49 protein-coding genes (1 of these 49 only partly in view) are annotated in these 57,671 nt (G+C 64.4%); 23 read left to right on the forward strand and 26 right to left on the reverse strand.

What is annotated here, in order from left to right; translation table 11 throughout:
- Positions 1–398, forward strand: the 3' portion of a protein-coding gene (locus ABWW33_RS12695; protein ID WP_353401918.1) for a sensor histidine kinase. It extends 838 nt beyond the left edge of the window; the window shows 398 of its 1,236 coding nt (coding positions 839–1,236); the start codon falls outside the window, past its left edge; its stop codon occupies positions 396–398.
- Position 399: 1 nt separating this feature from the next.
- On the opposite strand, the gene ABWW33_RS12700 is transcribed toward ABWW33_RS12695, so the two are convergent.
- From ABWW33_RS12700 to ABWW33_RS12710, 3 genes are all read right to left on the reverse strand, one after another.
- On the reverse strand, positions 400–852 hold the full coding sequence (locus tag ABWW33_RS12700; protein ID WP_353401920.1) for a GNAT family N-acetyltransferase: 453 nt from the start codon (positions 850–852) through the stop codon (positions 400–402).
- A gap of 88 nt (positions 853–940) precedes the next feature.
- A complete protein-coding gene (locus ABWW33_RS12705) occupies positions 941–1,366 on the reverse strand; it encodes an organic hydroperoxide resistance protein (protein ID WP_176653133.1) in 426 nt (141 codons plus the stop codon).
- Between the two features lie 231 nt (positions 1,367–1,597).
- Positions 1,598–2,551, reverse strand: coding sequence for a LysR family transcriptional regulator (locus ABWW33_RS12710; RefSeq protein WP_353401921.1), 954 nt, complete (start codon positions 2,549–2,551; stop codon positions 1,598–1,600).
- A gap of 120 nt (positions 2,552–2,671) precedes the next feature.
- Between ABWW33_RS12710 and ABWW33_RS12715 the strand changes: the two genes are divergently transcribed.
- The 3 genes from ABWW33_RS12715 (at position 2,672) to ABWW33_RS12725 (ending at position 5,529) form a co-directional block, all read left to right on the forward strand.
- Positions 2,672–4,111 carry an NAD-dependent succinate-semialdehyde dehydrogenase gene (locus ABWW33_RS12715; RefSeq protein WP_353401922.1) on the forward strand — a complete coding sequence of 480 codons (1,440 nt, stop codon included), beginning with the start codon at positions 2,672–2,674 and terminating at the stop codon, positions 4,109–4,111.
- A 22-nt stretch (positions 4,112–4,133) separates the two neighbouring features.
- The gene (locus ABWW33_RS12720; RefSeq protein ID WP_353401924.1) at positions 4,134–4,466 is read left to right on the forward strand and encodes a carboxymuconolactone decarboxylase family protein; all 333 of its coding nucleotides are present in this window, start codon (positions 4,134–4,136) and stop codon (positions 4,464–4,466) included.
- 70 nt (positions 4,467–4,536) lie between these two features.
- Positions 4,537–5,529, forward strand: coding sequence for an NAD(P)H-quinone oxidoreductase (locus ABWW33_RS12725; protein WP_353401925.1), 993 nt, complete (start codon positions 4,537–4,539; stop codon positions 5,527–5,529).
- A 97-nt stretch (positions 5,530–5,626) separates the two neighbouring features.
- Here ABWW33_RS12725 and ABWW33_RS12730 read toward each other — a convergent pair whose 3' ends face one another.
- The 3 genes from ABWW33_RS12730 to ABWW33_RS12740 form a co-directional block, all read right to left on the reverse strand.
- A complete protein-coding gene (locus ABWW33_RS12730) occupies positions 5,627–6,898 on the reverse strand; it encodes a glycerate kinase type-2 family protein (RefSeq protein WP_353401927.1) in 1,272 nt (423 codons plus the stop codon).
- Positions 6,899–6,910: 12 nt separating this feature from the next.
- Positions 6,911–8,260, reverse strand: a complete 1,350-nt coding sequence (locus ABWW33_RS12735; RefSeq protein WP_353401929.1) for a dicarboxylate/amino acid:cation symporter — start codon at positions 8,258–8,260, stop codon at positions 6,911–6,913.
- A gap of 87 nt (positions 8,261–8,347) precedes the next feature.
- Complete coding sequence (locus ABWW33_RS12740) at positions 8,348–9,436, reverse strand: tartrate dehydrogenase (RefSeq protein ID WP_353401930.1); 1,089 nt, start codon at positions 9,434–9,436, stop codon at positions 8,348–8,350.
- 113 nt (positions 9,437–9,549) lie between these two features.
- Between ABWW33_RS12740 and ABWW33_RS12745 the strand changes: the two genes are divergently transcribed.
- On the forward strand, positions 9,550–10,464 hold the full coding sequence (locus tag ABWW33_RS12745; RefSeq protein ID WP_176653112.1) for a LysR family transcriptional regulator: 915 nt from the start codon (positions 9,550–9,552) through the stop codon (positions 10,462–10,464).
- Here ABWW33_RS12745 and ABWW33_RS12750 read toward each other — a convergent pair whose 3' ends face one another.
- Positions 10,465–11,199 (reverse strand): GGDEF domain-containing protein, encoded by a 735-nt coding sequence (locus tag ABWW33_RS12750; protein ID WP_353401931.1) that lies wholly within the window; start codon positions 11,197–11,199, stop codon positions 10,465–10,467.
- Positions 11,200–11,360: 161 nt separating this feature from the next.
- Between ABWW33_RS12750 and ABWW33_RS12755 the strand changes: the two genes are divergently transcribed.
- From ABWW33_RS12755 to ABWW33_RS12765, 3 genes are all read left to right on the forward strand, one after another.
- Positions 11,361–13,421, forward strand: a complete 2,061-nt coding sequence (locus ABWW33_RS12755) for a TonB-dependent siderophore receptor (RefSeq protein ID WP_353401932.1) — start codon at positions 11,361–11,363, stop codon at positions 13,419–13,421.
- The gene (locus ABWW33_RS12760; protein ID WP_353401933.1) at positions 13,418–15,802 is read left to right on the forward strand and encodes a PepSY domain-containing protein; all 2,385 of its coding nucleotides are present in this window, start codon (positions 13,418–13,420) and stop codon (positions 15,800–15,802) included. The genes ABWW33_RS12755 and ABWW33_RS12760 overlap by 4 nt, the downstream gene beginning before the upstream one ends.
- 65 nt (positions 15,803–15,867) lie before the next feature.
- Complete coding sequence (locus tag ABWW33_RS12765; RefSeq protein ID WP_353401934.1) at positions 15,868–16,953, forward strand: serine hydrolase domain-containing protein; 1,086 nt, start codon at positions 15,868–15,870, stop codon at positions 16,951–16,953.
- 100 nt (positions 16,954–17,053) lie between these two features.
- Here the strand turns inward: ABWW33_RS12765 and ABWW33_RS12770 are convergent, their stop codons facing one another.
- The 12 genes from ABWW33_RS12770 to metE all read right to left on the reverse strand — a co-directional run bounded on the left by ABWW33_RS12770 (position 17,054) and on the right by metE (position 29,983).
- Positions 17,054–18,097, reverse strand: coding sequence for a histone deacetylase family protein (locus tag ABWW33_RS12770; RefSeq protein ID WP_353401935.1), 1,044 nt, complete (start codon positions 18,095–18,097; stop codon positions 17,054–17,056).
- Positions 18,098–18,138: 41 nt separating this feature from the next.
- Complete coding sequence (gene gshA, locus ABWW33_RS12775) at positions 18,139–19,737, reverse strand: glutamate--cysteine ligase (RefSeq protein WP_353401936.1); 1,599 nt, start codon at positions 19,735–19,737, stop codon at positions 18,139–18,141.
- A 171-nt stretch (positions 19,738–19,908) separates the two neighbouring features.
- Complete coding sequence (gene prmC, locus ABWW33_RS12780) at positions 19,909–20,748, reverse strand: peptide chain release factor N(5)-glutamine methyltransferase (RefSeq protein WP_353401937.1); 840 nt, start codon at positions 20,746–20,748, stop codon at positions 19,909–19,911.
- Entirely contained in the window at positions 20,748–21,215 is a 468-nt protein-coding gene (locus ABWW33_RS12785; RefSeq protein ID WP_176653105.1) for a disulfide bond formation protein B, read from the reverse strand. The genes prmC and ABWW33_RS12785 overlap by 1 nt, the downstream gene beginning before the upstream one ends.
- Positions 21,216–21,310: 95 nt before the next feature.
- The gene (locus tag ABWW33_RS12790) at positions 21,311–21,973 is read right to left on the reverse strand and encodes a hypothetical protein (protein ID WP_353401938.1); all 663 of its coding nucleotides are present in this window, start codon (positions 21,971–21,973) and stop codon (positions 21,311–21,313) included.
- A gap of 72 nt (positions 21,974–22,045) precedes the next feature.
- Complete coding sequence (gene prfA, locus ABWW33_RS12795) at positions 22,046–23,122, reverse strand: peptide chain release factor 1 (RefSeq protein ID WP_176653103.1); 1,077 nt, start codon at positions 23,120–23,122, stop codon at positions 22,046–22,048.
- Between the two features lie 73 nt (positions 23,123–23,195).
- Complete coding sequence (gene hemA / locus ABWW33_RS12800) at positions 23,196–24,470, reverse strand: glutamyl-tRNA reductase (RefSeq protein ID WP_353401940.1); 1,275 nt, start codon at positions 24,468–24,470, stop codon at positions 23,196–23,198.
- Between the two features lie 95 nt (positions 24,471–24,565).
- Positions 24,566–25,255 (reverse strand): response regulator transcription factor, encoded by a 690-nt coding sequence (locus ABWW33_RS12805; RefSeq protein ID WP_176653101.1) that lies wholly within the window; start codon positions 25,253–25,255, stop codon positions 24,566–24,568.
- 357 nt (positions 25,256–25,612) lie between these two features.
- Positions 25,613–25,864, reverse strand: coding sequence for a cell division topological specificity factor MinE (minE, locus tag ABWW33_RS12810; RefSeq protein WP_008443622.1), 252 nt, complete (start codon positions 25,862–25,864; stop codon positions 25,613–25,615).
- Between the two features lie 2 nt (positions 25,865–25,866).
- Positions 25,867–26,682 (reverse strand): septum site-determining protein MinD, encoded by an 816-nt coding sequence (gene minD / locus ABWW33_RS12815; protein ID WP_176653100.1) that lies wholly within the window; start codon positions 26,680–26,682, stop codon positions 25,867–25,869.
- Between the two features lie 26 nt (positions 26,683–26,708).
- Positions 26,709–27,476, reverse strand: coding sequence for a septum site-determining protein MinC (gene minC / locus ABWW33_RS12820; RefSeq protein WP_353401941.1), 768 nt, complete (start codon positions 27,474–27,476; stop codon positions 26,709–26,711).
- 149 nt (positions 27,477–27,625) lie between these two features.
- Positions 27,626–29,983 carry a 5-methyltetrahydropteroyltriglutamate--homocysteine S-methyltransferase gene (metE, locus tag ABWW33_RS12825; protein WP_353401942.1) on the reverse strand — a complete coding sequence of 786 codons (2,358 nt, stop codon included), beginning with the start codon at positions 29,981–29,983 and terminating at the stop codon, positions 27,626–27,628.
- A gap of 106 nt (positions 29,984–30,089) precedes the next feature.
- On the opposite strand from metE, the gene ABWW33_RS12830 reads away from it, so the two are divergent.
- The 6 genes from ABWW33_RS12830 to ABWW33_RS12855 all read left to right on the forward strand — a co-directional run bounded on the left by ABWW33_RS12830 (position 30,090) and on the right by ABWW33_RS12855 (position 35,323).
- Positions 30,090–30,998: a LysR family transcriptional regulator gene (locus ABWW33_RS12830; RefSeq protein WP_353401943.1), complete on the forward strand. Its 909-nt coding sequence runs from the start codon at positions 30,090–30,092 to the stop codon at positions 30,996–30,998.
- Between the two features lie 262 nt (positions 30,999–31,260).
- Positions 31,261–32,439 carry an acetyl-CoA C-acetyltransferase gene (locus tag ABWW33_RS12835; RefSeq protein WP_176653096.1) on the forward strand — a complete coding sequence of 393 codons (1,179 nt, stop codon included), beginning with the start codon at positions 31,261–31,263 and terminating at the stop codon, positions 32,437–32,439.
- A gap of 116 nt (positions 32,440–32,555) precedes the next feature.
- Positions 32,556–33,296: an acetoacetyl-CoA reductase gene (gene phbB / locus ABWW33_RS12840; RefSeq protein WP_008443632.1), complete on the forward strand. Its 741-nt coding sequence runs from the start codon at positions 32,556–32,558 to the stop codon at positions 33,294–33,296.
- An 88-nt stretch (positions 33,297–33,384) separates the two neighbouring features.
- Positions 33,385–34,341, forward strand: a complete 957-nt coding sequence (pip, locus tag ABWW33_RS12845; protein ID WP_176653095.1) for a prolyl aminopeptidase — start codon at positions 33,385–33,387, stop codon at positions 34,339–34,341.
- Positions 34,342–34,402: 61 nt separating this feature from the next.
- Positions 34,403–34,846, forward strand: coding sequence for a DUF2721 domain-containing protein (locus ABWW33_RS12850; protein WP_176653094.1), 444 nt, complete (start codon positions 34,403–34,405; stop codon positions 34,844–34,846).
- A gap of 24 nt (positions 34,847–34,870) precedes the next feature.
- Positions 34,871–35,323: a hypothetical protein gene (locus tag ABWW33_RS12855; protein ID WP_176653093.1), complete on the forward strand. Its 453-nt coding sequence runs from the start codon at positions 34,871–34,873 to the stop codon at positions 35,321–35,323.
- A 7-nt stretch (positions 35,324–35,330) separates the two neighbouring features.
- On the opposite strand, the gene ABWW33_RS12860 is transcribed toward ABWW33_RS12855, so the two are convergent.
- Positions 35,331–35,924, reverse strand: coding sequence for an SRPBCC family protein (locus tag ABWW33_RS12860; RefSeq protein WP_176653479.1), 594 nt, complete (start codon positions 35,922–35,924; stop codon positions 35,331–35,333).
- A 151-nt stretch (positions 35,925–36,075) separates the two neighbouring features.
- On the opposite strand from ABWW33_RS12860, the gene ABWW33_RS12865 reads away from it, so the two are divergent.
- Positions 36,076–38,121 (forward strand): oxidoreductase, encoded by a 2,046-nt coding sequence (locus tag ABWW33_RS12865; protein WP_353401944.1) that lies wholly within the window; start codon positions 36,076–36,078, stop codon positions 38,119–38,121.
- 17 nt (positions 38,122–38,138) lie between these two features.
- Here the strand turns inward: ABWW33_RS12865 and ABWW33_RS12870 are convergent, their stop codons facing one another.
- The 3 genes from ABWW33_RS12870 to pdxR form a co-directional block, all read right to left on the reverse strand.
- Entirely contained in the window at positions 38,139–38,909 is a 771-nt protein-coding gene (locus tag ABWW33_RS12870; protein WP_353401945.1) for a substrate-binding periplasmic protein, read from the reverse strand.
- 40 nt (positions 38,910–38,949) lie between these two features.
- Positions 38,950–40,677: a cation:proton antiporter domain-containing protein gene (locus ABWW33_RS12875; RefSeq protein WP_353401946.1), complete on the reverse strand. Its 1,728-nt coding sequence runs from the start codon at positions 40,675–40,677 to the stop codon at positions 38,950–38,952.
- A gap of 88 nt (positions 40,678–40,765) precedes the next feature.
- Positions 40,766–42,193: a MocR-like pyridoxine biosynthesis transcription factor PdxR gene (gene pdxR / locus ABWW33_RS12880; protein WP_353401947.1), complete on the reverse strand. Its 1,428-nt coding sequence runs from the start codon at positions 42,191–42,193 to the stop codon at positions 40,766–40,768.
- Positions 42,194–42,274: 81 nt separating this feature from the next.
- Between pdxR and ABWW33_RS12885 the strand changes: the two genes are divergently transcribed.
- Positions 42,275–42,742 carry a GNAT family N-acetyltransferase gene (locus ABWW33_RS12885; RefSeq protein ID WP_353401948.1) on the forward strand — a complete coding sequence of 156 codons (468 nt, stop codon included), beginning with the start codon at positions 42,275–42,277 and terminating at the stop codon, positions 42,740–42,742.
- Complete coding sequence (locus ABWW33_RS12890; protein ID WP_353401949.1) at positions 42,739–43,362, forward strand: FMN-dependent NADH-azoreductase; 624 nt, start codon at positions 42,739–42,741, stop codon at positions 43,360–43,362. Before ABWW33_RS12885 ends, ABWW33_RS12890 begins: the two co-directional genes overlap by 4 nt.
- Here ABWW33_RS12890 and ABWW33_RS12895 read toward each other — a convergent pair.
- Positions 43,359–44,480: a beta-ketoacyl-ACP synthase III gene (locus tag ABWW33_RS12895; protein WP_353401951.1), complete on the reverse strand. Its 1,122-nt coding sequence runs from the start codon at positions 44,478–44,480 to the stop codon at positions 43,359–43,361. The two genes, ABWW33_RS12890 and ABWW33_RS12895, sit on opposite strands and share 4 nt — an antisense overlap.
- A gap of 129 nt (positions 44,481–44,609) precedes the next feature.
- Positions 44,610–46,064 carry a S41 family peptidase gene (locus ABWW33_RS12900; protein WP_353401953.1) on the reverse strand — a complete coding sequence of 485 codons (1,455 nt, stop codon included), beginning with the start codon at positions 46,062–46,064 and terminating at the stop codon, positions 44,610–44,612.
- Between the two features lie 366 nt (positions 46,065–46,430).
- On the opposite strand from ABWW33_RS12900, the gene ABWW33_RS12905 reads away from it, so the two are divergent.
- The 5 genes from ABWW33_RS12905 to ABWW33_RS12925 all read left to right on the forward strand — a co-directional run bounded on the left by ABWW33_RS12905 (position 46,431) and on the right by ABWW33_RS12925 (position 55,692).
- Entirely contained in the window at positions 46,431–47,012 is a 582-nt protein-coding gene (locus ABWW33_RS12905; protein ID WP_353401955.1) for a hypothetical protein, read from the forward strand.
- Positions 47,013–47,116: 104 nt separating this feature from the next.
- A complete protein-coding gene (locus ABWW33_RS12910) occupies positions 47,117–49,360 on the forward strand; it encodes a TonB-dependent receptor plug domain-containing protein (RefSeq protein WP_353401957.1) in 2,244 nt (747 codons plus the stop codon).
- Positions 49,361–49,374: 14 nt separating this feature from the next.
- Positions 49,375–51,408, forward strand: a complete 2,034-nt coding sequence (locus tag ABWW33_RS12915) for a M13 family metallopeptidase (protein WP_353401959.1) — start codon at positions 49,375–49,377, stop codon at positions 51,406–51,408.
- 122 nt (positions 51,409–51,530) lie between these two features.
- Entirely contained in the window at positions 51,531–53,531 is a 2,001-nt protein-coding gene (locus ABWW33_RS12920; protein WP_353402023.1) for a M13 family metallopeptidase, read from the forward strand.
- Positions 53,532–53,625: 94 nt separating this feature from the next.
- Positions 53,626–55,692: a M13 family metallopeptidase gene (locus ABWW33_RS12925; protein ID WP_353401961.1), complete on the forward strand. Its 2,067-nt coding sequence runs from the start codon at positions 53,626–53,628 to the stop codon at positions 55,690–55,692.
- Between the two features lie 61 nt (positions 55,693–55,753).
- On the opposite strand, the gene ABWW33_RS12930 is transcribed toward ABWW33_RS12925, so the two are convergent.
- Positions 55,754–56,848, reverse strand: a complete 1,095-nt coding sequence (locus ABWW33_RS12930; protein WP_353401963.1) for an ABC transporter substrate-binding protein — start codon at positions 56,846–56,848, stop codon at positions 55,754–55,756.
- Positions 56,849–57,100: 252 nt separating this feature from the next.
- Here ABWW33_RS12930 and ABWW33_RS12935 point away from each other — a divergent pair, with 252 nt between their 5' ends.
- Entirely contained in the window at positions 57,101–57,658 is a 558-nt protein-coding gene (locus ABWW33_RS12935) for a hypothetical protein (RefSeq protein ID WP_353401965.1), read from the forward strand.
- Positions 57,659–57,671 lie beyond the last annotated feature (13 nt).

Consider the following 57,671-nt stretch of genomic DNA (forward strand, 5'->3'; position numbering starts at 1 on the left):
ATATGCTGCTGATGCCGCAATGGCAGGCCGCCGGAGGACGCGTGACGTTTTCGGTGGAGCCGGCCTCGCTGGCAGTGATGATCGATCCCGGCCAGCTGGAGCAGGCATTGATCAACCTGTTGAAGAACGCCGCCGAGGCGATCACCGGCAAATCGCCGGAAGCCCAGGTGCGCGCAAGACTGAGCCGGGGCGGACGCCTGCGCATCGAAGTCTCCGACAACGGCCCCGGCGTGCCGGAGGCGCTGGCCGCGCACATCTTCACGCCGTTCTTCTCTACCAAGAAGCAGGGCAGGGGCATCGGCCTGGCGATGGTGCGCCACCTGGTGCACGCCAACGGCGGCACGGTGCGCTACGCGCGCTCGATCAGCAGCGGCGCGCGCTTCATGCTGACGTTCTAGATCAGCGGACCATGTCGATGTGCATGATGCCGTCTTCGTCGTACGGCTCGGTCACCGTCTTGAAGCCGAAGCTGCCATAGAATTTTTCCAGGTGCGCCTGCGCGCCGATGCGGAAGCCATGGCCTGGATGCAGCGCCTCGGCCAGCGGGATCGCCTTGGCCAGCAGCTCGCGGCCGATGCCGCTGCCGCGCGCGGCCTGCGTGGTCAGCACGCGGCCCAGCGACATCTCGTCGTACTTCAGCCCCGGCGGCACGCAGCGCAGGTAGGCCACCAGCGTGCGCTTGCCCTCGATCTCGCGCCAGGCCATCAGGTGATGGCACTGCGGATCGCAGCCGTCGATGTCGGGATACAGACAGGTTTGCTCGAGGATGAACACCTGCTGGCGCTGCAGCAGTACTTCATACCAGTCGGCGCGGGGGATGTCGTCAAAAGCCAGCCATTGCCACTCAATCATTGCGTATCTCGGTTAGGAACGGGAACGATGATTGTATGTGAAAAAGCCGGCGCCTTTGAAGGGCGCCGGCTTCCGGAGGCTGACTCGATTAAACGATGGTCAGGGTCACGTCGATGTTGCCGCGGGTGGCGTTCGAGTAAGGGCAGACGATGTGGGCTGCGGCGACCAGTTTCTCGGCTTCTGCGCGGTCCAGGCCTGGCAGCGAGATTTTCAGTTCGACTTCGATGCCGAAACCGGTAGGGATCGCGCCGATGCCGACGGTGCCTTCGACCGATACGTCTGCCGGTACGGCGATCTTGTCGCGGCCGCCGACGAATTTCATCGCGCCCAGGAAGCAAGCCGAGTAGCCGGCGGCAAACAGTTGTTCAGGGTTGGTGCCCACGGCGCCGGCGCCGCCCAGTTCTTTCGGGGTCGTCAGTTTGACGTCCAGCACGTTGTCGGAGGAAACGGCACGGCCTTCGCGGCCACCGGTTGCTTTTGCGTTTGCGCGGTACAGAACTTGTTGGATCGACATGATGATTTCCTTTTTAGTGAGTTGGACTACATAAGTTAGGTAGCTATCTAATCGCTTACTACCTACATGACGGCATAGCTAGCTTGCTAATTTACTTCTGTTCGGCGTTGTTTGCAGCGCCCATGTACACACTATAGATCGTGCACTACATAATAGCAAGCGATTTTTAAAAATATTTTCGCTTGCCTTATTATTGCGTTTTTATACAGCCTCGGCCGGAAGCGGACTTGTTCAGCCCGCGACGTCCTCGTCGTCTGATACTTTCGCGTTCAGCGCCCAGCCCGGCGGATAGCCAATGTACGCCCGTAGCGTATCCAGGAGAACCGTGACGCGGGCCGGCGGCTGTCTCAATGCGCGTAGCGCATGAATTCCTGTACATGCATGCGGTTGCGCTGACCATTCAGGAAAGAGCTGCAAAAGATGGCCGTCTTTGACATCAGACCCGACCACCCAGTCTGGAAGATAACCAATCCCTAGTCCCTCCCTCGCTGCGAGGCGCATTGCCTCAAAATCGTCACAGGCAAACACAGGTTGCGAGCTGACTGCGCGAGTTGGCTGACCAAGCACATCAGCCCATCCCAGCAAGTCCGCACCATGCAGCTTATCGATTAAGCGATGTGATGCCAGGTCTGGGAGTCTGGTCGGGCTGCCCGCTTGCGCGAGATAGGCTGGACTTGCGCACAGAATGCGGGTCTGCGTCGCAATGCGGGTTCCAATAAGAGTGCTGTCAGCCATATCGCCGATTCGAATAACCAAGTCCAGACGCTCGGCTACCGGATCAGCAAGCCTTTCGGTGAGGTCCAATTCCAACCGTAAATCAGGATACTTACGGGCCAGCTCCCCCATGACTGGCATGACATAGCGCTTGCCAAACGTCGGGAAGCAGGCCACCCGCAGGGTGCCGGTCACTGCTCCCTTCATCGATGCCAATTCCTGCTGAGCGTCTTCCAGTGAGTCAAGGATTTGCCTGGCCCGGACCAATAGCGCCTCGCCCGCATCGGTAAGTGTCAACAGTCGTGTGGAACGCAAGAACAAGGGGGTATCGAGGTACTCCTCGAGCGTATCAATCTGGCGTCCGATGGACGAGGGCGTGCGTCCACGGCGACGGCCAGCCCCGGAAAAGCTTCCTTCCCGTGCCACATCGGCGAAGACTCCCAGAAATTCCGCAAATTTTTCTGACTGCATTTGTGCATTCCTTGCATAGCCATTGTGGGCGAGAGTCATCTTATCAGCAGCCCCCCGCGGTTTTAATCTTCTTCCTACGGCAAGCCCACATGCTACCGAATTCAACCAAGGAAGATAATCATGCAAAAGTATAAGTACGACCAGCTCTATCTGTTCATCAACGGCGTCTGGTTGGAGGCTGGCAACCGCGACACCTCCGCTGTCATCAACCCGGCAACCGGTACGACACTGGGCCGCCTTCCGCTGGCCACCGCCGCAGACCTGGACCAAGCGCTGGATACAGCCAAAGGCGCTTTTGAAATATGGCGGCATGTGGTACCAGCCGAACGCGCCCACATCCTGAGAAACGCAGCAGGACTGATGCGCGAACGCGCTGAGCACATTGCCACGCTGATGACACTGGAAGAAGGCAAGCCCCTGAGCGAGAGTCGTGATGAAGTATTGCGTGCCGCGGAATACTTCGAATGGTTCTCCGAGGAAGCGCGCCGTATCGATGGTCGCGTGGTTCCCGCCAATCGCCCTGGCGTTCAGCAACTGGTGAAGCGTCAGGCTATCGGTCCAGTGGCTGCTTTTACGCCTTGGAACTTCCCTGCCATTACCCCTGCGCGCAAGCTGTCGGCAGCTTTGGCTGCCGGCTGCAGCGTCATCCTGAAACCAGGCGAAGAAAGCCCCGCGACGGCCTTGGCCCTGGCCCGCTGCCTGGATGACGCCGGTTTGCCTAAAGGCGTGCTGCAAATCGTCTTCGGCGTGCCGGACATGGTCTCGGGGCAGCTGATTGCCTCACCGGTTATCCGCAAGGTCGCCTTCACTGGCTCCGTACCTGTGGGGCGCCTGCTGTCCGAGCGTGCTGCTGCCGGCGTCAAGCCAATCACGCTGGAGTTGGGCGGACACGGCCCGGTGTTGGTATTTGAGGATGCCGATATCGACGCCGCCGCTGCGGGCGGCGCCGCCAACCGCTTTCGTGGCACCGGCCAAATCTGCATTTCGTCGACCCGGTTCCTGATTCAGCGCGCCGCTTATGCTCGCTTCGAGGAGCGCTTCGTCGCAGCAACGCAGAGGCTGGCCATCGGTGATGGCATGGATAGCGGCATACAAGTGGGCCCACTGGCCAATCCGCGCCAACTGGCCAAGATGGAATCGCTGGTTGCCGACGCAGTAGAGCAAGGCGCCAGGGTATTGACCGGGGGAAAGCGTATCGACCGTCCGGGCTATTTCTTCGAACCGACCGTGCTGGCCGACGTGCCGATGAGCGCTCGCATCATGCATGAAGAGCCGTTCGGCCCCATCGCCGTATTACGCGCCTTCGATACGCTGGAAGACGGCCTGGCGGAAGCTAACCGCCTGCCTTATGCGCTGTCTGCCTATGCCTTCACCCGCGACGCACGCACGGCCATTGACGTCGGTGATGGTCTTGAGGCTGGAATGATTGGCATCAATCAGTACCGCATCATCGCCACCGAATTGCCATTCGGCGGCATGAAGGAAAGCGGACATGGCTCAGAAGGCGGTACTGAAGGCATAGGCCACTACCTGACTAACAAATTCATCAGCCAAGCCTGATTCAAAAGCGAAAGGAAGCACCATGAAACCCATCGATTTCACCAGCCCTCGCGCAGCGGCCCGACACTTCACACCCAAGTTGTCCGATTTCGTCGAGCGGCCGCTGTATTCGGAAGTCTGGACTGACCCGGACCTGTCCCCGCGAGACCGCAGCCTCATCACCATTGCCTGTCTCATCGCGATGAACCACGCTCACGAACTTCCCGCGCACCTGCGCCGCGGTATTCAAAATGGCTTAACGCAGGTCGAGCTGAGTGCAGCCATCACGCATCTGGCGTTCTACGCCGGCTTCCCGGCGGCCATCACTGCGTCTGCTTACGCTAACGCAGCGTTCTCTGAAGGCCAGGCCGCCTGACTATATTCTTCTGCCGCACAAATTTCCGCTGCGGCCATCCAACTCTATCGCTACGATATAAGGAACAATCATGAAAGCTATTACCTTTGACCAATTCGGCACAGCCGAGGTACTCAAAATCGGCGAAGTCCCGGAACCTGTCCTCCGCCCCACCGACCTGCTGGTGCGAACGCATGCTGCCGGCGTCAACCGCGCTGATCTGACCCACCGTCGCGGTGGCTACGGCTGGCCCGACTTTGGCGACTCCACCATCATGGGGCTGGAAATCGCAGGCGAGGTGGTCGCCGTCGGCGCGGAAGTCCAGGGCTATTCTATCGGTGACCGTGTCATGGGTATTGTTGGAGGTGGCGCCTATGCTGAGGTTTCCCGCATCGACTACCGTATGGCGATGCCGATTCCAGATGGCATGGACTATATTCATGCTGCTGCAATCACCGAAGTGTTTGTGACGGCTCATGAGGCACTCATCCACTTGGGCAAGCTGCAACCTGGCGAATCCGTTCTGGTTCACGCCGGCGCAGGTGGTGTCGGGGGGGCGGCCGTACAGCTGGCGCATGCAGTGGGCGCGACGGTTTTTTCCACCGCGAAGACAAGCGCCCATGACATCGTTCTCCGCATGGGTGCGCATCATGTAATCGACTATGAGAAAGAAGACTTCGCGGAGGCAATTGCTACACGAACCGAAAATCGCGGCGTAAACCTCATCCTTGATTTCATCGGCGCACCTTACTTCGAACGCAATGTGAATTCGCTCGACTTCGGCGGCCGCCTGGTGCAAATCGGTATCATGGGTGGTATCGAAAACGCGAAGATACCGCTGGACCGTTTGCTGTACCGCCACCTGCAAATTATGGGCACAGTCATGAAATCGCGTTCACAAGAAGTAAAGCACGCCATGTCGCATCGTTTTAAGGAACGTTGGTTATCGCAGTTCGGCAAAGGTGGACTGAATCCAATCATCGATAGCGTCTACCCCTTGGCCGAAGCAGGTACAGCGCAGAAACGCATGGAAGATGGTTTGAACGTGGGAAAAATTGTCCTGACTACCCAAGCAAATGCTTAAGTTGTGCATGCGCTTGTTCATCATCGTCGGTTGCGTCGACCTGCCTACGATGCGCCGCGAGTACAGGTCCAATACAACGGCCACAAACAACCAGCGTTTAGCGCACAATCAGCAGCGCGCGGAAGTCGTTGACGTTGGTGAGGGTAGGGCCGGTGACGATGCTGTCGCCCAGCGCCTGGAAGAAACCATGGCCGTCGTTGTTATCGAGGCTGTCGCGGGGACGCAGGCCGTGTTCCCATGCGCGGGCGAGTGTGTCGGGCGCCATCCAGGCGCCGGCGACTTCTTCCTGTCCGTCGACGCCGTCCGTATCGCCGGCCAGGCCGTGGATGCCCGCCTCGCCTTGCAGCGCGATGGCGCAGGACAGCAGGAACTCGACGTTGCGGCCGCCGCGTCCCTGGCCGCGGACGGTGACGGTGGTCTCGCCGCCGGACAGCAGCACGCATGGCGCGGCAAACGGCTGGCCGCGCCGCGCCGCCTGCAGCGCGATGCCGGCCATGACCTTGCCGACGTCGCGTGCCTCGCCCTCGATGCTGTCGCCGAGGATGTGCGGCGTGACGCCCGCCGCCGCCGCCACTTGCGCGGCCGCTTCCAGCGCCATTTGCGGCGTGGCGATCATCCGCACTTCCGCGCGGGCCAGCCTCGGATCGCCGGGCTTGATGGATTCGCCACGGCCGCTGCGCAGTACTTCCAGCACATGCTCCGGCAGCGCGATGCGGTAGCGGCGGATGATGTCCAGCGCGTCGGCGCAGGTGCTGGCGTCGCCGACGGTGGGGCCGGAGGCGATGTCGCGCGGATCGTCGCCCGGCACGTCGGAGATCAGAAAGGTCATCACCCTTGCCGGATGGCAGGCGGCGGCAAGGCGGCCGCCCTTGATGGCGGACAGGTGGCGCCGCACGCAGTTCATTTCGCCGATGCTGGCGCCGGAGGTCAGCAGGGCCTGGTTGACCTGCTGCTTGTCTTCCAGGCTGATGCCATCGGCGGGCAGCGGCAGCAGCGACGAGCCGCCGCCGGAGATCAGGCACAGCACCGTGTCGTCTGCGCTCAAGCCCTGCACGCGGTCGAGCATGCGGCGGGCGGCCGAGAGTCCGGCGGCATCGGGCACAGGGTGCGAGGCTTCGACGATTTCTATGCGCTCGCACGGCACGGCGTAGCCGTAGCGGGTGACCACGAGGCCGGTGAGCGGCCCTGGCCAGTTGCGTTCGACGGCGCGAGCCATCTCGGCCGAAGCCTTGCCCGCGCCGATCACGATCAGGCGTCCCTTGGGCGCCTCGGGCAGCGCCGGCGGCACGCACAGCGCCGGCTGCGCCGCCGCTATCGCCGCCTCGAACATGCGTTGCAGGAGTGCGCGTTCGCTGGTTTTCTCATTCATGATGGTCACCTGTCAGGCGGATGCTTTTTGCAGGATCGCCACTTCGGGCAGCGGCTCGTTGGCGGCGTCCTCCGGCGCATACAGCGCCCGCATTTCCTCCTGCGTGGATTCACCGTTCAGCACGCGGTTCATGCGGTCGCGGTCCAGCGCGCCGACCCACTGCGCAATGGCCATGGTGCCGACCGCATTGCCGATGGTGTTGGTGATGGCGCGTGCCTCGGACATGAAGCGGTCGACGCCGAGCAGCAGCACCATGCCGGCCACCGGGATCTTGCCCATCGAGGCCAGCGTCGCCGCCAGCGTGATGAAGCCCGAACCGGTCACGCCGGCGGATCCCTTGGAGGTCAGCATCAGCACGCCCAGCACGACAAACTGGTCCATCATGGTCAGCGGCGTATTGGTCGCCTGGGCGATGAAGATGGCCGCCATCGTGTAGTAGATGCACTGGCCGTCCGGGTTGAAGGTGACGCCAGCCGGAATGACCAGGCCGACCACCGGCTTGGAGACGCCCACATGTTCCAGTTTGCGCATCAATTGCGGCACCACCGATTCCGATGAGCTGGTACCCAGCACCGTGAAGACTTCATCCTTGATGTAGCGCAGGAACTTGAGCAGGCTGAAGCCGGAAACGCGGGCGACCAGTCCCAGCACGACAAACACGAACAGCACGCAGGTGATGTACATGCTGCCCATCAGCTGGCCCAGCGAGACCAGCGAACCCAGGCCGTACTTGCCGACCGTGAAAGCGATCGCGCCGAACGCGGCGATGGGCGCGGCGCGCATGATCATGCCGACGACGATGAACATGCTGTTGCAGAAGGCGTCCAGGAAGTCGACCACCGGCTTGGCGCGGCGGCCCATGTGCGACAGCGCGATGCCGAACATCGTCGCAAACACCAGGATCTGCAGGATGTCGTTCCTGGACAGGGCTTCGACCACGCTTTGCGGGATCATGTTGAGGAGGAAGTCCGTGAAGCCGGTGGATTTTGCCGCCGCCGCCGTGTAGTTGGCGATGCTGTGGGTATCGAGCGTCGTCGCATCGACATTCATGCCGGCGCCGGGCTGGACGACGTTGACGACGATGAGGCCCAGCAGCAGGGCGAACGTCGACATCATTTCAAAATAGATCAGGGCGCGGACGCCGACGCGCCCGAGCTCCTTCATGCTCTCCATCTTGGCGATGCCCAGCACCACCATGGCGAAGATCACCGGCGCAAAGACCATCTTGATCAACCGGATGAAGGCGTCGCCCAGGGGTTTGAAGTCGGTGCCGAGCTTGGGGTAGAAATAACCCAGCAGGCCGCCGGCGACGACGCCTATCAGTACCTGGACGTACAGTTTTCCAAAGAAACGCTTAGACATGATGCCTCCTTATGTTTTGCTGCCTGGATCGCGCCCCGCCATGCTCTTGGCGGCGGGTAGGGGCGGACCTGCGCCGATGGCGCGTATTTATGCGGCCTGCAGTTCCTGTGCGGACGTCAGGTAGTCGCACACGGCCTGCGTGACGTCGGCCGTGGTGGCGACGCCGCCCAGGTCGCGCGTGTGCAGGCGGACGTTGGCCGTCACTTTTTCGATGGCGCGCATCACGCGCTGCGCCGCCTCGTGCTCGCCCAGGTGCTCGAGCAGCATGACCACCGACCAGAAGGTACCGACCGGATTGGCCAGGCCCTTGCCCATGATGTCGAACGCCGAGCCGTGGATAGGCTCGAACATCGATGGGTAGCGGCGCTCCGGATCGATGTTGCCGGTGGGGGCGATGCCCAGGCTGCCGGCCAGCGCGGCGGCCAGGTCGCTTAGGATGTCGGCGTGCAGGTTGGTGGCGACGATGGTGTCCAGCGTGGCCGGACGGTTGACCATGCGCGCCGTGGCGGCGTCGACCAGTTCCTTGTCCCATTTGACGTCGGGGAAATCGCGCGACACTTCCAGCGCGATCTCGTCCCACATCACCATCGCGTGGCGCTGGGCGTTGCTCTTGGTGATGACGGTCAGCAGCTTGCGTGGACGCGACTGGGCCAGCTTGAAGGCGAAGCGCAGGATGCGCTCGACGCCGACGCGGGTCATTATCGAAACGTCGGTGGCCGCTTCGATCGGGTGGCCCTGGTGCACGCGGCCACCGACGCCGGAATATTCGCCTTCCGAGTTTTCGCGCACGATGACCCAGTTCAGGTCTTCCTGCCTGCACCGCTTCAGCGGGCCGTCGATGCCGGGCAGGATGCGGGTCGGACGCACGTTGGCGTACTGGTCGAAGCCCTGGCAGATCTTCAGGCGCAGGCCCCACAGCGTGATGTGGTCGGGGATGTCCGGGTCGCCGGCGGAGCCGAACAGGATGGCGTCCTTGTCGCGCAGGGCGTCCAGGCCGTCGGCCGGCATCATGACGCCGTGCCGGCGGTAGTAGTCGCCGCCCCAGCCGAAGTCTTCGAACTCGAACTGGAAGCTCTTGCTGCCGGCGGCCAGCGCGGAAAGCACCTGCTGGCCGGCCGGCACGACTTCCTTGCCGATGCCGTCGCCGGGAATGGTTGCGATTTGGTAGGTCTTCATTGCGGTCTCCTGTGCATGATTGGGGCGGTAGTGCATGCACTGTAAGCGGTGGACGGGGCGCTTTAAGGGGGCTAAACTCAATCCATTGTTAACCTTCAGCTCAACAATCAATCATGAGTAACGGATTCCAACCGGCCGAGCTCGGCTTCATCGTTTCCCTGTCGAATGCCGGCAGCTTGAGCGGCGCCGCGCGGGAACTGGGCATCACCACGTCGGCGGTCAGCAAGCGGCTGTCCCTGATCGAGGCGCGCGTGGGCGTGCCGCTGGTGAACCGGACCACCCGGCGCATGAGCCTGACGCCCGAGGGCGAGGTGCTGCTGGAGCATGCGCGCCGCATCCTGGGCGAGATCGCCGACCTGGACCAGTTGCTGACCACGTCCAAGGGCGTGCCCAAGGGGCAGCTGCGGGTCAACGCGACGCTGGGCTTCGGGCGCCTGCACATCGCGCCGGCGATTTCCAAATACGTGCTGCGCTATCCGGAGGTGGATGTGCAACTGCAGCTGTCGGTGGATCCACCGGCGCTGACGGACGACCAGTTCGATGTCTGCATCCGCTTCGGCGCGCCGACCGACACGCGCGTGATCGCCAGGCGGCTGGCGCCGAACCGGCGGCTGCTGTGCGCGTCGCCGAAGTATCTGGCCCGGCATGGCGAGCCCAGGTCGCCGGCCGAGCTGCGGCGGCACAACTGCATCTGCATCCGGCAGGGCGATGAGGCGTATGGCCTGTGGCGGCTGTTCGCGGGACGCGAATCGGAGCGTCATGCGGAAGCGGTCAAGGTGCGCGGCAACCTGGCGACCAACGACGGCGAAATCGCCGTCAACTGGGCGCTGGATGGCCACGGCATCCTGATGCGGGCGGAATGGGATATCGAGCGCTATCTCGAGAGCGGGCGGCTGGTGCAGGTGCTGCCCGGCTTCAGGACGCCCGATGCGGACATCTACGCGGTGTATCCGCAGCGGCACCAGTTGTCGGCGCGGATACGGACGTTTGTCGATTTCCTGGCGGAGTCGTTCGAGCGCTTTGAATAACTAGTGCTCGATGCGGCGGGCCGCGGCCCGGTGCAGTTCGGCCAAGGTGGCCGCATCGTCCGGCCAGCGCACCAGGCCGATGCGCGGGTGTACGCGGTGCGACTCGCCGGCCTCGATGCCCGCCTTCAGCCGGTCGGCGATCTGCTGGCCCTGCACCTGCGTCACCCACGGCACCAGCACGCAGAAGCGGGCGTCGCCGAAGCGGAACGCCCAGTCGCTGCCCCGGCAGACTTCCTCGATGCGGCGCGCGACGTGGATCAGCGCAGCGTCGTCATGCTGGTCCACGTCGATCAGCATCAGCGACACGGTGGCCGGCTTGCCGCGCTGCGGACGGGTCAGCTGGCTGAAGATGGATTCGAGGTAGAGATGGTTATGCAGGCCGGTCACCGGATCCAGCGCGGCGGTGCGGCGCAAGGCTTGCATCAGCGCCTCGCGTTTGGCCTCGAACAGGTGCGACAGCACGCCGACGCCGAGCAGGGTCGCGCCCAGGCTGGACAGCTCCTCGGCCGTGCTGCCGGGCCGCAGCATCAGTATCGCCATGCCCAGCACCGGCCAGCCGACGCTGTAGACCATGCCCATCCTCCGTCCCAGCATCAGGTAGGACAGCACCGGCACCACGCACAGCAGGCTGGCCACCGACGGCAGCAGGTACAGCGCCGCCAGCAGGGCGCTGAAGCAGCAAAACAGGATGGCCGACCACAAGGTCAGTCCTGGCGTGCTGTCGGCCCAAGGCAAAGGTTTCTCCATGGCCCAAGTATGGTTGCGGCGGTTTGGGGCGTCAAGGCGGGGCGGCGTACGTAGTAATCGCAATTGATAATGATTCGCATTATCGATATAATGTGTAACCTTCGTCCTATTTCGCCGCCATGCCCCACCTCCGCCTGCCCTTGTACCTCATGTTGACCCTGGCTTTTCCCGCCGCCGCGCAGGAGGCGGATGAGCTGGTCCTGCAGGCCGTGCGGGTGACGGCGGCGCGTGCCGACGGCTTTGCGCCGAAAACGGTGGAGGCGGGCAGCTTCCGCGGCGCCGACATCATGGACGTGCCGGCCACCGTCAACGTGGTCACGCGCGAGGTGCTGGAATTGCAGGCGGCCGGCGGCTTGTACGACGCGCTGCGCAACACCGCCGGCGTCACGCGCCAGCAGAATGGCGGCGACACCTGGGACCAGCTGGTCATACGCGGCATCGCGGTGGAGAACCGCACCAACTACCGCCTGAACGGCACGCTGCCGATCATGAACTTCTCGCAGGTGCCGATGGAAGACAAGGAACGCGTCGAAGTACTGAAGGGCGCCACCGCGCTGTACTACGGCTTCACCTCGCCGGCGGGCGTGGTCAACTTCGTCACCAAGCGCGCCGGCGCCGCGCCGGTCAGCACGGTCGGCATGACGGTCGACCAGAACGGCACGGCGGTGGCGACGGCCGATGTGGCGCGCCGCTTCGGCGGGGAGCGGCAGTTCGGCGTGCGCATCAACGCCGCCGCCGGCACGCTCGGCTCCTACCTGGACAACGTCGGCAACGGCAACCGCGGCTTCGCGTCGGCGGCGCTGGACTGGCGCGTCAATGCGCGCCTGCGCCTGAAGGCCGATCTGGAATACGACAAGCGCCGTGTGACCGAACAGGCGGGCATCGCCTTGCCGGCCGTCGTCAACGGCGCGATTCCGCTGCCGGCCACGGTCGATCCGCACCGGCTGATCGGCCCGGACTGGGCCAACTTCGACGCACAAACCAGGAATGCGCAACTGCGCGCCGACTATGCGCTGAGCGACGTCTGGGCCCTGACGGTGGAGGGCGGCCATTCCGAAACGGCGCGCGACCGCAGGCTGGCCATCTTCAGGCTGAATAACACGGCGGCGCTGCAGACCGGCGCGGGCCGCATCAACGGCAATCTGCAGCACAACGTGGTCGACTCGAGCATGCTGCGCGTGGAACTGGCGGGCAGCGTGGCGACCGGTTTCGTCCAGCATGACGTGACCTTCGGTGCCACCCGCACCGACAAGAGCCAGGACCCGATCTATCAATCGACCTACACCGTCGCCGCGCAAAACCTGTACAACCCGGGCGCCATCACCAGCGTGACCTACGGCGCCGTGCCGACAACGCCGACCACCGCCGCGCTGGACTCGCGTGATGGCGGGATCTATGCGATAGACCGGCTGACCTTCTCGCCCCACTGGCAGGCGGTGGCCGGCGTGCGCAGCGTGCAGTACACCAGCGACCAGGGCGCGAACCACTACGACGTCAGCAAGACCACGCCGATGGCGGCCTTGATCTACAAGGCCTCCGCCGACCTGTCGTTCTACGCGTCCGGTTCGCAGGGGCTGGAAGAAGGCGAAACCGCGCCGACCGGCAGCGCCAACGTGGGCGAACGCATGGCACCGGGCGTGAGCCGCCAGAAGGAGCTGGGCGCGCGCTGGCGCGTACCGGGCGGCACGCTGGTGCAGGCGGCGCTGTTCGACATCAATCGTCCCGGCTACTACACCAATACCGCCAACGTCTTCACCGCCGACGGCGAGCAGCACTATCGCGGCCTGGAGTTGTCCGCGCAGGGCAAGCTGGCGCGTCAGCTGTCATGGCAAACGTCGGCGCAGTGGATCGCGCCGGAATTCCGCAACATCAACGCGAACTACAACGGCAAGCTGCCGGAGAACGCGTCCAGGCGCACCGCCAGCGCGTTCCTGTCGTATGAACTGGATGCGGTGCCAGGTTTGTCCTTCAACGGCGGCGCCTACTTCACCGGCCGCCGGCCGGTCAACGATCTTGACCAGGCCTTCCTCGGCGGCGTGACGCTGTTCAGCGCCGGCGGCCGCTACGTGACGACATTGATGGGCAAGCGCACCACGTGGCAAGCCAATATCGACAACGCCGGCGACAAGCGGTACTGGGCCGGCGCCGGCACGCGCCTCAGTGCCGGCATGCCGCGCCTGGTCAAATTGAGCGTGAAGGTCGACCTGTGAAAAAGCTCTGGTTCCAGCTGCACTGGTTCATCGGCATCACCGCCGGCTCGGTATTGGTCGTGATCGGCCTGACCGGGGCCATCCTCGCCTTCCGCGAAGAGCTGCTGGACCTGCTCAATCCGGGCGTGACCAGCGTGGCCGTGCAAACGGCGCCGGTGCTGGCGCCGCCGCAGGTCGCCCAGATCGCGCGGCGTGCGCATCCCGAGGCGCGCATCACCAGCATCGTCGTGTATTCCGAGCCTGGCACGACGGCCCGTGTCGGCTTTGCACCGGCGCCGGGCGAAAAACACGGCGAGACCGTCTTCGTCAACCCTTACACCGGCGCGCTGCTGCCGCCGCTGCGCTACGACGACGCGTTCGAGTGGGTCGAGTCGCTGCACCGCTACCTGCTGCTGCCGCGCGAAAGCGGGCGTCCGGTGGTGGGCACGCTGGCGCTTTGTCTGATGGGATTGGCCCTGAGCGGGCTGTATCTGCGTTGGCCGCGCCGCGCGCTGGACTGGCGCACCTGGCTGACGTTCGACACGCGTCTCAAGGGCCGCTCCTTCCTGTGGGGCCTGCATTCGGTGGCGGGAACGTGGGCGCTGGCGGGCTATCTGATCTTCACGGCCAGCGGCGTGTACTGGAGTTTCGACGTGGTGCGCGATACGGTCGATGGCTGGGCCGGCGTGCAGCGCCCGCCGCGCGAAGCTGCCGCGCCCAAACCGAAGGCGCTGAAGACCGATGGCGCGCCACGTACCGCCGTGGCGGAAGCGGTCGACCTGACGACATCGTGGTCGGCCTTCCAGCAGCAGGCGCCGAACTGGCGCATGGCCTTCCTGCGTCCGCCGGAACGCGCCAAACAGCCGATCCAGATCCTCTGGGTGGCGCAGGACGCGCCGCACGTACGCGCGCGCGGGCGCATGTCGATCAACCAGCAGACCGGCGCCATCGTCAAGAACGAGCCGTACGACGGCATGGCCGTCGGCCAGCGCGCGCTGTCGGTCATCTATCCGCTGCACATGGGGACTTACTTCGGCCTGCCGGGCCGCGTGTTGATGTTCCTGGTCAGCCTGTCGCTGCCCGGGTTTGCGGTCACGGGCTGGATGCTGTACCTGAAGCGCCGCCGCCAGAAGCGCGAGGCGCAGGCGGAGCGCGCGCGGCTGGCGGAGGTGCCGGTGTCGGGCGATGTGCACGATCCGGTGCTGATGGCCTACGCCAGCCAGACCGGCCAGGCGGAAAGGCTGGCGCTGCAAAGCGCCGCCGCGCTGCGCGAGGCCGGTGTCGCGGTGCACGTGCAATCGCTGGAAAAGCTCACGCCTCCGCTGCTGGGCAATTATCGCCGCGCGCTGTTCGTCGCCAGCAGTTTCGGCGAGGGCGAACCGCCCGATGCGGCGCGCCGCTTCAACCGCCTGCTGCATGCCGCCGCCGGCGAACTGGCGCATCTGCAATACGCGGTGCTGGCGCTGGGCGACCGCAATTACCTGCAGTTCTGCGGTTTCGGCCAGACGCTGGACCAGCGCTTGCGTGTACTGGGCGCGCAGGCGCTGCATCCGATCATCGAGGTCGATAACGGCGATCCCGGCGCGCTGGCCCGCTGGTCGCACGCGCTGGGTGAATTAATCGGCGGCGATGCGCTCGACATGAACTTGTCGACCGCCATACCGGACAGCGATTACGCCAGCTGGCGCCTTGCCCGGCGCACCTTGCTGAATCCCGGCAGCAGCGGCGCGCCGTTGTACGAACTCACGCTGAGCGGGCCTCCGACGGATTGGCGTCCCGGCGCGCTGGTCGACATCTGGCCTGGCCACTACGGCAAGGACCTGGTGCCGCGCCGCTACTCGCTCGCTTCGCTGCCGCAGGACGGCGGCATGCAGCTGGTGGTGCGCCAGGCAGGCCAGGCCTCGGGCTGGCTGACCGCGCAGGCTTCCATCGGCGATGACGTGCGGGTGCGGTTGATCGCCAATCCGGCCTTCGACGCGCCTCCACAGCCGCTGCCGGCCATCTACATCGGCAATGGTTCCGGCATGGCCGGCCTGCGTTCGCATCTGCGTGCCCGCGTGGCCGATGGCCTGCAGCGCAACTGGCTGATCTTCGGCGAGCGGCAACGCGCGTTCGACGGCATCTGCGCCGAGGAGATCGAGCGCTGGCGCGGTGGCGGCTTCCTGCCCAAGCTGGATCTGGTTTTCTCGCGCGACGCGGAAGGCGGCGGCTACGTGCAGGACCGCCTGCGGGCAAAGGCCGACACGCTGCGCGCATGGCTGGCCGACGGCGCCGTCATCTACGTCTGCGGCAGCCTGCTAGGCATGGCCGGCGGCGTCGACGCCGCGCTGGAGGAAATCATCGGCCGTCCGGCACTGGACGAGCTGACCGAGACCGGCCGCTATCGCCGCGATGTGTATTAAGGGACGGTCTCCTGGCGGTCGATATATACTGGTTTGCTCTCACCTTGACGATGGAGCGGAGCGACATGATCAGGATAATTCTTTCTTTGATGCTGGCCGGCGCGTCGTTGACCGCCGTCGCGGCGGACGATGAATGGCCCAGGGCGGCGCCGGCCGCCGCCGGATTGAATCCGCAGCCGCTGGAGGCGATGGACGCCGCGGTCCGCAAGGGCGACTTCAAGCAGATCACCAGCATCCTGATCGCCAGGGACGGCAAGCTGGCGTTCGAGGCCTACTACGACGCCGACGGCGAGGCCGGCCTGCGCAACACCCGTTCGGTGACCAAGAGCGTGACCGACATGTTGGTCGGTATCGCGATCGACCAGGGCAAGCTGGCCGGCGTGGGCGCGCCGGTGTTTGCCTTCTTCCCGGAGAAGCATCCGGTGCTTCATCCCGATCCGCGCAAGGAAAAAATCACCGTCGAAGATTTGCTGACCATGAGTTCCCTGCTGGAGTGCGACGATCAGAACCAGTACTCGCGCGGCAACGAGGAAAGCATGTATCTGCTGGAGGACTGGACCCAGTTCGCGCTGGACCTGCCGGTACGAGGTTTTCCCGACTGGGTCGCCAAGCCGCAGGACTCGCCCTACGGCCGCAGCTTTTCCTATTGCACAGCCGGGCCGACGCTGCTGGGACCTTTGCTGGAGAAGGCCACCGGCGAGAAGGTCGACCAGTTCGCGGCGCGCACCTTGTTCGGCCCATTGGGCATCACGCGGCTGAAGTGGCAGTACACGCCGGCCGGTCCGGCGATGACCGGCGGCGGCCTGGGCCTGCGTAGCCGCGACCTGCTCAAGCTGGGCCAGTTGTACCTGGACGGCGGCGTATGGCGCGGCAAGCGCATCGTCTCCGCCGGCTGGGTGAAACAGTCGATGGCGCCGCATGCGCAAGTCGACGAGAACACGGACTACGGCTATTTTTGGTGGATCAAGAAATTCACGCAGGACGGCAAGACCTACCGCGCGGTCATGATGTCCGGCAGCGGCGGCAACAAGGTGGTGGTGATGCCGGAGCAGCATGTGGTCGCGGTGATCACGACCACCAACTTCCAGGTGAAGATGCCGCATGCGATCAGCGAGAAGCTGATGACCGACTATCTTTTCAAGGCCTTTTAAATCCGGGGTCAGGTCTGACATTTGGACACGAGCTCTGCCGTAGCGGCCGCTACGGCAGAGCTCGTGTCCAAATGTCAGACCTGACCCCGGATTGACGGATTTAAAGCGCGGTCTCGTAGCCTTCGAGGACGTTGACGACGTTGGTGCCCAGTTCCTTGACCGCGTAGCCGCCTTCGAAGATGAAGGCGGTCGGCAGGCCGAGGTAGGCCAGGCGCTCGCCGACCTTGAGGTAGTCGGCGCTTTGCAGTTCGAAGCGCGACAGCGGGTCGCCGGCGAAGGTGTCGACGCCCAGCGAGACCACCAGCGCGTCCGGCGCGAAGCTGCCCAGGCGGATGCAGGCCGTCTCCAGCGCCGCGAACCAGGCCTTGGACGAACTGCCCGCCGCCAGCGGCAGGTTCATGTTGTAGCCCAGTCCCGCGCCTTCGCCGCGCTCGTCGGCGTGGCCCAGGTAGAACGGATACTCGCTGCGCGGATCGGCGTGGATCGAGATGAACAGCACGTCGTCGCGGTTGTAGAAGATGCTCTGCGTGCCGTTGCCGTGGTGGTAGTCGATGTCGATGATGGCGACCTTGCGCGCACCATCGTCGAGCATGTGCTGCGCGGCCAGCGCGGCGTTGTTGAGGAAGCAGTAGCCGCCGAAGAAATCGGCGCCGGCATGGTGGCCGGGCGGGCGGCTCAACACGAAGGCGCCGCGCTCACCCAGGCGCAAGGCATGGGCCGCGTTGACCGCGCAATCGGCGCCGGTCTTGGCGGCGGTCCAGGTGCCGGCGGTCAGCGGCGTGCCGCTGTCCATCGAATACAGACCGAGCTTGGCGCAGAAGTTATCCGGCTCGATGTCGTCGCGCAGCGAGCGTATCGGCCAGACGGCGGGGAAGGCGTCCTTGCCGGCGTTGGCCGGATCGAGCGCCAGCCATTCGCTCCAGGCGTTGCGCAGGAAGTGCAGGTAGCGCGGGGTGTGGATGCGCTCCAGCGACATCAGCGGCACGCCGTGCGGCGTGACGATCTTGCCCAGGCCGCGCCGCCCCAGCTCCGCCAGCACCGAATCGACGCGCTCCGGCTTTTCAAAGCAGGGCACCATCTCGCCGCGGAAGATTTCGTAGCGGCCCCGGTGCTGAGCGTGCAGTTCGTTGTAGAAGGTGAGCAAAAGGGGCCTCGCGCGGTAGTGGCGGTGATGAAGCCCCTAGTTTAGTCGCAATCCATGCTTGAGTGGCACAGATTGCTGGCGCGGTAGGCTGCGACGAAATCGTCGAAGCTGATCTGCGGCGCCGCTTCCATCTCCGCCTGCTCGGCCAGCGAGACGGCGGCCAGGCCGTCGAAATAGGCGGTCTCCTCGGCGGTCGGCGGATGGCTGCGGAAGTAGGCGGCGTGCTTTTCGCTTTGCGCCAGGCCGAAGGCGGCGAACGACTTGCCGTTGGCGCGCAGGGCCGCCAGCACCTTGGCCGACGGCGTCAAATCCGCATCGGCCAGCTTGGCCGCTTGCGCCGCCATCGCGTCGGCGTGGACGCTGTCGCCGCGCAGGGAGTCCAGCAGCGCCGCCACCGGGCGGATACGCTCCAGCAGCTGCTCACCCCACTGGCGCAGACCGATTTCGCCGTCCTCGTTGTTCAGCATCAGGCCCGGACGGCGGCCTTCCTTGACGGTGCGGGCGAAGTTGTCGGTGTGGCGCATGCCTTCTTCGGGCGAGATGGCCGGGCTTTCCTCCAGTGCGCAGAACAGCAGGAAGGCGTCCAGGAAGCGTCCCGCCTGCACGCTGATGCCGACCGGCTCGAACGGGTCGACGTCCATGCAGCGCACTTCGATGTACTGCACGCCGCGCGCGCACAGCGCCTGGATCGGCCGTTCGCCGGTCTGGATCACGCGCTTCGGGCGGATGGTGGAGTAGTACTCGTTTTCGATCTGCAGCACGTTGGTGCTCAGCTGGATCCATTCGCCATCGCGCTTGGTGCCCAGCGCCGCATACGGTTCATACGGCTGGTTGACGGCCTTGGTCAGCGCGGCGACGTAGCTGTCCAGGCAGTTTTCGTGCGGGCTCAGGCCCGATTGCGCGTCGTTCTGGTAACCGAGGTCGCTCATGCGCAGGCTGGTGGCGTAGGGCAGGTACAGCGTGTCGCCGGACAGCGTTTCGAGCTTGTGCGGTTTGCCGCGCAGGAAGCCCGACTGCAGCACCGGCGAGGCGCCGAACAGGTACATCAGCAGCCAGCTGTAGCGGCGGAAGTTGCGGATGGTGGACAGGTAGGCTTCGGACTGGAACGACTTCGGCGACAGGCGCTTGCCGCTGACTTCATTCTCGGCCAGCACGCGCCACAGGCGTTCGTCCAGCGAGTAGTTGTAGTGGATGCCGGCGATGCACTGCATCGCCTTGCCGTAGCGTAGCGCCAGGCCGCGGCGGTACACATGCTTCAGCGTGCCCATGTTGGAGGTGCCGTACCAGGCGATCTCGATGTCTTCCTCGCCCGGCAGCTGGGCCGGCATCGACTGGCTCCACAGCAGCTCGTCGCCCAGCTTGCTGTAGGCGTAGCGGTGGATGCCGTCCAGCTTTTCCAGCGTGGTGGCGATGTCGGATTCGGCCGGAGTGATGAACTCCAGCAGCGTTTCGGCGTAGTCGGTGGTGATCTGCGGATGCGTCAGGGCCGAGCCCAGCGCCACCGGATGCGGGGTCGCGGCCAGGTGGCCGTGCGGATCCACCCGCAGCGTTTCGCGCTCGATGCCACGCAAGCCACCCAGCACCGGACGGTGCTCTGGCTTGGCCAGCAGGGCCAGGCGGCGAGTCAGTAGATTGGACAATTGGATCTTCCTTTCGTAGTGCATCAAAGCGGTGAGGTGCGAGATTAACCGAAAACGGAAAAACGCGTCGGCGGCGGTCCAAAGTCCGGCCATTGCCGAAGATCGCTTGTTAGTTTATCAAATACTGGGAAGGGCGGCCGAAAGCCAGAATACCGTCTTGGAGCGGGGCCGTCAGTGCGTGCGCGCACCCGTGACGCGCTCGATGCCGGCCAGGTCGGTCCAGCTTTGCACCTCGGTGTAACCTTGTTCGGTTAGCAACTGTCGCACGGCGGCGGACTGGTCGTAGCCGTGCTCCATCAGCAGCCAGCCCCGGGGCTTCAGGCGCGGCCCGGCGCCGGCGACGATGATGCGCAGGGCGGACAGGCCGTCCGCGTGGTCGGTCAGCGCGCCGGCCGGTTCGTAGCGCAGGTCGCCCTCGGACAGGTGGCGGTCGCCGCTGGCGATGTAGGGCGGGTTGGAGACGATGACGTCGAACGGCGGCGCGCCGTCCAGCGCGGCGTACCAGTCGCTTTGCAGGAAGGCGACCCTGGCCTGGTTGGCGGCGGCGTTGCGGCGGGCCACGGCCAGCGCGTCGGCACTGACGTCGAGCGCGGTGACCTCGGCGTCGCGCCGGGTGTGCGCCAGGGCGACGGCGATGGCGCCGCTGCCGGTGCCCATGTCCAGCACGCGGCCGCGCGGCGGCAGGCGCTCCAGCGCCAGTTCGACCAGCAGTTCGGTGTCGGGACGGGGGATCAGCACGGCGCCGTTGACTTCAAACGGCAGGCCGAAGAACTCGCGCTGGCCGACGATGTAGGCGATCGGTTCGCCGTCCAAGCGGCGCCGCACCAGCGCGGCGAAGCGCGCGGCCTCGTCCTGGTCCAGCGCGCGTTCGGATTGGGTGATCAGGCCGACGCGCGACAGGCCCAGCGCGTGGCACAGCAGGATGCGGTTGTCCAGCGGGTCCAGCAGGGACTGCACTTGCAGCGCGGCGATGGTGGCGCCGGCCGCGATGGCGGCAGTGTCCGTGATCATCAGCGGCTGCGGCGTATCAGCAGCCACGCCAGCGACAAGGTGAACAGGCCGAACCACAGGAACGACCACTGCGGAATCGACAGGCCGAACCACGGCGCCAGCGCGTCCTCGCACAGGCCGTCGGCCTTGAACAGGAAGGGCAGGTAGGTCGCGGTCGGGATCTTGTTGAGGAAGGTTTCCACCGGGTCGATGCCGCACGACAGGCCGGGATGGGCCAGCACCCACAGGTGCTTGCCGGCGGTGCCCAGGCCGCCCAGCGCGGCCAGCAGGCCCAGGCCGGCGCCGACCTTGGGCTGGCTGTAGGCGCCGATCACGCACAGCACGCCGATGGCGATGAACAGGTAGCGCTGGATCACGCACAGCGGGCAAGGCAGCATGTCCAGCCCGTGCTGCAGGTACAGGGCGACGCCGATCAGGCCGAAGCAGGCAAGGGCGATGGACAGCAGCAGCGAGCGTGTATGAATCATGAGGAAATCCGGTCAGATGGGCGGGGACCTGATTTTCCCACAAGTTTGTCGATTCGACCTTAGCCGGCGCTTAATTCAGGTTTCGTCAGGCGTTGTCAGGTTTTGCCGGTGCGTTTCTTGTACTGCTCGTAGGCCACCTGTTCGACCGCGTTGAACAATTGATTGGCATTTCTGCTGGTGAAAAGGCTGGGCCTCTTGGGGTAGCCCCATTCGACCAGCCAGCCCAGCACGTTGTTGACGCAGGGGTCGAACTCCACGCCCGCGTACATGGTGGTGCCGTATTCCATTTTGTCGACCACCATCTTCTTCTTGGTCGCGCTCAGGTCGGAGCCGGCGATACAGGCCTTGATCTGCTGGCCCAGTATCAGCAAGGGGGCCAGCGCGTCTTTTTCAGGCGCCTGCAGCGCTTCCTGGTTGGTGACATAGCCGGTGCTGCCGGCACGGCTATAGGTGCGGGCCGGTTTGACCCTGGCGGTCGGATGCCAGCAGAGGAAATCGTTGTCGTAGCTGATGTAGCACGCCATGTGGGTCAGCTCGTGCACGATATTGGCAAGGTTGCCCTCCTGGTAGCGAACATCGTATTCCGCGCCGAACTGCGTGTAGACCGGAACGGCGCTGCCGCTGGTCGACACCTTGGTCCATGACTTGACCAGGAACACATGCGCCATCAGTTCGTTGATGATCTTGGCGTAGGTCGAGCCGGCGCGTGCCCGCGACAGCTCCCGCAGTTGATTGAGTTCCGCTGTCGGCTCGGTCATTTTGCGCCTCTTATAATTGTTTTCTTCGGAAAGCAATATTAGAACAGGAAGCGCCGCTTGACAACCGGCCGCTCAGTCGCCCAGCGCCGCCAGCAATTCGGCCTGGTGCTCGGCCGCCAGCGCGTTGGTCAGCTCGGTCAGGTCGCCGTCCATGATGAAGTCCAGCTTGTACAAGGTCAGGTTGATGCGGTGGTCCGTCATGCGCCCCTGCGGGTAGTTGTAGGTGCGGATACGTTCGCTGCGGTCGCCCGAGCCGATCAGGCTCTTGCGGGTGGCCGCCTCCTTCGACTGCTGCTCGCGCAGCTGCACATCCTTGATGCGCGCCGCCAGCACCTTCATCGCCTGCGCCTTGTTCTTGTGCTGCGAGCGGTCGTCCTGGCACTCGACCACGATGCCGGTCGGCAGGTGGGTCAGGCGCACGGCTGAATCGGTCTTGTTGATGTGCTGTCCGCCGGCGCCCGAGGCGCGGAAGGTGTCGATGCGCAGGTCGGCCGGGTTGATGTTGACGTCCTCCACCTCGTCGGCTTCCGGCATCACCGCCACGGTGCAGGCGGAGGTGTGGATGCGGCCCTGGGTTTCGGTGGCCGGCACGCGCTGCACGCGGTGGCCGCCGGATTCGAACTTGAGCTTGGAGTACACGCTGTTGCCGATCAGGCGCACGATCACCTCGCGGTAGCCGCCCAGGTCCGACGGCGATTCCGACACCACTTCCACCTGCCAGCGGTTGCGCTCGGCGAAGCGGGTGTACATGCGCAGCAGGTCGCCCGCAAACAAGGCCGATTCGTCGCCGCCGGTGCCGGCGCGGATCTCGAGGAAGATGTTGCGCTCGTCGTTGGCGTCCTTCGGCAGCAGCATCTTTTGCAGCTCGAGTTCGAGTTCGGCCAGGCGGGTCTTGGCCGCTTCGATTTCGTCCTGCGCGAAGTCCTTCATCTCCGGATCGGACAGCATCTCCTGCGCGGCGGCGGCGTCGCCCTGCGCTTCCTGGTAGGACTTGTACAGCGCCACCAGCGGGCCGAGTTCGGCGTGCTCGCGGGTCATCTTGCGGTAGGCGTCCATGTTATTGGTCGCGCCTTCGGACATCAGCAATTCATCGAGTTCGACCAGGCGGTTCGCCAGTTGATCGAGCTTGGCCAGCATGGATGGTTTCATAGCGTATTCTTTGAGAGGTAAAACATGCGCCGCGCGTGCGGCGGCGAAGAGGTGCGGCGGAGGTGCGGAGACGCTAACGACGGCCGCGGAACAGCTGCGGCAGCAGCTCGGCCAGGTGGGCGCGCTCGTCGCCCTGCGCACGGTGCAGCGCCTGCTGCGGACCGTGCATGAATTTCGCGGTCAGGCCCTTGGACAGCGCCTCCAGCACGGCGTCGATATCCTCGCCCCGGGCCAGCATCTTGCGCGCGCGTTCGAGTTCGATCTGGCGCAGCGCCTCGCCGTTTTCGTGCAGGCTTTGTATCACCGGCACCACGGCGCGGTCGTCGATCCAGTGCATGAAGGACTGCACGCGGGTTTCGATGATGGCCTCGGCCTGCGCCACGGCGGCCTGGCGGTTTTCCATGCCGGTCTGCACCACCTTGCCGAGGTCGTCGACGGTGTACAGGAAGGCGTCGTTCAGGCGCGCCACTTCCGGTTCGATATCGCGCGGCACGGCCAGGTCGACCATGAACATCGGCTTGTGGCGGCGCGCCTTGATCGCGCGTTCCACCATGCCCAGGCCGATCAGCGGCAGCGACGACGCGGTGCAGGAGATGACGATGTCGTACTGGTGCAGCTTGTCCTGCAGATCCGCCAGGCGGATCGCGCGGCCGCCGAAGCGGTGCGCCAGTATTTCGCCGCGATCGAGCGTGCGGTTGGCGATGGTGATGGATTTCGGATTCTGCGCCGCGAAGTGCGTCGCGCACAGCTCGATCATTTCGCCGGCGCCGATGAACAGCACGTTCTGCTCGGCGATCTTGTCGAAGATGCGCTGCGACAGCCGCACGGCGGCGGCGGCCATCGACACGCTGTGCGCGCCGATCTCGGTGGTGCTGCGCACCTCCTTGGCCACCGAGAACGAGCGCTGGAACAGCTGGTGCAGATAGGTGCCCAGGCCGCCCGCCTCGTCGGCGGTGCGGATCGCGTCCTTGATCTGGCCGAGGATCTGGGTTTCGCCCAGCACCATCGAATCGAGCCCGGAGGCGACGCGGAAGGTGTGGCGCACGGCGTCGTGCTGCGGCAGCAGGTACAGGTGCGGGCGCAGCTCGGCGTAGTTCAGCTGGTGGAAGTCGGCCAGGAAATGGGCGCCGGCGTCGAGCGGATCGGGCACCTGGCTGGCCGCGTACAACTCGGTGCGGTTGCAGGTCGACAGGATCGCCGCCTCGTCGCTGCCCCGGTGGTCGATGCGCTCGAACCACGAACGCGCCGCCATCACCGCCTGGCCCAGTTGCTCAGGGGCGAACGCCAGCTGCTCGCGGAGCGAGACCGGTGCGGTGGTGTGATTGAGGCCGACGGCAAGCAGCTGCATTTCGGGTCCGGATGAGGAGTTAGCGGACATTATACCGTGATGTATCTCCATGCTGCCCGGCCCCTGCCTATACCGTTGGCAGTATCCGCGCTATATCAGGCGCCCAGCTTTTCCAGGCGATAGCCGTAGCTGTACACCGGCACCAGGCGGAAACCGTTTTCCGGCTTCAATTGCAACTTGTTGCGGACGCGGGAGACGTGGGTGTCCATGGTGCGCGACGGCACGGCGGTCTCGCGTATCCATACGGCTTCATGGATGTAGGCGCGCGACAGCGGGCGGCCGATGTTGCGAAAAAATAACAGCGCCAGGTAGAACTCTTTGTGGGTCACGTCCAAAACGATGCCATCCATCAACAAACGTCCGGGACGGGTTTCAAACACATATTGACCGAATTGCAATTGTTCGGCGCCGTTCTGGGCCGGGTAGGCGCGGCGCAACAGTGCTTGCACGCGGGCCACCATTTCACTCCGGCGCAGCGGCTTGATCATGTAGTCGTCGGCGCCGGCGGCCAGGCCGGCGACGATGTCGTCCTCGCCTGAACTGGTGGTCAGGAACAGGACCGGGGCGCTGTCGGGCAGCTTCTCGCGCGAGCGGCGCAGCACTTCGGCACCGCTCAGATCGACCACTTGCCAGTCGAGGATCAGCATGTCGTAGCTATCCTTGCGCAACTGCGCCAGCACATCTTTTGCGGTTTGGAAGCTGTGGCAGGTATGGCCGGCCGAGGTTAATACCTGACAAATCAGTTCGGCCTGGCTGCGGTCGTTGTCTAGTACAGCGATTCTCATACTGCTGCCTGTTGGAAAATGTTAAGGAGAAGTCACTTCAAATATAACAGAGATTTACAAAAAAAGTTAGCAAAATAGCCAACTATTTTTCCATAGACACTAATAGTTATTTTTAGACAATCTCGATTTCCGTGGGGTGCGCCTATGCAACCATTACACGGTACACTGGAAAAACCGCAAATTCAATGAACAAGTTGAGGTTTGGAAAGAAAAATTCTGTGGATGCGCAGTAAGCGTCGCGGAATTGTGGAAGACACAAAAATGCTGCCAAGCAGGAAACCGGCGGGGTAGGGAAGGCGAGAAGAAGCTGGCGTGGCCGGCCGGCGCGCGGGCGCCGGGACCGGCCAGCCGGTGGTGTTACGCGTCCGGCAGCACCACGTTCACGTCCAGCACCTCCAGGTTGCCCTGGCGGTCCAGCGAGATCTTGATGTCGTCGGCGTTGACCTTGGTGTACTTCGAAATCACCTCGATCAATTCCTTGTGCAGCGCCGGCAGGAAGTCCGGGCCGCTGCGGCCATTGCGCTCACGCGCGATGATGATCTGCAACCGCTCCTTGGCCGCGGTGGCGGTTTTCGGTTTTTGCGGGAACAGGAAAGAAAGCAGGGCCATGGTCACTTGCTCCCAAAAATACGCTGCAGCAGGCCCGGCTTTTCATAGGTGGTGAAGCGCAGCGGCAATTCCTGGCCGAGGAAGCGCGACACGACGTCTTCGTAGGCTTCCGCGACATCGGTGCCCTTGAAGTGAATCGCCGGATTACCCTGGTTCGAAGCGTGCAGCACCGATTCCGATTCCGGAATGATGCCGATCAGTGGAATGCGCAGGATTTCCTGCACATCTTCGTGCGACAGCATTTCGTCCGCTTCCACGCGCTTGGGCGAGTAGCGGGTGATCAGCAGGTGCTCCTTGACCGGTTCGCCGCCGGTCTGCGCGCGGCGCGACTTGGCCTGGATGATGCCGAGGATGCGGTCCGAATCGCGCACCGACGATACTTCCGGATTGGTGACGATGATGGCCTCGTCGGCAAAGGTCAGCGCCATCAGCGCGCCGTGCTCGATGCCGGCCGGCGAATCGCAGATGATGAACTCGAAGCCCATGTTGATCAGTTCGTGCAGCACCTGCTCGACGCCGTCCTCGGACAGCGCATCCTTGTCGCGCGTTTGCGAGGCGGGCAGGATGAACAGGTTGTCGCAGTGCTTGTCCTTGATCAGCGCCTGGGTCAGCGTTGCCTCTTTATTGATCACGTTGATCAGGTCGTACACCACGCGGCGTTCGCAGCCCATGATCAGATCGAGGTTGCGCAGGCCGACGTCGAAGTCGATGACCGCGGTCTTGTGGCCGCGCATGGCCAGACCGGTGGAGAAGCTGGCGCTGGAAGTCGTTTTGCCGACACCGCCCTTACCGGACGTTACTACAATAATTCTCGCCACAAATAATCCTTTTCAGAGAGGTGTTGTCAAGCGCGGGTTGCCGAATTGACAGATAGTATATCGATTCGGTCGCCCACCAAGCGAATTTGCGTAGGGGAACGTGCATATTCCTTAGGGAAGCCGTCTTCGAAAGTACGGTAGACGCCGGCGATGGAGACCAGTTCCGGCGCCATGTTCAGCGCAAAAATACGGGCGTCGCGATTGCCGGACGCGCCGGCCAGCGCGCGGCCGTTGAGCGTGGCGTAGACGTGGATGCTGCCGTCGGCGATGATTTCGGCGCCGTTGTTGACCACGGCCGTGACGATCAGGTCGCAGCCGCGCGCGTAGATGCGCTGGCCGGCGCGCACCGGCGTGTCGATGATCATCACGCCGGCGTTGCCGGGCAGGCTGTCGGCGGCGGGAGCGGCGGCTGCCACGGCTGGCGCCGGCGCCGGCGCCGACGGGGCTGCTTGTGCGGCCTCCTCGCGCGGCTTGGTCGCCGCTTCCAGGCTCAGGCCGTGGGCGGCGATTTCCGCGTGCAGCGCCGGCGCGGCGTTGCGCACGGCGACCGGCTTCAGGCGGTATTTGCTCAGCACGGCGATCAGGCCGGCCCAGTCGATCTGGCCGCAGCCTTCCGGCAGCGCGGCAACGTCGATCACGGTGAGGTCGTCTTCGAAGAAGTCGCTGGTGCCGCCGGTCATTTCGGCCAGCGCGGCGTCGAGGGCCAGGCGGTCCGCCGTGGACAGGATGGCGGAAACTGCGACTACGGTGGAAATCTTGATTTCTATGGGCTTCTGAAACAGGCTCTTGGACATGGGCGACAGTATTAGAGGGTTAACCTCGCGCGCATGCGCAGGCACCAGCATTTTACTGTGGAAAACGACAGATGGGGAGGGCTGGCACCGTACTGAGCCAGTAAAAATGCGGGATGGCGGCGGCCTGTCCGGCCGCCGCCCGCTATTGCTTAGTAGATCGCTTGCTCGGCGCGTAATTGTTTGGCAGCCGCGACCATATTACCCAGCGCCGTTTCAGTCTCCGCCCAGCCGCGCGTCTTCAGGCCGCAATCCGGATTGACCCACAGGTTGGCCGGCGGGATCACCGCGCTGGCCTTCTGCAGCAGCCGCACCATTTCCGCCTGGTCCGGCACGCGCGGCGAGTGGATGTCGTACACGCCGGGGCCGATCTCGTTTGGATAGCGGAACTGTCCAAAGCCGTTGAGCAACTCCATGTCCGACCGGCTGGTCTCGATCGTGATGACATCGGCGTCCATCGCCGCGATCTGCGGCAGGATGTCGTTGAACTCCGCGTAGCACATGTGGGTGTGGATCTGCGTGCCGTCGGCCGCCGCGCTGGCCGCCACCCGGAACGCCCGCGTGGCCCAGTCCAGGTACTCGTCCCAGCGGCCGCGGCGCAGCGGCAAGCCTTCGCGCACGGCAGGCTCGTCGATCTGGATGATGCCGATGCCGGCCTGTTCCAGGTCCGCCACCTCGTCGCGGATCGCCAGCGCGATCTGCAGCGCGGTGCGCGAGCGCGGCTGGTCGTCGCGCACGAACGACCATTGCAGGATGGTGATAGGCCCGGTCAGCATGCCCTTCATCGGCCTGGCGGTCAGGCTTTGCGCGTAGCGCGTCCACTCCACCGTCATCGCTACAGGACGGCTGACGTCGCCGTAAATGACCGGCGGCTTGACGCAGCGCGAGCCGTACGATTGCACCCAGCCTAGTTGCGTGAAGACGAAGCCGTCGAGCTGCTCGCCGAAATATTCGACCATGTCGTTGCGCTCGGCTTCGCCGTGCACCAGCACGTCCAGCCCCAGCGCTTCCTGGCGGCCCACGGCGTAGGCGATTTCCTCGCGCATCCTGGCGGCATAGCCGGCGGCGTCCAGCTCGCCGCGCTTGAAGCCGGCGCGGGCCGCGCGGATGGCCGGCGTTTGCGGGAAGGAGCCGATGGTGGTGGTCGGGAAGGACGGCAGCTGGAAGCGGGCGCGCTGCACCTGCTGGCGCTGCTCGAATGCCGCGTGGCGGCGGTCGGCGTCGGCCGGCAGCGCGTCGAGGCGGTTGCGCACGGCGGCCTGGTGCACGCGTTCGCTGGCGCGGCGGCCGGCGATGGCGGCGCGCGAGACGTCCAGCGCGTTGGCCGTGGCGGCGTCGTATTCGCCTTGCAGCGCCCGCTTCAGCACATACAGCTCGTCCAGCTTTTCGGTGGCGAAGGCCAGCCATGAACGGATTTCCTGGTCGAGCGCGTTTTCGGCGGCCAGCGTGAACGGCACGTGCAGCAGCGAGCACGACGACGACAGCCACAGCTTGCCGGCGCGCTTGTCCATGATGGGCGCCAGCACGGCCAGCGCCGCGTCCAGGTCGGTGCGCCAGATGTTGCGGCCGTCGACGATGCCGACCGACAGCACCTTGTGCACCGGCAGCCAGTCGGCGATGCTGGCCAGTTCGTGGGCGGCGCGCACGCCGTCGACGTGCAGGCCGGCCACCGGCAGGCGGCAGGCCAGGCTCAGGTTTTCCTCCAGCGGCGAGAAGTAGGTGGCCAGCAGCAGCGGCACGCCGACCTGGTTCAGCTGCCAGTAGCTGTTCTCGAAGGCGCTGCGCCATGCGGCGGGCAGGTCGAGGCCGAGGATGGGCTCGTCGACCTGCACCCATTGCACGCCCTGGGCCTTGAGGCGGTCCAGCACCTGGCCGTAGACCGGCAGCAGCTGGTCCAGCAGGCTGAGGCGGTCGAAGCCTTCGGCGCCGCGCGACTTGCCCAGCCACAGGAAGCTGAGCGGCCCCAGCAGCACGGCCTTGACCTGGTGGCCGAGCGCCTGGGCTTCGGCAACTTCGTCGAACAGGCGTTCGCAGGCCAGCGAAAACACGGTTTCAGGCGTGAATTCCGGGACCAGGTAGTGGTAGTTGGTGTCGAACCACTTGGTCATTTCCAGCGCGGCGGATGCGTGGACGTGGCCGTCGTCGTGGGAATGGTCGTGGCCGCAAGCCGCGGGCTCGGCCTTGCCGTTGCCGCGCGCCATGGCGAAATAGCGGCTCAGCTGCGATTGCCCGGCGCGGAAGCCGTAGCGGGCCGGTTCGCAGCCCAGCAGCTGGATGTGGTTGGCGACCTGGTCGTAGAAGGCGAAATCGCCGACCGTGACGAAGTCGAGCCCGGCCGCCTGCTGCAGCGCCCAATGGCGGGCGCGCAGTTCGCGGCCGGTCGCCTCCAGCTGCTCGTCGCTCAGTTCGCCGCGCCAGTTGGCCTCCAGCGCGAACTTCAGTTCACGTGCCGCGCCGATGCGCGGGAAGCCCGGAATGTGGCTGTGGATTGCTTTATTTGGTGTTGTCATTTTGATGTCATCCGCATTTAATATTGGTGATATAAAGTGTGCGGCAATCCGGTCTATAATCAAAACGAAAGATTTTGCGGCTTCACATGAAAAAAATTAATAGACCATGCTAGAGATACGCCACCTCCGAACCCTCAGCGCGCTGCGTTCCGCCGGCAGCCTGGTGCGCGCCGCCCAACTGTTGAACCTGACGCAGTCGGCCTTGTCGCATCAAATCAAATTGCTGGAAGATCGCTACGGCGGGCCGCTTTTTGAGCGAAAATCCGTGCCGATAGGCTTTACCGCCACCGGCGCCCGGCTGCTCAAGCTGGCCGATCTGCTGCTGCCGGAAATCGAGGCGGCCGAGCGCGAAGTGGCGCGCCTGACCCAGGGCGACACCGGCCAGTTGCGCGTCGCGCTGGAATGCCACACCTGTTTCGACTGGCTGATGCCTGTAATGGATGAATTCCGCAAACGTTGGCCGGAGGTGGAAATCGACCTGGTGTCCGGCTTCCACAGCGAACCGGCCGAGCTGCTGCGCAGCGGCGCCGCCGACCTGGTGATCGGCTCGCCCTACGGTCCCGATTTTGCGACTTTCCCGCTTTTCCGTTTTGAAATCTTGGTCGTGATGGCGCAAAAACACCGGCTGGCGGCCCAGCGCCGCCTGCAGGCGGCCGATTTTGAAGGGGAAACGCTGATCACCTATCCGGTGCCGGAAAGCCGCATCGACCTGATCCGCGAAGTGCTGCAGCCGGCCGATATCCACTTCGAACGCCGCACCGCCGAGCTGACGGTGGCGGTGCTGCAACTGGTGGCCAGCCGCCGCGGCATCGCCGCGTTGCCTAACTGGGCCATCAAAAACTATGTCGATTACGACTACGTGATCGCCCGCCCGGTCGGCGAGCTGGGCCTGTGGAGCGACCTGTTCGTCTCCGTGCCCGAATCGCAGAAGCACAAGGCCTATGTGCTTGATTTCGTCAACGTGATACGCGAACAGTGCGCCAGCACGCTGGACGGCATCAAATTATTGTCGTGACAAATTAATACTGTTTCTTCAGAATGAATGAAACTGGTTTGACGCATGTCAAACATGTCGCGATGTGCGCCGCTTACGATGGGTCCCCGGCGATTGATGATTTCTGGCACGGATGCTGCTAGACAAGTCTTGCATGACCTGGGCAAGTTTCTCGCGGCGACGCACAATCGAAACCCTGCACGGCCTGCGCGCTGGAGCGTATTATCGAAGTTCGCGTTGTTGCTAAACTAAGCCGGCTGCGGCCGGCGCATTGGAGAATTAAATGGATGATGTAGTTATCGTGGCCGCTGGCCGTACAGGCGTGGGTAAATTCGGCGGCAGCCTGGCCAAAACCCCGGCATCCGAGCTGGGTGCGCACGTGATCAAGGGCCTGCTGGCCAAGACCGGCATCGATCCCAACCTGATCAGCGAAGCCATCCTCGGCCAGGTACTGACCGCCGGCGTGGGCCAGAATCCGGCGCGCCAGGCCGTCATCAAGTCGGGCCTGCCGAACACTATCCCGGGCTTCACCATCAACCACGTGTGCGGCAGCGGCCTGAAAGCCACCCACCTGGCGGCGCAGGCCATCAAGGCCGGCGACTCGGAAATCATCATCGCCGGCGGCCAGGAAAACATGAGCGCCTCGCCGCACGTGATGAACGGTTCGCGCGACGGCTTCCGCATGGGTGACTTCAAGATGGTCGACAGCATGATCGTCGACGGCCTGTGGGACGCCTTCAACCAGTACCACATGGGCACCACCGCCGAGAACGTGGCGAAGAAATACGACATTTCCCGCACCGAGCAGGACGAGTTCGCGCTGAATTCGCAGCTGAAGGCGGAAGCCGCGCAAAAGGCCGGCAAGTTCAAGGATGAGATCCTGCCGCTGGAAATCGTGCAGAAAAAGGGCAGCATCGTGTTCGACAGCGACGAATACGTCAAACCGGGTTCGACCATCGAAGCGCTGGCCGGCCTGCGTCCAGCCTTCGCCAAGGATGGCACGGTAACCGCCGGCAACGCCTCCGGCCTGAACGACGGCGCCGCCGCCGTCATCATGATGTCCGCCACCAAGGCCAAGGAACTGGGCCTGCCGGTGCTGGCCAAGATCAAGGCCTACGCCTCGTCCGGCCTGGATCCGTCGATCATGGGCATGGGCCCGGTATCGGCCACCAAGCTGTGCCTGAAAAAGGCCGGCTGGACCCCGGACGACCTGGACCTGATGGAAATCAACGAAGCCTTCGCCGCGCAAGCGGTGGCGGTGAACAAGGAAATGGGCTGGGATACCAGCAAGATCAACGTCAATGGCGGCGCGATCGCCATCGGCCACCCGATCGGCGCATCCGGCGCCCGCATCCTGGTCACCCTGATCCACGAAATGATACGCCGCGATTCGAAAAAAGGCCTGGCCTCGCTGTGCATCGGCGGCGGCATGGGCGTGGCGCTGGCGATCGAACGCGCCTAAGCAACCGCGTATAAGCAACATATAACAGGTTTTGCGGAAGAGCCGCTCCGGTCTCGGGACTCGGCTGGAGCGGTGTCAGATGATTTTTAGTGTCAATTAACAAGAGGGGACGAAAAATGGCAAGAGTTGCATTAGTAACCGGTGGCATGGGTGGTCTGGGCGAAGCGGTGTGTTTCAAGCTGTCGGCGCTCGGCTATTGCGTAGTCACCACATATTCCCCTGGCAATCCGAAGGTCGAGCAGTGGCTCGCGACTACCCGCGATCAGGGCTTTAATTTCCGCGCTTACCCGTGCGATGTGGCCGATTACGATTCGGCCCAGGCTTGCGTGGCTGCCATCGAAAAGGACATCGGTCCGATCGATGTGCTGGTGAACAACGCCGGCATCACCCGCGACATGACCTTCAAGAAAATGGACAAGCCGAATTGGGACGCCGTCATGGCCACCAATCTGGACTCCGTGTTCAACATGACCAAGCCGGTGTGCGATGGCATGGTGGAGCGCGGCTGGGGCCGCATCATCAACATCTCGTCGGTGAACGGCCAGAAGGGCGCCTTCGGCCAGACCAACTATTCGGCCGCCAAGGCCGGCATGCACGGCTTCACCAAGGCGCTGGCGCTGGAAGTGGCGCGCAAGGGCGTGACCGTCAATACCATTTCGCCGGGCTACATCGGCACCAAAATGGTGATGGAAATCCCTCAGGAAGTGCTCGATACCAAGATCATTCCGCAAATTCCGATGGCGCGCCTGGGCAAGCCTGAAGAAGTGGCCGGCCTGGTGGCCTATCTGTCGTCGGACGAAGCGGCGTTCGTCACCGGCGCCAATATCGCCATCAACGGCGGCCAGCATATGTCCTGACCGGCATCTGCAGCAGCCTCGAGCCAGGATCGTTCGCGATCCTGGCTTTTTTTTCGTACAATCTGCTATCACCGCCCTAAGGATAGCCATGTTCGACCCGACCTCGCCCCTGTTCCCGCCTGTTTTGCCTGTGCGTCATGGCATGCTGCCGGTGGACGACCTGCACACCATCTACTGGGAAGAAGTCGGCAATCCGGACGGCATACCGGTGATCTTCCTGCACGGCGGCCCCGGCGCGGGCCTGTCGCCGCAGCACCGCCGCTTTTTCGATCCGAAGGAATACCGCGTGATCCTGTTCGACCAGCGCGGCGCCGGCAAGTCGCTGCCGCTGGGAGAATGCCGCAACAACACCACCCAGCTGCTGGTGGAGGACATCGAACGCCTGCGCGCCATGTTCAACATCGAGCAGTGGCTGGTGTTCGGCGGCTCCTGGGGCTCGACCCTGGCGCTGGCCTATGGCCAGGCGCACCCGGAGCGCTGCCTCGGCTTCGTGCTGCGCGGGATTTTCCTGTGCACGCAGACGGAAATCGACTGGTTCCTCGACGGCGCGCAATGGTTCCATCCCGAGGTGCACGCCGAATTCATCGCGCCGATTCCGCCGGAGGAGCGCGGCGACCTGCTGCAGGCCTATGTGCGCCGCATCATGAGCGACGACCCGGCGATCCACTGGCCGGCGGTACGCGCGTGGAGCCGCTTCGAGGGGCGCCGCGTGTTCCTGCTGCCGCAGGCCGAGGATCCGCCGTCGGACACGCTGGACCTGGGCGTCGGCCGCCTGGAATCGCACTACATGGCCAACCTGGGCTTCTTCAGCGACGAGCAGCTGCTGCGCAATGTCGGCCGCATCGCTCATCTGCCGGCGGTGATCGTGCAGGGCCGCTACGACGTGATTTGCCCGCCGGTGTCAGCCTGGCGCCTGCACCAGGCCTGGCCGGGTTCCATGCTGACCATGGTGCCGGACGCCGGCCACGGCGCGATGGAAAAAGGCATCGCGCGCGCGCTGGTCGGCGCCACCGAGGAATTCAAGCGGACCCGCACTTTTGCTTGAACAGGGGCGCGGGCTGTTACACTGTTAAAAAATCAAGCGCAACATACGTAAACACGCATACATGAACATCCAGATCGGCGATATCGGCCACATTATCCAACTGGCTATCGCGCCGGTTTTCCTGCTGACGGGCGTTTGCACCAACCTGATGGTGCTGACCAACCGCCTGGCGCGCATCATCGACCGCTCGCGGGTGCTGGAAGACCGGCTGGACATCGGCTACAGCGACGTCTATCTGAACGAACTGGATGTGCTATACCGAAGATCACACCTGATTAACGCGTCCATCACGCTGTCGACAGCCTGCGGCTTGCTGATTTGCCTGGTGATTGCGATGCTGTTCCTGGGCGATATCACCAACATCTCGCTGGACAAGTACATCGCCGGCATGTTCGTGGTGGCGATGCTGGCGCTGATCGGCAGCTTCTGCTACCTGCTGCGCGAGATTTTCATCGCCTCGGCGTCGATGCGCTCGCACCGCCACGTGCGCCGCCCGCTCAAATAACTTTGTAGAGAATAGAGTACCAACATGCACGACTACCAACGCCCTCCGACCCTGTACCGCTACGGCGTGCGCGAAGATCTGGAACTGGCGCTGACCCAGGGCCAGTTCATCCTGACGCCGGCGTCGAACTGCCTGACCTTGAGCTTCTCGCAGGTATGGGAGCGCAAGCTGTTCGAGCTGTTCTCGTCGGACAGCTGCCTGATCATCCACAACACCGAGGAATTCGGCGAACGCTTGCATCGCGCGGTGCAGCGCGCCCTGCCGAGTTGGGCGGGTATCGACGGCGCCATCGAATACGGCACCCGCGCCGCCCTGGGCGCGGCCTTCACCAAGACCGCCGCCGAAGCGCAGGAACACGAGTGGCAGTTCGCCTGGCGCGCGATGCAGGCCAAGCTGAGCCTGAACCCGGTGCTGATCAAGATCGGCAGCCTGGAAAACTTCGCCGAACTGCGCGACCGCGATACCTACCTGGCCTGAGCCGGGGCTACTTCGGAATAGCTTCCACCCGCGGTTCGTCGCGGCGGTCGAGACGGGCCAGCACGGCGCCCATCATGCGCTCGATGTCGCCGCGTATCATCTTGGCGCCGAGGATGCCGGGCACGTAGAAGTTCGGTATCAGCCGGCCGCTGTAGACCACCTTGGTGCCGCCGGTTTCGGGCACCGGGATCAACTCCCAATGCGATTCATAGTGCTTCATGTCGCCCGAGATCAGCGAGATGTCGATGGAGGACATCGGCTGCTCGGTCGCGCGCACGATCAGGTGGATGGATTTGGACATGAACAGGAAGCGGGCCACGCCGAATTGTTCAATGATGACTTCATTGCCATTGCGCGACAGGACCTTGCACGACTCCAGGTCCGGCACGAATTCGGCCATGCGCTCGTAGCCGGTCAGGATGCGCCATACCTTGGTCAGCGGCGCCGCCACGGTGCCGGTGGCGTCCACTTCGTACATGCGCTGCGCGTCGAGTTCAACGCGGTTGACCGAAACCTCCAGCTTGGGCAATTCAAGCTTAGGTGCCTGCGCCATCGCCACCTGGGCGGCCGCACCTAACAACAGAAACAGAAGGAATCGCATCATTTTTCCAGCGTACGGGAAAGGGTGGCAGAATACAAGAGCGCTACCGCATGGTTACAAAAATTCGGCGGCCGGCGGCGGGACTTTAGAAGCCCGGGTCTAGAGAATTGGGTTTTAATGCGGGCATTCACGTCTGACTCTAACAACCATAATGACAACTACACCATACCCACACCTGCTGGCCCCCCTGGATCTCGGCTTCACCACGCTGCGCAACCGCGTCCTCATGGGATCGATGCACACCGGTCTCGAAGACCGCTTCTACAACTACGGCAAACTGGCCGCATTCTATCGTGAGCGGGCCCGCGGCGGGGTGGGATTGATTGTCACGGGCGGTATCTCGCCCAACCGCTCCGGATGGCTGCTGCCCTTCGGCGGCACGCTCAACTTCAAGGGCGACGTCTACAATCACCGCCGCGTCACCAATGCGGTGCACGAGGAGGGCGGCAAGATCCTGATGCAGATCCTGCACGCGGGCCGCTACGGCTATCAGCCGTTCGTGGTGTCGGCGTCGGAGAAGAAGTCGCCGATCTCGCCGTTCAAGCCGCGCGCGCTGACCGAGGCCGGCATCGAATCGACCATCCGCGACTACGCCCGCTGCGCCAAGCTGGCGCGCGAGGCCGGCTACGACGGTATCGAGGTGATGGGCAGCGAAGGCTACCTGCTCAACCAGTTCCTGTGCGCGCGCACCAACCTGCGCACCGACCGCTGGGGCGGCAGCATCGAGAACCGCATGCGCCTCTCGGTGGAAATCGTCAAGCGCATCCGCGCCGAAGTGGGCAAGGACTTCATCATCATGTACCGCCACTCGCTGCTTGACCTGGTCGACGGCGGCAACACCTGGGAAGACGTGGTGGCCGTGGCCAAGGCGCTGCAGCAGGCCGGCGTGACGATCTTGAATTCGGGCTACGGCTGGCACGAGGCGCGCGTGCCGACCATCGTGACCTCGGTGCCGCGCGGCGCCTTCGCCAGCCTGGCGGGACGCCTGCGCCGCGAAGTGACGATACCGGTGGTGGCGTCCAACCGCATCAACATGCCGGCCGAGGCGGAAGGCATCCTGCAGCGCGGCGACGCCGACATGATCTCGATGGCGCGCCCCTTCCTGGCCGATTCGCATTTCGTGGCCAAGGCCGCGCAGGGCCGCGCCGACGAGATCAACACCTGCATCGGCTGCAACCAGGCCTGCCTGGACCACACCTTCTCCAACCAGCGCGCCAGCTGCCTGGTCAACCCGCGCGCCTGCCACGAGACGGAGCTGGTCTATGCGCTGGCGGCGAAGAAGCGCCGCGTGGCGGTGGTCGGCGCCGGTCCCGCCGGCCTGTCGGCGGCGACGGTGGCGGCTGAATGCGGCCACGACGTCACGCTGTTCGACTCCAGCGACAGCGTCGGCGGCCAGTTCAAGATCGCCATGCAGATTCCCGGCAAGGAGGAATTCGCCGAGACCATCCGCTACTTCCGCCGCAAGCTGGAATTGACCGGCGTGACGGTTAGGCTGGGCGTGCGCGTCACGCGCGAGCAGCTGCTGGCCGACGGCTACGACGACGTGATCGTCGCCACCGGCATCAAGGTGCGCCGTCCGCCGATCGAAGGCATCGACCACCCGAAGGTGCTGTCGTATATCGACGTGTTGCAGAACAAGGCGCCGGTGGGCAAGCGGGTGGCCATCATCGGCGCCGGCGGCATCGGCTTCGACGTGGGCGAATACCTGCTGCACGACCCCGCGCATCCGCTGCCGCTGGCGCTGGATGTCTGGGCCAGGGAGTGGGGCGTCGACATGCAGGGCGATAAGCCCGGCGGCCTGACCACAGCGGCGGCGCCGGAACCGGTGCGCCAGCTGTATCTGCTGCAGCGCAAGACCTCCAAGCTGGGCGCGGGCCTGGGCAAGACCTCGGGCTGGGTGCACCGCGCCGTGTTGGCGCGCAACGGCGTGGTGATGCTGGCCGGCGTGCAGTACGACCGCATCGACGACCAGGGCCTGCACGTCACCATCGCCGGCGAACAGCGCCTGCTGTCGGTCGATAACGTGGTGGTGTGCGCGGGCCAGGACAGTCTGACCGAGTTGATGCCGTCGGAAGAGGAGGTCAAGGCCAACGCCAATTGGCCACGCTTCCACAAGATCGGCGGCGCGGCCTTGGCGGCGGAGCTGGACGCCAAGCGCGCCATCAAGGAAGGCGCGGAACTGGCGGTCAGCCTGTAGGCGCGCGGAGCGCCTTGTCAGCAGGATGTCGCGGTCAATCTCTTCTCAAGCAATTTCTGGATACTGCGGGATTTTGCCAGCCGGTCGATGGCCTCGTTCAGGGCGGGCAGGACGCTGTTGAGCTGCGCCGATTTCGACACCGCGAGCAGCACCGGTTCCGTGTCGAGCGGTTTGTCCACGACCGTCCACTTGCCGTCGCCCGGATACAGGCAATTGAGCCGCGCTTCGAGTTGCGCCGCGCCGCGGAAGCTGTCGAGCATCACCGCGTCGACGCGGCCTATGCTCAGCATCTTCAGGCGGCTGGCGATGGTCGCGGCGTTGTCCTCGACGGTGAAGGTCTTGCCGCGATGCTCCTCGAATTCCGTGCCATAGCGGCCGCCGCTCGATATCGAGATGACTTTGCCGCGCAGGTCTTCCCAGCGCTGGAAGCTCAAGGTGCTGCGCGCCGGCGTCACCAGCCATTGGCTGGCGGCGTATAGCGGCTTGCTGAAGTTGAACATGCGCTGGCGCTCAGGCGTCGCGGCCGCCCCGTAGAGCAGGCCTTCGCCGTTCTCGGCCAGCATCTGAGCGCGTCGCCACGGATAGGGGTGGATCACCAGGTTGAGCCCCGTCTCCGCCGCGAGCAGGCCGACGACGCCGGTGATGGCCGGTGTGGTCGGCATCGGGTTGCCGTTGGCGTCGCTCTGGTCGGCGACCAGCACCGCAATTTCGCTGGCTGTCTCGCCGGCCAGCGCGGGGCCCGCTGGCGACAGCGTGGCGAGCAGGGTGACGAAAAGAAGTTTTTTCATGAGTAAGTTGCCGCTCCCGCGCGGCCTTGTATCGATGGTTTTAATGAGATGACCGATTGCGCTGCAGGTTGGACAGCACATATTCTGTCATCCCCTTGGCCAGCTCCTGCTCGCCGATGAATATCTCGCCCGCGCGTTCGCCGCGCAGCAGTTCCGCCTCGGCGTCGCTGTGGGTGCGCACCACGGTCTTGATGTCGGGATTGAGCGCGCGCGCCGTCTCGATCATCGCCCGCACATGGAAGGTGTCCGGCGTGGCGATCACCAGCATCGAGGCGCGCGCGATGTGCGCCTGGATCAGCACCGCCGGCTCGCCCGCGTTGCCGGCCACCGCGTGCACGCCGTCCTTGCGCAACTGGTCGACCACTTCGCGGTTCTGCTCCGCCACCACGAAGGGGATGCCACGCTCCGTCAACGAGGCGGCGATGCGGCTGCCCACGCGGCCGTAGCCGACCAGCACCACCTGGCCCGCCAGGTGCTCCTGCGGCACCGACAGCGGCAGCTCCGCCAGCGGATCGGCGGCGCGTTCGAATTTCGCGGCCAGCGCGCCGTTCCTGCCGATCCAGCGCTCCAGCGGCTTGGTGATGCGGAACACCACGGGATTGAGCGCGATCGAGATGATCGCGCCGGCCAGTATCAGGCTTTGTCCTTCAACCGGCATCAGCTTGAGCGACAGCCCCAGCGCCGCCAGGATGAAGGAGAACTCGCCGATCTGCGCCAGGCTGGCCGACACCATCAGCGCCGTCTTGGCCGGATAGCGCAGCAGCAGCACCAGCAGGAAGGCGGCCACCGATTTGCCGATCACGACGATCGCCACCACCGCCAGCAGCTTGAGTGGCTGCTCGACCAGTATCGACGGCTCGAACAGCATGCCGACCGAAACGAAGAACAGCACCGCGAACGCGTCGCGCAGCGGCAACGATTCCTCGGCGGCGCGGTGCGCCAGTTCGGATTCGCGCAGCACCATGCCGGCAAAGAAGGCGCCCAGCGCGAACGACACGCCGAAGTAATGGGTCGACGCATAGGCGATGCCGACGGCGGCGGCGATCACGCACAGCGTGAACAGCTCGCGCGAGCCGGTGCGCGCCACCTGCCACAGTATCCACGGGAACAGCTTGCGGCCGACCACCAGCATCAGCGCGATGAAGGCCGCCACCTGGCCCAGCGTGATCGCCAGCGTGGTCCACAGGCTGGCATCGCCCGCAGGCGCGCCGTGGGCGCCAGTCAGGTCGGCCGGCGTGCCGCCCAGCGAACCGGCCAGCGCCGGCAGCAGCACCAATACCAGCACGGTGACCAGGTCTTCCACCACCAGCCAGCCGACGGCGATGCGGCCGTTGAAGCTATCGAGGATGCCGCGCTCCTCCAGCGCCCGCAGCAGCACCACGGTGCTGGCCACCGACAGCGCCAGGCCGAACACCAGGCCGCCGCCCAGGCTCCAGCCCCAGAAGTGCGCCAGCGCCATCCCGAGCGCGGTGGCCACGGCGATCTGCAGCACCGCGCCGGGCAGCGCCACGCGCCGCACGGCCCACAGGTCGTCGAGGGAAAAATGCAGGCCGACGCCGAACATCATCAGCATCACGCCGATTTCGGCCAGTTGCCCGGCCAGCGCGGTGTCGGCCACGAAGCCCGGCGTGGCGGGGCCGATGATGATGCCCGCAGCCAGATAGCCCACCAGCGCCGGCAGTCTGAGGCGCGTTGCGAGATAGCCGAACAGCAGGCCGAAGCCCAGCGCGGCCGCGATGGTGGTGATCAGGCTGATATTGTGGGGCATGCGTGCGGGGCTCCTGCTGCAGGATGAATGAACCCTAGCGTAGCACAATCGCCCGGCGCGCGAAGTTGTGGAAACTCACATGGCCATGTCACATCAGCTTCAATATCCGCTCGCCCAGTTCACGCGCCCGCTGCGGCGTGTCGATGTTGGTGAACCCCAGCAGCAGTGCGGACGCGGGGTGCGGCAGCACCGTCCGCTCCGACAGCGGCAGCGCCGCCATGCCGTCCTGCAGCATGCGCGCCGCCAGCGCGCGGTCGCTATGGTGGCCCTTCATGCGCAAAACCAGGTGCATGCCGCCCGGCTGCGGGTCGACCCGCAGATGCTTGCCCAGCACCGCGTGGAGGCCTTCGGCGGCGATCTTGCGGCGCTCGGCGTACAGCCGCCGCATGCGCTGGATGTGACGGGCGAAATGGCCTTCGTTCATGAAATCGCTGACGATGGCCTGCGTCAGCGCCGGGCCGCCTGACGAGAAGGTCTGGCAGGTTTGTTCGAAGCGGCGCACCTGCGCCTGCGGCACCACCAGGTAGGCCAGCCGCGCGGCCGGGAACAATACCTTGCTGAAGGTGCCGGCGTACAGCACGCGGCCTTCGCGGTCCAGGCTTTTGAGCGCCGGCAGCGGACGGCTGACGTAGCGGTACTCGCCGTCGTAGTCGTCCTCGACGATCCAGGCGCCGGCCTGGGCGGCCCAGTCCAGCAGGGCCAGGCGGCGCGGCAGCGACAGCGACACGCACAGCGGGCTTTGATGCGCCGGTGTGACGATGGCGGCCCTGGCGTGCGGCGCGGTGGCCACGCCGTGCGACACCACCAGGCCGTCGGCGTCGACCGCCACCGGCGCCAGCGTCATGCCGGCTTGACGCAGCAGATCGCTGGTGGGCGTGTAGCCGGGATCTTCGACCCACACGCCGTCGCCCGGTTGCAGCACGGCGCGCGCGACCAGTTCCAGCGTGTTGCGGTAGCCGGAGGTGATGAACACCTGAGCCGGCGAACAGTCGATGCCGCGCGCCAGCTGCAGGTAGGTGGCGATGGCGGCGCGCAGCGGCGCATGACCGGCGAACGGCGGGTAGACCATGTGCTCGGCCTGCATGGCGCGGATCGAACGCGCCGCCAGCCGGGCCCACACCTTGCGCGGAAAGGCGTCCAACGCCGGCAGGCCCAGTTGAAATGGCCGGTTCAGCGAGACGATCTCGGAGAAGGGCGCGGCCGTGTCCTTGGCCTTGCGCGCGCGCGGAGGGGCGGCCGATGCGGTTGCGGCATGGCGCGCCAGCGCCGGCGTGACGATGGTGCCGGCCTGGCCGCGCGTTTCGACATAGCCTTCGGCCGCCAGCAGCGAGTAGGCCGCTTCCACCGTGCCCCTGGCCAGTCCCAGTTCCAGTGCCAGCGCGCGGGCGGACGGGATACGCGCTTCCGGCGGCAGCAGGCCTTCCGCGATGGCGCCGCGGAAGCGGGTGTAGATTTGCCGGTACAGCGGCTCGGCCGCGGCGGCGTCGAGCCGGAGGAAGTCGGGTGTCTTGGTCATATGGCCTAGTCTATATGTCATATCATGGCTCTGTGGATTATGCCATTAACGTCTTAAGATGGCATTTTGAAAGGATCGACCATGAACGACCAACCGAGTGAACAACTGAATGAACAACTAAGGGACGTGGAAACGGAAGACCAGCTGCGCGCCTGCTATCCGGTGATGAAGGAACTGCGCCCGCACCTGGAAACCGAAGAGGAATTCGTCGCCCGCGCGACGCGCCAGGCCGCGCAGGGCTACCGCATACTTGCGGCCTGGGACGGCGGCGAGGTGGTGGCGCTGGCCGGCTACCGCCTGCAGGAGAACATGGTATATGGCCGGTTCCTGTACGTCGACGACCTGGTCGCCGCCGAGAAAAGCCGCCGCCACCGCTGGGGCGCGCGCCTGCTGGAACAGTTGAGCGGCTACGCGGAACGCGCCGCTTGCGCCAAGTTGGTGCTCGATACCGGCTTGTCCAACGCGCTGGCGCAGCGCTTCTATTTCCGCGAGGGCCTGCTGCCGGGCGCGATGCGCTTCGGTAAACTCCTGAAGGAGGGGGCCGTATGAAGATCCTGCACATCACTTGCAGTCCGCGCGGGCAGCAGTCCGCGAGCTACCGCCTGTCGCAGCGCGTGATGGACCGGTTGCTGGCGGAGCATCCGGCGGCGCAGATCGTCACGCGCGATTTATGGGCCGAGCCGCTGGCGCACGTCGATGGCGAATATGCGGCAGCCCTGGGCGGCACGCGGGACGGCGCACCGGCGGCGAACGCGCGCGGCCTGTCGTCGCTGGCCATGTCGGACCGGCTGATCGCCGAGCTGGGCGACGCCGACTGCGTGGTCATCGCCACGCCGATGCACAACTTCACGGTGCCGTCGGTGCTGAAGGCCTGGCTGGACCACGTGGTGCGCATCGGCGTGACCTTCAACGCCACGCCGGAAGGCAAGATCGGCACGCTGGCGGACCGGCCGGTGTACATCGCCGTCAGTTCCGGCGGCTATCGCACCGGCGAGCGCGCCCGCCAGCCCGACTTCCTCGAACCCTATCTGCGCGCGATCCTGGCGACGATAGGCCTGAAGCGGCTGCGCTTCGTCTCGGCCGAGGCCACCGCCGCGGGCCCGGAAAGAGCGACGGCCGCATACGCGGCCGTCGAGGAAGAGCTGAACGACTGCTTCGCCGTCGCTTAAATCCGGCGCACCACCACGCAGCCGATCGAGTAGCCGGCGCCGAAGGAGCAGATGACGCCCAGCTGGCCCGGCGCCATGTCGTCCGAGTACTTGTGGAAGGCGATCACCGAGCCGGCCGACGAGGTGTTGGCGTAGGTGTCGAGGATCACCGGCGCCTCGCCCGGCTCGGCGTCGCGGCCCAGCACCATGCGGCTGATCAGCAGGTTCATGTTCAGGTTGGCCTGGTGCAGCCAGTAGCGGCTCACCTGCGGCACTTCCAGGCCGGCGCCGGCGATGGTGGTCTTGATCATCTCGGCGGCCATCGGGCACACGTCCTTGAACACCTTGCGGCCCTGTTGGCGGAACAGCTTGTCCGGCTGGCCGATGCCCGTTTCGTCGAAGCGGTTGAGGAAGCCGAAGTTGTTGCGGATGTTGTTCGAGAAGCTGGTCTTCAGCTTGGTCTCGACGATTTCCCAGCGGTGCGAACCCTTGGCCGTGTCGGCCGCCTCGATCACCATCGCCGTGCAGGCGTCGCCGAAGATGAAGTGGCTGTCGCGGTCGCGCCAGTTCAGGTGGCCGCTGGTGATTTCAGGATTGAGCACCAGCACCGCGCGCGCCTGGCCGCTTTGCACCGCCGCCACCGCCTGCTGGATGCCGAAGGTGGCCGACGAGCAGGCCACGTTCATGTCGAAGCCGTAGCCTTCGATGCCCAGCGCGCCTTGCACTTCCACCGCCATCGCCGGATAGCCGCGCTGCATGTTCGAGCAGGCCACCAGCACCATGTCGATATCGGCCGGCTCGCGGCCGGCGCGGTCCAGCGCCTGGCGCGCCGCCGCCACGCAGATCTCCGCCTGCAGCGACAGTTCGTCGTCCGCGCGCTCCGGAATGCGCGACACCATGCGCTGCGGATCGAGGATGCCGGTCTTTTCCATCACGTAGCGCGACTTGATGCCCGACGCTTTTTCGATGAAGGCCACGCTGGACAGCTCCAGCGCCGTGACGGTGCCTTCGGCGATGGCGGCGGCGTTGTCGGCGTTGAACTGTTCGGCGTAGGCGTTAAAACATGCGACCAGTTCTTCGTTGGAGATCGATTGCGCTGGCGTGTAGAGGCCGGTACCGCTGATGACGGCTTGTTTCATGATTAAACTTTCAAATTAGGCAATGGCTTGCGCCAGTAATGGTGCAAATTCTACACAATGAGTACACGTTAGGCGAAAATAAAAGCGGCGCCCTGAGGCGCCGCCGAAAAACCGCAACAATAAATACAGTTATTTCTTGGCCAGATCCTTCTTGATGCCGCCGCCGCCGACTTCCGCCTGCACCACCGTGGTCTCCGGCTTGGCCAGCTGCACCGGCAAGCCCTTCAGGTGGTTCAGCGCCTGGATCAGCTGGAAATCGTCGCTGCTGCCGTATTCCAGCGGCTTGCGTTTCTTCTCCAGCGCCACGATGCGCAACTGTTCTTCCAGTTCGTCGCGCTTGCTCTTGGCGATTTCCTGGTCGCGGTCGTTGCTCAGGTGCTTGTCCAGATCGGCTTCGCGGGTGCGCAGCGCGTTCAGGCCGTCGCCGTCGGCGTTCTCGTCCACCGCCACGTCGGGCACGATGCCCTTGGCCTGGATCGAGCGGCCGTTCGGCGTGTAGTAGCGCGCCGTGGTCAGCTTGACTGCCGTGTCGGCCGTCAGCTGGCGGATGGTCTGCACCGAACCCTTGCCGAAGGTCTGCGTGCCGATGATGTCGGCCCGCTTGTAATCCTGCAGCGCGCCGGCGACGATTTCCGAGGCCGAGGCCGAACCGGTGTTCACCAGCACCGCCATCGGCACCCGCTTGACGGCGGCCGGCAGCTTGGCCAGCGCGTCGCTTTCGCTGCGCAGCGCATAGTATTCGGGACGGCCGTAGAAGATCTGCTTGGAGTCCGGCAGCTGGCCGTTGGTCGAGACGATGGCCGCGTCCTTCGGCAGGAAGGCGGCCGCCACGCCGATCGCGCCTTGCAGCACCCCGCCCGGGTCGTTGCGCAGGTCCAGCACCAGGCCCTTGATGTTCGGGTCCTGTTTGTACAATTCGACAATCTTGGCAGCCAGGTCGTCGACGGTCGGTTCCTGGAACTGCGAAATGCGCAGCCATGCATAACCCGGCTCGACGATCTTGCCCTTGACGCTCTTCTGGTGGATCTCTTCGCGGGTGATGTTGAACACCAGCGGCTCGGCCTCGCCCTTGCGCAGGATCGTCATGCTGACCTTGGTGTGCGGCTCGCCGCGCATCTTCTTGACCGATTCGTCCAGGGTCATGCCCTTGACCGGCGTGCTGTCCAGACGGCTGATCAGGTCACCCGCCTTGATGCCGGCGCGCCAGGCCGGCGAATCCTCGATCGGCGCCACGATCTTGATGTAGCCATCCTCGCTCTGGCCGATCTCGATGCCGAGGCCGACGAACTTGCCCTGCGAGCCTTCACGCAGTTCGGCGTAAGCCTTTTTGTCCAGGTAGGCCGAGTGCGGGTCGAGCGAGGCGACCATGCCGGAGATGGCCTCGGTCAGCAGCTTCTTGTCTTCGACCTTTTCCACGTAGTCGGACTTGATCAGGCCGAACACGTCAGCCAGCTGGCGCAGTTCTTCCAGCGGCAGCGGCGGATCCACCGGCTTTTGCGCCATGGCGGAAAATTGAAGGGAGACAGCGATGCCAGCCACGACGCCCAGGCCGACCAGTCCGGAGTTTTTGAGTTTCTTGCCCATGTTTCACCTGTCAAAAGCTTTTGCCGGGTAGCTGCTGCCTGCGGGTCATCCCGCCGCAGCATGCATGAGTTGAGTATAAACCTGATTTCCAGCAAACGTAGTAGCCATCACGAAATGATTTATACCTTTACGAGAATTTACAACGCCGGCTGTTGACATTCGAAGCACACCATAGCCCGCTTGGTGTAACGTCAAGTTTGCTGTTTTGTACCAACTGTATCCCTCCCGTTCACGTCGGTAAGCAATTGTAAGAACACCTGTAACGGCGGGATCCGCGGCCTAAACTGAACTCGTATTTCTCTCTACCCTGAAGTGGTTTTTCGCCTGCGCCCCAAGCGCAGGCTTTTTTTTATCTACGGAGCTACCATGCGTCTTGTTTTCTCATCCACGTTGCAGCGCGTGACCGCCGCACTGGTCCTGAGCGCCGCGCTGTCGCCGGCGTTTGCCCTGCCTGTCATGGAGATGCGCGCCGAGGATTTCCTGCCGATGGCGGCCGAATTGAAAAAATCGCTGAACCTGAATCCCAACCAGCAAACCCTGTGGCAGCAGACGGAAAGCAAGACCCGCAACCTGCTGCGCGAACGCCAGGCGCGCCGCGAGCGCCTGCAGGCGGCCACGCTGGCCGGCACCAGGGTGGCCGGCGCCGAGCTGCGCGACCTGGCCAAGGCCATCGACGAGGAAACCGCCACCAGCGCCAACGAGGAAAAGCTGATGCGCGAATGGTGGCTGACTGTCAACGATGCCTTGAACGAAACCCAGCGCCAGGCTGTCGTGCAACTGGTCGGCGAACAGCTGCTGCGCGTGCCTGACAACGGCGGCAGCCATGAAGGCGCCGCCCCGCGCAAGGAAGGTGGCGAGCGCCACAGCGGCGGCCGCAAAGGCGGCATGGGCGGCAGCGTGGGCGGCCCCGGCGGCGCCAGCATCAGCCTGCCGGGCGGCGGTGGCTGACAGTTGAGGGCATCCCTTGACGCGGCCGGCGCGTGTGTATCGTAAAGTAAAAATTGGCCCTGCGACCGGCTTGCAGCCAGGCCTGACGGTAGAATATTCAGCCTATGAACAGACTGATACCTATCGCTTGCCTGACGCTGCTGGGCGCCCCCGGCGCCTACGCGCAAACGGCGCAAACCGATGCCGCGCCGGCCACTTCAGCCACCCCGCCTGCCAAACCCGCGCTGGGACCGGACGGCAAGCCGGTGCAGCAAGTCACCATCAGCGGCGGCCGCGCCAGCGACATGGACGAGCGCCGCAACTCCATCGCCGGCAAGCAGGTCTACGGCCGCGAGGAGCTGGACCGCAACGGCGACAGCAATCTCGGCGACATCCTCAAGCGCTTGCCGGGCGTGACCATCGGCGGCCGTCCCGGCCGCGGCGGCGATGTGCGCATGCGCGGCATGGGCAGCGGCTACACGCAGGTGCTGCTGAACGGCGAGCGTCCGCCGGCCGGCTTCTCGATGGAGTCGCTGTCGCCGGACCAGGTCGAGCGGATCGAGATCATGCGCGGCCCGATCGCCGAGCACAGCACGCGCGCCATCGCCGGCACCATCAACATCATCCTGCGCGACGGCTACCAGCAGCGCGACAACCAGCTCAAGTTCACCGACACCATCGAGCAGGGCCGCCACGCGCCCAACGTCTCGCTGACGGTGCCGGGCAAGGTCGGCAGCCTGACCTGGTTGCTGACCGGCTCGATCTTCGAGAACCGCCAGCACGACCAGACCGAAACCTACAACCGCGACACCCGCGGCGACGGCGTGGTGCTGAAGGACCAGAACGTCCTCGACGAAACCAGCCGCAACTCGCGCGGCATCCATTTGACGCCGCGCCTGACGTATAAATTCGACAACGGCGACACGCTGAACTTCCAGCCCTTCCTGATGGCCAACCGCAGCGACGGCAATTCGCGCAGCGACCTGACGCAGAACTTCGGCCTGGTGCCGCCGGCGCTGCAGCAGCCGCCCGAATACAACCTGGCGCTGACCAGCAGCCATTCCGAATCGACCTTCCTGCGCGGCTTCGGCAACTGGGTGCACAAGCTGCAGGGCGCGTCCAAGCTGGACGTCAAGTTCGGCTTCGGCAGCGGCCACAGCGACAACGATTCGGTCCGCTATCAATACGACAACGCCGGCGGCCTGTTGAACCGCTACACCGACACCTCCAGCGTGCGCGACCGCAGCGCCAGCAGCGGCGGCAAGTACACCACGCCGATCGGCAAGCAGCACTCGCTGGCGGCCGGCTGGGATGTCGAGCTGGGCCATCGCGTGGAAACCAAGACCTCGCTGGACAAGGACGGCGCCGCGCAGTTCGAGGATTCGGGCGACAACCTGACCGCCGACACGCGCCGCCTGGCCGTGTTCGCGCAGGACGAGTGGGACATCAGCAAGCAGTGGTCCGGCTACGCCGGCCTGCGCTGGGAAGGCATACGCACCACCAGCACCCGTTCCGGCACCGACATCAGCAACACCAGCAGCGTGCTGAGCCCGCTGCTGCACGCGGTCTACCGCATCCCCGATCACGACAAGGACCAGATCCGCGCCAGCCTGACCAAGAGCTACAAGGCCGCCAACATCCAGGACTTGATCGCCTTGCCGTCGCTGTCACGCCTGAACAGCGCCACCCGTCCCGACCGCACCGGCAACCCCGACCTCAAGCCCGAGCTGGCGACGGGGCTGGACTTCGCCTACGAGCACTACCTGGGCCGCAGCGGCATCCTCACCGCCGGCGGCTTCATCCGCGATATCGACGACCTGATCCGCCGCCAGCTGACCCTGCAGAACACGCCGACCGGCCCGCGCTGGGTGTCCACGCCGGCCAATATCGGCCACGCCCGCACCAAGGGCATCGAGCTGGAAGCCAAGTTCCAGCTGCAGGAGCTGGTGGCCGACGGCCCGGCGCTCGACTTCCGTTCCAACTACAGCCGCTTCTGGTCCAGCGTCGACGACATCCCCGGCCCCAACAACCGCCTCGACGCGCAGCCCAAGCAGACCGCCAACGTCGGCCTGGACTACCGCCTGAAGCAGGTGCCGCTGACCCTGGGCGCCAGCCTGAACTGGACGCCGGAGACCACCATCCAGAGCAGCGTCGAGCAGGTGGTGTACACCAGCCGCAAGCGCTCGTTCGACGCCTACGGCCTGTGGAAGTTCAACGCCCGCAACCAGATTCGCATTTCTGCAAATAACTTAATGGCGGAAGACGCACTCGGTAGTAATATCGTGACCACCAATGGCCTGGCACAACTGGCCAACACGACCAACCAGACCTATGTGGTCTGGAGCGTCAAATATGAGATGAAGTTCTAACCAAAGGACCGCACGTGAACCGTTTTCTGTTGAGCACCCTGGCCTTGAGCCTCAGCACCGCCTACGCCGCCCACGCCGCCGACACCGTCCCGGTGTCCGGCATCGACACCCAGTACATCGACGCCAGCGTGCGTCCGCAGGACGATTTCTTCCAGCACCTCAACGGCCAATGGCTGAAGACCACCGAGATCCCGGCCGACAAGTCGAGCTGGGGTTCGTTCGCCAAGCTGCGCGACGACACCCTGCCTCAGCTGCGCGGCATCATCGAGGCGGCCGCCGCCGACAAGGCCCGCAAGCCGGGCAGCGACGCGCAGAAGATCGGCGACCTGTACGCCAGCTTCATGGACGAGGCCAGGCTGGAACAGCTGGGCACCAAGCCGCTGGCCGGCGAACTGAACCGCATTCGCTCGATCAAGGACAAGAAAGCCTTCCCGATGCTGGTCGCCCACCTGGACCAGATCGGCGTGACCACGCCCTACGGCGTCTACGTCAGCCAGGACGCGCGCGAGTCGACCAAGTACGCGGTAGGCATCTCGCAGAGCGGCCTGGGCCTGCCGGACCGCGATTACTACCTGAAAAAAGACGACGCCAAGATGGCGTCCACGCTGGCCAAGTACGAAGCCCACGTGGCCAGGATCCTCGGCCTGGCCGGCGACAAGAACGCCGCCGCCAGCGCCAAGGCCATCGTCGCGCTGGAAACCGCGCTGGCCGAGGCGCAATGGACCAAGGTGGAAAACCGCGACCCGGTCAAGCGCTACAACAAGAGGCCGATCAGCCAGCTGGCCGAACTGGCGCCGGGCTACGACTGGCAGCACGCGCTGGCCGCCGAAGGCGTCGCCGCCAAGGTCGACTACGTGATCGTCAACCAGCCAAGCTACCTGAAGGCCTTCACCGCCGTGGTCGACAAGACCGACCTGGCGACCTGGAAATCCTACTTCGAATGGCAGCTGCTGCGCAGCGCCTCGCCTTACCTGTCGAAGGCCTTCGCCGACGCCAATTTCGATTTCTACAGCACCGTGCTGACCGGCGTGGCCGTCAAGCCGCCGCGCTGGAAATCGGCGGTGGCGCTGGAAGAGCGCGCGCTGGGCGAAGGCCTGGGCAAGCTGTATGTGGCGCAATACTTCCCTGCCGAGCGCAAGGCGCGCATGGAAGAGCTGGTGAAGAACCTGCTGGCCTCGTACAAGACCAGCATCGACACGCTGGACTGGATGAGCCCGGAAACCAAGAAGGAAGCGCAAGCCAAGCTGGCCAAGTTCACGCCGAAGATCGCCTATCCGAACAAGTGGCGCGACTACTCGTCGCTGTCCATCGTCAAGGGCGACCTGATCGGCAACGTGCTGCGCGCCTCGACCTTCGGCCACCAGCGCATGGTCAACAAGCTGGGCAAGCCGATCGACCGCGAGGAGTGGGGCATGACGCCGCAAACCGTCAACGCCTATTACAACTCGACGATGAACGAGATCGTGTTCCCGGCCGCCATCCTGCAGCCGCCGTTCTTCGACGCCAAGGCCGACGACGCGGTCAACTACGGCGCCATCGGCGCGGTGATCGGGCACGAGATCAGCCATGGCTTCGACGACAAGGGCAGCCAGTCCGACGGCGACGGCAACCTGCGCGACTGGTGGACCAAGGAAGACCGCGCCAACTTCAAGGCCAAGACCGACGCGCTGGTGGCGCAGTACAACGGCTACAGCCCGATCAAGGGCTACAACGTCAACGGCGCGCTGACGCTGGGCGAGAACATCGCCGACAATTCCGGCATCGCCATCGCCTACAAGGCCTACAAGCTGTCGCTGGGCGGCAAGCCGGCGCCGGTGATCGACGGCCTGACCGGCGACCAGCGCTTCTACATGGGCTTTGGCCAGGTGTGGCGCAGCAAGATGCGCGACGAGCAGCAGATCGTGCTGATCAAGACCGACCCGCATTCGCCGGGCCAGTTCCGCGCCAACGGCACCATGGTCAACCAGCCGGGCTTCTACGAAGCATTCGGCGTGAAGCCGGGCGACAAGATGTATGTTGCGCCGGAACAGCGCGTGATCATCTGGTAAGCGTTTATTTGCCGTAAATTTTCAGAAAAAGGCCACCTCGTGTGGCCTTTTTGCTATTGTTCCAAGACTTGCCTATACATTTATTGGAGATAGACTTGAAAGCACACTTACTGAGCGCCCTGATGCTGGCGCTGCTGGCCTCCGCCGGTGTCCACGCCCAGCAAAAAATTTCCGGCGTGGATATCGCCAACATCGACCCGTCGGTACGCGCGCAGGACGACTTCTTCGTCAACCTGAACGGCAAATGGCTGGCCAAGACCGAGATTCCTTCCGACAAATCGAGCTGGGGCTCGTTCGAGAAGCTGGACGACGACACCAAGCCGCAACTGCGCGCCATCATCGAAGCGGCCGCCGCCAATCCGGACAAGGCCAACGGCACCGACGCTCAGCGCATCGGCGACTTCTTCGCCAGCTACATGGACGAGGCCAGGCTGGAGCAGCTGGGCCTGAGCCCGCTGCGCGCCGAGCTGGACCGCGTCGCCGCGCTGAAGGACAAGAAGGAAATCCCGGCGCTGATCGCCCACTACAACCGCTTCAGCGTGACGGCGCCGTACGGCTTCGTCATCCACCAGGACAACAAGGATTCGACCAAGTACGTGGCCGACATCGTGCAGGACGGCCTGAGCCTGCCGGACCGCGACTACTACCTGAAGAAGTCCGACAAGAAGATGGCCGACACGCTGGCCAAGTACCAGCAGCACGTGACTAAAATGCTGGCGCTGGCCGGCAACAAGAACGCCGCGGCCGACGCCAAGGCCATCGTCGCGCTGGAAACCGAACTGGCGAAAATCCAGTGGACCAAGGTCGAGCTGCGCGACCCGGTCAAGGCCTACAACAAGGTACCGCTGGCCAAGCTGTCCAAGCTGGCGCCGGGCTACGACTGGTCCACCTGGCTCAACGACACCGGCATCGCCGGCAAGGTCGACTACGTCATCGTCAGCCAGCCGAGCTTCGTCACCGGCTTCAACAAGGTGCTCAACAAGACGCCGCTGGCGACCTGGCAGGCCTATTTCCAATGGCAGGTGATCCACGCCAGCGCGCCCTACCTGTCCAAGGACTTCGCGCTGGAAAACTTCGCCTTCTACGGCACCGTGCTGGCCGACGTCAAGGAACAGCAGCCGCGCTGGAAGCGCGCGGTCAACGCCACCGACGGCGCGCTGGGCGAGAGCCTGGGCAAGCTGTACGTCGAGCAGCACTTCCCGGCCGAGCGCAAGGCGCGCATGGAAGCGCTGGTGAAGAACCTGCTGGAAGCGTTCAAGCAAAGTATCACCACCCTGGATTGGATGAGCCCGGCCACCAAGGAGCAGGCGCAGGCCAAGCTGGCCAAGTTCACCACCAAGATCGGCTATCCGAACAAATGGCGCGATTATTCCAAGCTGGTGGTGGCCAAGGATGACCTGGTGGGCAACATGCAGCGCTCGCACGAGTTCGAATACCTGAAGGAGCTCAACAAGCTAGGCAAGCCGATCGACCGCGACGAATGGGGGATGACGCCGCAAACCGTCAACGCCTATTACAACCCGGAGCTGAATGAGATCGTGTTCCCGGCCGTGATCCTGCAGCCGCCGTTCTTCAACGCGGACGCCGACGACGCGGTCAACTACGGCGGCATCGGCGCGGTGATCGGCCACGAGATCAGCCACGGCTTCGACGACCAGGGCGCGCAATACGACGGCGACGGCAACCTGCGCGACTGGTGGACCAAGGCCGACCACAAGAACTTCGCGGCCAAGACCAGGATGCTGGTCAAGCAATACAACGCCTACAGCCCGGTCAAGGGCTACAACGTCAACGGCGAGCTGACCCTGGGCGAAAACATCGCCGACAACAGCGGCGCGGCGATCGCCTACAAGGCCTACCTGATTTCGCTGAACGGCCAGCCGGCGCCGGTGATCGACGGCCTGAGCGGCGAGCAGCGCTTCTACATGGGCTTCGGCCAGGTGTGGCGCAGCAAGATCCGCGACGCGCAGCAAATCGTCTACCTCAAATCCGACCCGCACTCGCCCGACCAGTTCCGCGCCAACGGCACGGTGCGCAACCAGCCGGGTTTTTACAACGCTTTTGGCGTAAAACCGGGCGACAAGATGTATCTGGCGCCTAAAGACCGCGTCATCATGTGGTAACCATTTTGTGTTGGCCGGCCCCTGTGATATAAAACCGCACGGGGCCAAACAACGTGGATTGGCCTGTTTCGTTTTTCAAACCAGAAGGATAATCGTGAAACGTCATCTCGTAAGTGCATTGACCCTGAGCCTGATCGCAGGCCTGGCCGGCGCCGCGGACAACACCAAAAGTGTAGCTCCCGCCAGCGCCAAGATAGCAAGCGGCACCATGGCCTCCGGCATCGCCGTGGAATACATCGATCCAGCCGTGCGCGCGCAGGACGATCTGTTCACCCACATGAACGGCAAGTGGCTGGCGACGACGGAAATCCCGGCCGACAAGGCCAGCTGGGGCTCGTTCGCCAAGCTGCGCGACGATATCCAGCCGCAGTTGCGTTCCATCATTGAAGGCGCCGCGTCGAACAAGGCCGGCGGAGCGGAAGCCCAGCGCATCGGCGACTTCTACGCCAGCTTCATGGACGAAGCCAGGCTGGAGCAACTGGGCCTGACACCGCTGAACGCTGAAATGGCGAAGATCGCCGCGATCTCGGACAAGAAGCAATTGCCGGCGCTGATCTCGCACCTGAACCAGATCGGCGTGACCGCGCCGTACAACTACGGCGTCCACCAGGACAACAAGGATTCGACCAAATACGTGGCCGACCTGTACCAGGACGGCCTGGGCTTGCCGGACCGTGACTACTACCTGAAAGCGGACGACGCCAAGATGGCCGACGCGCTGGCCAAGTACGAACTGCACATCGGCAAGATGCTGACCCTGGCCGGCGATCCGCACGGCGCCGTCACCGCGCACGCCATCGTCGAATTTGAAAAAGAGCTGGCCAAGATCCAGTGGACCAAGGTCGAACTGCGCGACCCGGTCAAGGCCTACAACAAGGTCGACATCGCCAAGCTGGGCGCTACGGCGCCAGGCTACGACTGGAACGCCTACCTGGCCGACGCCGGCGTGGCCGGCAAGGTCAGTTACGTGATCGTCAGCCAGCCTAGCTACCTGAAGGGCATGACCGCGCTGCTGGACAGCACCCCGCTGGACACGCTGAAAGCCTACTTCCAGTGGCACCTGCTGCGCTCCAACGCGCCATACCTGAGCAAGGCCTTCGTCGACGAAAACTTCTCGTTCTACGGCACCGTGCTGAGCGGCGTGACCGAGCAGCGTCCACGCTGGAAGCGCGGCGTGTCCGTGACCGAAGGCGCGCTGGGCGAAGCCGTCGGCAAGATATACGTCGAGCAAAACTTCCCGGCCGAGCGCAAGGCGCGCATGGAAGCGCTGGTGAAGAACCTGCTGGCCGCCTACAAGACCAGCATCGACAAGCTGGACTGGATGAGCCCGGTCACCAAGAAGCAGGCGCAGATCAAGCTGGCCAAGTTCACCACCAAGATCGCCTATCCTAACCACTGGCGCGACTACTCCAAGCTGGAAGTGTCCAAGGACGACCTGGTCGGCAACGTGCTGCGTTCGCGTCAGTTCGACTACAACAAGGAACTGAACAAGCTGGGCAAGCCGATCGACCGCGAAGAGTGGGGCATGACGCCGCAAACCGTCAACGCCTACTACAATCCCGAGATGAACGAGATCGTGTTCCCGGCCTCGATCCTGCAGGCGCCGTTCTTCAACGCCGACGCGGATGACGCGGTCAACTACGGCGCCATCGGCGGCGTGATCGGCCACGAGATCAGCCACGGCTTCGACGACCAGGGCGCGCAATACGACGGCGACGGCAACCTGCGCGACTGGTGGACCAAGGCCGACCACAAGAACTTCGCGGCCAAGACCAAGATGCTGGTCGACCAGTACAACCAGTTCAGCCCGCTGCCCGGCTACCACGTCAACGGCGAGCTGACCCTGGGCGAGAACATTGCCGACAACAGCGGCGTGGCGATCGCGTACAAGGCCTACAAGCTGTCGCTGAAGGGCAAGCCTGCTCCGGTGATCGACGGCCTGACCGGCGACCAGCGCTTCTACATGGGCTTCGCGCAGGTGTGGCGCATGAAGATGCGTGAAGCGGCGCAGATCCAGCAGATCAAGACCGACCCGCACTCGCCAGGCCAGTTCCGCGCCAACGGCACCATGCGCAACCAGCCGGGCTTCTATGACGCCTTCGGCGTGAAGCCAGGCGACAAGATGTACCTGGCGCCAAAAGACCGCGTGATCATGTGGTAATCGCCACGTAACGCAACAAGGGCCGCAGCGATGCGGCCCTTTTCAATTCGGGATCGGTTTGTCAGAGCTTGCTGACTGGAACTGGCTTTCCTTTTTGGACCTTGGTCAGGTAGACCTTGTTCAAGCCCTGGTGGTCTTGCGGGCCGAAGGCGATGTCCAGGCCGCCCAGGTTGACGTTCATGCTCTCCAGCGCGGCGAGGAAGCTGGCGCGGGTCAGGTCGGGGCCGGCTTTCTTCAAGCCTTCCACCAGCGCGACGGCATCCACATAGCCTTCGAAGGACGTGTAGTCCACTTCGTTGATGCCCGCCGCCTTCATGTCCGCGTGGTATTGCTTGGCGATGGCCAGCGATTCGTCGAATGGCGACGGCACCACCTGGGTGATGTAGACGCCTTCGGCCGCGTCGCCGGCCGCCTTGATGAAGTTGGCGGTGCCGACAAACGACAGGTTGAAGAATTTCGGTTTGAAGCCGGCTGCGTTGGCTTTTTTCACCAGCTCGGCGCATGCCTTGTAGGTGCCGACCATCAGCACCGCTTCCGGCTTGGCCGCCAGCAGCGCCGCCAGCCCGGCGTCGACATCCTCGGTGTTGCGCAGATAGTGACCCTCGCCGGTAATGTTCATCTTGCGCTTTTGCAGCGCCAGCTGCAGCCCTTCCTTGCCTACCTTGCCGTAGGTGTCTTCCTGATAGAACAGGCCGATCTTGGTGATGCCGGCATCGGTGACCAGGCGTTCGACCTGCAGCTCGATCTCGTTAAAGTAAGACGACCGGATATTGAAGACATACTTGTTGAGCGGCGTGCGCAGGAACTCGGCGCCGGTGAACGGCGCAAAAAACGGGATATTGTTCTCGTTGACCAGGCCGATCGCGGCCTTGCTGGTCGGGGTGCCGACATAGCCGAACAGCGCGAACACGCCGTCCTTCTTGATCAGTTTTTCGGTGGCGGTGGCGGTGCGCGGCGGATCGTAGCCGTCGTCCTCGCTCACCAGTGTGATTTTGCGTCCGTTGACGCCGCCAGCGGCATTGATTTTTTTAAAATACGCCTCGCTGCCAGCCTTCATCCCCAGCCCGAGCCCCGCAGTGGGGCCGGACAGCGCGTTGGCCATGCCTATCTTGATTTCCGTCGCCGTCACGCCGGTTTCCGCTGCGGCGGCCGACATCCATGATGCAAGAAACAGCCCGACTACTTTGCAAAAAATTGTAGTTTTCATATGGCGTACTTTCAAGTGGCGCGGTGTTTCCTCCGCAGTTAGGTTGATTCACAGTATCCTTTTGGGTGGGGGATATCAAGCGTGCGCCAACTGTTTTCAAGGAAATGCAACACTAGCCAACGACAATCCAGCCTGCCGTCGTGGCGTCGTTCTGCCGCCAATGAGGTAAACTAGGGCGCCTTCAACTCACGAACTGCTCCTATGCGCCTGCGTCACGTCGCGCCCTTGTCCTTGTTGTCCCTGCTGACCGCTTGCGGCGATTCTTTCACGCCGGTCGATGTGTATATGGCGAAGACGCCGGAGTGCAAGACCTGGCAGGAGGGTTCGCGCTACGAGTTGCCGCGCGGGATAAGCGTGTCGACCACGCCGCCGGTCACGCTGCCCGACGGCGGCGCCGAGTTCACCTTTGTCTACCTGGTGCCGCGCGGCGAGCGGGCAATGTTCCTCAGCCGCGACTATCACGTCACCGCGCCCAGGGGGCCGGTGCTGGCGAAGCTGGAACTGGTCAGCTTCTACCAGCGCGCCACCAATTCCAAGCCGGAAATCGTCGACGTGATCCCCAAGGTGCCGGACATGCTGGTGGCCGGCGCCACCAGCGACGACACCATCTGGCGCGTGCGCCTGCGCGTCAAGGACAAGCTGCCGGAGCGCTTCGACGTCGTGCCGCCCGCGTTCGAGATCGCGCTGACCAAATATCCGATGCGCACCTTCACCTACCGCTACTTCGCCGACCGCAAGGCCTTCGGCCTGTGCAGCTGACGGCTGGGCGGAT

The sequence above is a fragment of the Duganella hordei genome, assembly GCF_040369125.1.
Lineage (GTDB): Bacteria > Pseudomonadota > Gammaproteobacteria > Burkholderiales > Burkholderiaceae_D > Rugamonas > Rugamonas hordei.

Excerpts from the sequence above, each read along its gene's own strand:
- ABWW33_RS12755 (WP_353401932.1), top strand. The coding sequence starts at position 11,361 with ATGTTGACCCTGGCTTTTCCCGCCGCCGCGCAGGAGGCGGATGAGCTG.
- ABWW33_RS12835 (WP_176653096.1), top strand. The coding sequence starts at position 31,261 with ATGGATGATGTAGTTATCGTGGCCGCTGGCCGTACAGGCGTGGGTAAA.
- ABWW33_RS12875 (WP_353401946.1), bottom strand. The coding sequence starts at position 40,677 with ATGCCCCACAATATCAGCCTGATCACCACCATCGCGGCCGCGCTGGGC.
- ABWW33_RS12930 (WP_353401963.1), bottom strand. The coding sequence starts at position 56,848 with ATGTCGGCCGCCGCAGCGGAAACCGGCGTGACGGCGACGGAAATCAAG.
- ABWW33_RS12740 (WP_353401930.1), bottom strand. The coding sequence starts at position 9,436 with ATGAAGACCTACCAAATCGCAACCATTCCCGGCGACGGCATCGGCAAG.
- prmC (WP_353401937.1), bottom strand. The coding sequence starts at position 20,748 with ATGATCACGGACACTGCCGCCATCGCGGCCGGCGCCACCATCGCCGCG.
- ABWW33_RS12735 (WP_353401929.1), bottom strand. The coding sequence starts at position 8,260 with ATGTCTAAGCGTTTCTTTGGAAAACTGTACGTCCAGGTACTGATAGGC.
- ABWW33_RS12855 (WP_176653093.1), top strand. The coding sequence starts at position 34,871 with ATGCACGACTACCAACGCCCTCCGACCCTGTACCGCTACGGCGTGCGC.
- ABWW33_RS12885 (WP_353401948.1), top strand. The coding sequence starts at position 42,275 with ATGAACGACCAACCGAGTGAACAACTGAATGAACAACTAAGGGACGTG.
- ABWW33_RS12710 (WP_353401921.1), bottom strand. The coding sequence starts at position 2,551 with ATGCAGTCAGAAAAATTTGCGGAATTTCTGGGAGTCTTCGCCGATGTG.
- ABWW33_RS12935 (WP_353401965.1), top strand. The coding sequence starts at position 57,101 with ATGCGCCTGCGTCACGTCGCGCCCTTGTCCTTGTTGTCCCTGCTGACC.
- ABWW33_RS12720 (WP_353401924.1), top strand. The coding sequence starts at position 4,134 with ATGAAACCCATCGATTTCACCAGCCCTCGCGCAGCGGCCCGACACTTC.
- ABWW33_RS12910 (WP_353401957.1), top strand. The coding sequence starts at position 47,117 with ATGAACAGACTGATACCTATCGCTTGCCTGACGCTGCTGGGCGCCCCC.
- ABWW33_RS12790 (WP_353401938.1), bottom strand. The coding sequence starts at position 21,973 with ATGACCGAGCCGACAGCGGAACTCAATCAACTGCGGGAGCTGTCGCGG.
- ABWW33_RS12730 (WP_353401927.1), bottom strand. The coding sequence starts at position 6,898 with ATGAATGAGAAAACCAGCGAACGCGCACTCCTGCAACGCATGTTCGAG.
- ABWW33_RS12700 (WP_353401920.1), bottom strand. The coding sequence starts at position 852 with ATGATTGAGTGGCAATGGCTGGCTTTTGACGACATCCCCCGCGCCGAC.
- ABWW33_RS12895 (WP_353401951.1), bottom strand. The coding sequence starts at position 44,480 with ATGAAACAAGCCGTCATCAGCGGTACCGGCCTCTACACGCCAGCGCAA.
- minC (WP_353401941.1), bottom strand. The coding sequence starts at position 27,476 with ATGTCCAAGAGCCTGTTTCAGAAGCCCATAGAAATCAAGATTTCCACC.
- ABWW33_RS12785 (WP_176653105.1), bottom strand. The coding sequence starts at position 21,215 with ATGATTCATACACGCTCGCTGCTGCTGTCCATCGCCCTTGCCTGCTTC.
- ABWW33_RS12765 (WP_353401934.1), top strand. The coding sequence starts at position 15,868 with ATGATCAGGATAATTCTTTCTTTGATGCTGGCCGGCGCGTCGTTGACC.
- minE (WP_008443622.1), bottom strand. The coding sequence starts at position 25,864 with ATGGCCCTGCTTTCTTTCCTGTTCCCGCAAAAACCGAAAACCGCCACC.
- ABWW33_RS12860 (WP_176653479.1), bottom strand. The coding sequence starts at position 35,924 with ATGCGATTCCTTCTGTTTCTGTTGTTAGGTGCGGCCGCCCAGGTGGCG.
- ABWW33_RS12905 (WP_353401955.1), top strand. The coding sequence starts at position 46,431 with ATGCGTCTTGTTTTCTCATCCACGTTGCAGCGCGTGACCGCCGCACTG.
- ABWW33_RS12715 (WP_353401922.1), top strand. The coding sequence starts at position 2,672 with ATGCAAAAGTATAAGTACGACCAGCTCTATCTGTTCATCAACGGCGTC.
- ABWW33_RS12920 (WP_353402023.1), top strand. The coding sequence starts at position 51,531 with ATGCTGGCGCTGCTGGCCTCCGCCGGTGTCCACGCCCAGCAAAAAATT.
- ABWW33_RS12890 (WP_353401949.1), top strand. The coding sequence starts at position 42,739 with ATGAAGATCCTGCACATCACTTGCAGTCCGCGCGGGCAGCAGTCCGCG.
- ABWW33_RS12805 (WP_176653101.1), bottom strand. The coding sequence starts at position 25,255 with ATGAGAATCGCTGTACTAGACAACGACCGCAGCCAGGCCGAACTGATT.
- ABWW33_RS12705 (WP_176653133.1), bottom strand. The coding sequence starts at position 1,366 with ATGTCGATCCAACAAGTTCTGTACCGCGCAAACGCAAAAGCAACCGGT.
- ABWW33_RS12870 (WP_353401945.1), bottom strand. The coding sequence starts at position 38,909 with ATGAAAAAACTTCTTTTCGTCACCCTGCTCGCCACGCTGTCGCCAGCG.
- ABWW33_RS12745 (WP_176653112.1), top strand. The coding sequence starts at position 9,550 with ATGAGTAACGGATTCCAACCGGCCGAGCTCGGCTTCATCGTTTCCCTG.
- prfA (WP_176653103.1), bottom strand. The coding sequence starts at position 23,122 with ATGAAACCATCCATGCTGGCCAAGCTCGATCAACTGGCGAACCGCCTG.
- metE (WP_353401942.1), bottom strand. The coding sequence starts at position 29,983 with ATGACAACACCAAATAAAGCAATCCACAGCCACATTCCGGGCTTCCCG.
- ABWW33_RS12725 (WP_353401925.1), top strand. The coding sequence starts at position 4,537 with ATGAAAGCTATTACCTTTGACCAATTCGGCACAGCCGAGGTACTCAAA.
- pdxR (WP_353401947.1), bottom strand. The coding sequence starts at position 42,193 with ATGACCAAGACACCCGACTTCCTCCGGCTCGACGCCGCCGCGGCCGAG.
- hemA (WP_353401940.1), bottom strand. The coding sequence starts at position 24,470 with ATGCAGCTGCTTGCCGTCGGCCTCAATCACACCACCGCACCGGTCTCG.
- ABWW33_RS12830 (WP_353401943.1), top strand. The coding sequence starts at position 30,090 with ATGCTAGAGATACGCCACCTCCGAACCCTCAGCGCGCTGCGTTCCGCC.
- pip (WP_176653095.1), top strand. The coding sequence starts at position 33,385 with ATGTTCGACCCGACCTCGCCCCTGTTCCCGCCTGTTTTGCCTGTGCGT.
- ABWW33_RS12850 (WP_176653094.1), top strand. The coding sequence starts at position 34,403 with ATGAACATCCAGATCGGCGATATCGGCCACATTATCCAACTGGCTATC.
- ABWW33_RS12865 (WP_353401944.1), top strand. The coding sequence starts at position 36,076 with ATGACAACTACACCATACCCACACCTGCTGGCCCCCCTGGATCTCGGC.
- ABWW33_RS12900 (WP_353401953.1), bottom strand. The coding sequence starts at position 46,064 with ATGGGCAAGAAACTCAAAAACTCCGGACTGGTCGGCCTGGGCGTCGTG.
- phbB (WP_008443632.1), top strand. The coding sequence starts at position 32,556 with ATGGCAAGAGTTGCATTAGTAACCGGTGGCATGGGTGGTCTGGGCGAA.